Consider the following 48,376-nt stretch of genomic DNA (forward strand, 5'->3'; position numbering starts at 1 on the left):
AACACGAGCGTCCACACGTACAACGCCCCGAGCATGACTCGCCTGCGCCCGATCCTGTCCGACCATGCCCCCGCAATAAAGCCTCCGATCGTACCCGCGAGCGGTCCTGCTCCAATCGTCAATCCGATCATTGCCAAACTCATATCTGTTTGATTGGACAAGTATAAAAATAAAAACGGCATGCTCATCGAGCTGGCTGCCCGGACGAACACGGTCCCGACGACTAATGACCAGACGATCGGGTGAAATTCCTGTAAACGCATCTTGATCCAGCTCATTGTCTCTCTCCTCACCACTGTTATGCCCTTCCATCTCTGCCAGAACAGATGCTCTGTGATGTTCCCATTGTAGAGAGGCAATTGTCGTTCGTCAATGAGCATTCAAAATTTTTTGATTATGAAACATTTCTATTAGAGTAATCAAAATTTCGATAGGGTTGGACAATGTAACACCTAAACAACTTCTATCCGATCAATCATTTCTCCCTGCTCGTTCCATTTCACCGCACGGTAAACGCTATCGTGGTAGAACGTGAACCAAGCTCCTTGCTTGATCCCGTTGTTGATCCATTCTTCTTTTGCAAAGATGGATGTCATCGGGTAGTCGTCGTAGGCCATCACCCATAATGGATTTTGATGGGCGTGTGTAGGCATGATGTCAGCTAGATGCAGAAGCAGCTGCCCCTCGGTCTCCATCCGTACAATGGCATGTCCTTGACTGTGACCGCCTGTATGATGAAGCGTTATTCCAGGCACAACTTCGTGCGAATCTCCGTACGTCTTCACCTGATTCTCAATCGGACGCCAGTTTTCTTCCCAATATGTATTCTTCGAACGAATATTAGGCTCTTTCATCTCCGCCCATTCCTGCTCCTGCACGTAGATGACAGCTTGTGGAAACGTAGAAACAAGTTGTCCATCACGAATAGAGACAAGTCCGTTGGCATGATCGTAGTGCATATGCGTCATGATGACGATATCAATATCGGCTGGAGTTAACCCTTTCGCAGCGAGGGAATCCACAACTTGAGACTCTTCCTCCAAGCCAAAATTGCGCTTCTGTTTTTCCGTTAACCGATCATTTCCCATACCCGATTCAATCAAAATACGCTTGCCATGAGCTTGTAACAGGATCGGGTCAGCTCGCAAAGGGATTTGATTGAGATCATTGGCTGGATATCTTTTGCTCCAGAGCGGCTTGGGCACCACTCCAAACATTGCGCCCCCATCCAACTTGGTGAGACCACCTCTCATCCAAGACAATTGAAACTGACCTACCTGCCATTCTTTCCCTACCATGATCATGCCGCCTCCTCGATTGCTCGGATTGATGATTGAAGTTGAAAGTGAAAAGCACCCCGTTCAGGGTGCCTTACTGCCTTACTGCTTTTCTGCTACACTTACAGTTCTAGTCGCCGGGGCGATTTCTAACAGGAGATCACTCGATACAGCCTGCACAGTGACATCTGAATCACTTCGTCTATGATGAAGCACGAGTTGCGCTACCTTTTCATTCTCTCGGTAAACGCTGATTAATGTCTGTAATGGATTGGCACTCCCGCCTGCGATCATCTTAAACCCCGGGGCTATCGTAAACGTCCATCCCTCCACCTCTACTAGCGGTGCTAACGAGTACAGGAAGTAACGTTTCCCTAAGAGAATGCCATTATGGTTCATCAAGGCGAGAGCCCCCAATCAAATGAATTTGAACAGTATAACTTCATTTTGCAAGAATTAGCGTAGGTTGAAAAGCGATTCGACAAAACTTCTGAAAAGACGACATATTTTTCTTAATCATATCCGAAAACCATTATTTTCGAAATAGAAATTCTTTTCAGTGCCTTAAATCGCTCTTCCTACGGTCGCACCCTCTAAAATGGCTCTCTTCGCATCGAGCTCTCCCGCTTCTTTAGCCCCGCCTATGAGGTGCACAGGCAGCCGATCAAGCAATGCGTGGTAGAGGGAATTGTTGGAGGTCGCTCCAGCCGCTACAATGACCGTATCAGCAGGTATCATGCGTTCTTCTCCATTTTGAATGAAATACACACCTTCTTCTGCAATCCGGCTGTATTCAATTTGTGTCAGCATCTCTACACCGCGTCGCTTCAGGTTGGCGAGAACTGCCCAGCGCGTCGTTTTGCCCAAGCCCAATCCGACATGCTTCCCACGACGTAGCATACTGATTTTTCGTTTTCTTTGCTGCATTTGCTGTACAGCTCTTCCATCCAGAATCCGATACTCCTGCAAGTATTCCGCTGCCTGCGGTGAAATCGTTTCGTCGTGCATCAGCAAATGGGACAAATCACATGCGATTCCCCCCGCACCGACGATGACTACTTGTCTACCGACCTTGGCACGCTTTTCAAATACCGCATCATATCCCTTCACATGCCCAAGCTCCATACCTGGAATCTCAGGTCGCCGAGGAATGACTCCCGTTGCCACCACAACTTCTGCAAAGCCTTCTTCGATCAGTGCCTCTGCCTCCGCCAATGTTCCCAGCCTGATTTCTACACCAAGACGCGCAAGCTCTGTCCGATAATAGCGAAGCGTTTCATTAAATTCTTCTTTACCCGGCACCTGTCTGGCGTAATTTAATTGTCCACCGATCTGTTTTTTGGCCTCCATGATGACCACCTGATGCCCTCGTTCTGCCAGCACACGGGCTGCCTCTAGTCCGGCAGGCCCCGCACCGATTACAGCTACCTTCTTACGGTTTTCCGCCGGAACCAGCTGCCACTCTGCTTCTTTGCCCACGAGAGGATTGACCAGACAGGAGGCTACCTTCCCATCAAAAATATGGTCGAGACAGGCTTGGTTGCAAGCAATACATGTGTTTACTTCATCAAATCGTCCTTCTTTACTTTTTTGAACGATATACGGGTCCGCTAAAAATGGGCGGGCCATCGAAACCATATCACAGCATTCTTCATACAAAATCTTTTCAGCCAGGCGCACGTCGCTGATTCGATTGCTGGCGATAACTGGGATGTTCACGACTTGCTTGATTTGCTGAGCCACCCATACATATGCTCCACGCGGCACCATCATGCCAATCGTCGGTACTTGTGATTCATGCCAGCCAATTCCGATATTAAGAGCATCCACACCTGCCTCCTCAAGCATTTTGGCAAATTGCAATGTCTCTTCCATCGTCGTACTATCTGGCATCAAGTCCAATCCCGACATACGATAGATGATTGGATATTCCGTTCCCACTGCTTGGCGAACACGCTTAGCCACCTCGATGCCAAAACGTGCCCTGCGCAAAAAGTCCCCACCCCACTCATCTTCTCGCTTATTTGTCACAGGGGATAAAAATTGATTGATCAAGTATCCTTCCGAACCCATAATTTCTACGGTATCAAAATCAGCTTTTTTGGCGCGGACGGCACCATCAGCAAAGCATTGGATCGTTGCTTCGATCTCCTCTGCTCGTAACTCTCTCGGCTTCCAACGATTAATCGGCGCCTGCAATGGCGATGGCGCTACCGGGTCTAATCCAGTTGCTTCCTTGTACGCATAACGCCCCGCATGGAACAGCTGCAACGCAATTCTCCCATTGGCTTGATGAACCTCTTTCGTGATCAGGCGCAATTTCTCGATATCCTCGTCTTGATATACATTGCAATACTCGTCACCCATGCCGCCTTCTGGGTGTACGGCAGCCCCTCCTGTCACGATCAGACCTGCTTCTCCATTGGCACGCTCTGCGTAAAAGGTGGCCAGCCTAGCTACACCATTCTGAAGCTTTTCAAATCCAACGTGCATGGACCCCATCATAATCCGATTTGGCAACGTCATCGAACCAATTTGAATCGGTTCCCATACTTTTGAAAGTTCCATGTGAAATGCCTCCTAACGAGTGAATGCTCATTCATTTCATTACCTATACGATTCTCTCTCTCCTTCTCATATTCCTTCTTCCTAACATTTCATGCAAAAAGCTCAGGACATAGCACCTGAGCTTTACTTGTATACAGCCTATTTTTTTATGCGCCGAGTTTGACGAGCACTCCCAAATCTGTGGAAAATCTTGCGATGGTTTCCGCAAATGCCATTTCCTCAGCTTCTGTTTGCGGCATCTGCACGACAAAGTGATAATCCAGCACGACATTCGTTTCTGCCTGCTTGCCAGTCTCCACAAATCGACGCTTTTCTGTCAGCGAGCACTCGGCTACCAAGCTTTTTGCTTGCATCCATAATTGTTGAATCTCCTCATCTTGCAAGCTATAGGGATAGTCAATTTCCACCTCAATTTCACAGCTGTCCTCTTCCTCAAGCGAGAACAAATGGATGGTAGCCTTTGGTTGCTTCTCGTCCTCCGCCTCGGAAAACGTAATCAGAACTTCCTGCCCTTCCGATTCTTCCAACAAAGAATGGTCGGAGCGCAAGACGATATCCGAAACCATTCCATGCATATGTAACTGTTGATTTAGTTTTTCCACCATAAATTGTAGCACGTACTTCTTTCCTCCTGTTTCACGATATCCTCTCGTAGCAGTATAGCACGAGTTCTACAAATGCGAAAAACCCCTTCACGAAGAAGGGGTCGGTGTATTGTTCATATTTTTTTGATTCATGAATTCTGACAGCCACGCACGACGTACTTCTTTGTTTGGACAGTAACCTAAAATGTAGCTTTCTCCGCGCATATATTTTTCCTTAATCCACTCTTTATGCTTGCGGAAAAAGGCATGCTGGAAATCGATCGGCATCTGCTGATATTCTTCCAGTGCTGAAGGGTTCTGGAGGAAAAAATCTTCATCGTACACAAACTCTTCGTTTTGTTGGCGGCTGATCAGGTACACAAAAGCAATCACCAGAAACAGGTTCACCAAGAAAATCGTCATAGAAATCCCTCCAGCTAGTAATAATTATCTGATTAATCTGTCTTATCAGCATATTATTATTGTACCACGAAATTGGTGTTTTCTAAACCTTTTCCATAAACGATTTTTTAAAAATTTCTAATGAATCGACAAATAAAAAACACCCGCTCGTTATGAACGGGTGTTTTTCGTATTCTTTAGGAGTTCGTGCTCGAACCTTCTGTATTTGCAGGACCAGCATCCTGACTGGACGGCGGGATGATATCCGGCGGTGGAGAAGAGTTGCTGCCGTTATTACCTGCTGGTACAGTTCCAGGTGATTGTGTTGCATCAGTCGAAGGCGTCTGCGCTTCTTGACCTTGATTTGTCGACTGGCCTTGCCCGTCTGAGTTCACGACATCAGGTGGCGGCATTGCGCCTTCATTTGTCGTACCGTCTTGACCTTCTGTTGTATTTGTCGGCTCTTGTTCTTTTGGAGCCTCCGTTTTTGATTTAGCTGACGTTGATGCTGCTGATTCTGTCGTTTTCTTCTTCACGCTCTTCTTGTTGCTTGTCGCAACTGCTTCACCGGAACCGAGTATCGGCGAATTGTTGAGCGACGCTACGACACTTCCACTCAATCCCATCTCTGTTTGCAAGGAATCGCGAACAGCATCGAGCTTTTCTTTTTCGAGATAAGTGTATCCTCCCTGCCAATATGCCCCATTTTCCAATGCGGTGACCGTAGAGGAATTGAATCCTTTGAAATCGAAGGCCAAGCCTTTGATCTGATCCTTGGAAAGATCCGTATGTATATTCTTGGCACCTACGTCCATAACGTTAAAGATCTTAGTCAAGCCTTCAAGAGAAGCCGTTTTGCCCACGACAGTCTTGATGACCTCTTGTTGGCGACGGTTGCGGTCGAAGTCACTGGAGTAGTACTTCGTTCCACGGTTGTCATGACGATGTCGTACATAACCAAGTGCTTGTTCGCCATTCAATGTTTGAACTCCTGGCTGGAGATTGATGTGTGTATTGTCAGTTGGATCATCGTATACCAGTCTACGATCCACATTGACTTCCACACCACCTAACTCGTCAATGACCGCTTTGAAACCATCGAAATCAATGGCTACAAAATGCTCAATCGGAATACCCAGTACTTCGTTCAACGTTTTCTTCGTTAACGAAATGCCATCTTCGGTAACCGTCTGGTTATTGCGCTCTGCTTGCCTGCGTTCTGCTTCGCCATTAGCATAGACAGAATTGATCTTGTGATAGTCGCGATAGCCTGGGATCTTGACGCGTGTGTCCCGTGGAATCGATACCATGGTAACTTTCTTCGTCTTCGGGTTGGCAACTGCCACGATCATTACGTCTGTGTTCATGGACCCCGTCTCAGGACGCGAATCAGAACCAAGCAATACGAAAGACATTGGCTTATCCGAGTAGTAAACAGGATCATTATTTTGGGATACTGGCGAAGTAAATCCACTGTTTACAGAGCTCGTTACTTCCGTCAGAGTGTCTTCAATTTTCCAATAAATTGCTCCAGCCACACCGCCAACCAGCAGCAAGGTGATCAATGTGAGGGATACAACGAGTTTACGTATTTTGCGATTACGGCTCGGCTGTTTCTTTCGAGAAGCTGAAGCGCGTGTTTTCACAACAGTATCTGGCATATGAATCAGTCTCCTTGTTCGCGCACGCTTTTTGACAAAGTAAAGGGAGGCACGATTTTGAATTGTGCCACTCGACAATATGCACCACTTTTTTCTTCAGTTGGTAATACTCTGATTCAGGTATTGTATCATATCGTTGTCTGCATTTGTAGAAAAATGTTCCTTTAAACGAAAAGTCCCCCATCTTTTTGTCGATAAGGGGACTTTAGTAGCAGATATCATTCTCGTCTTATTGCAAACCGCGTGGCGCCTGACTAAACCCTTGTACAGGACCGTCAGGACGCTTGTTTTTGGAGCGGTGTGAGTCTCCGCCCTGCCGAACATGGCTCTCTTGTTTTCCGTTAACATCATTCGATTTCTTTTCCATGACAATACACTCCTCCTAATTCCAACTAACGGGTAGTGTACGTCAAGCTATGTATTTTCATTCTCTGTCGATGATCTGTCGCTCTTTTGCGGCATAGTAATCTTTTCGTGCCAGAAGAACATCGATATCGTATCGGCCATTTCCCTTTGTCCTCATCTCGGCCAGAGCAACGCCGAAAGCTGCTTGTTCTGTAAGAGTGAACGCTTTGTTTTGAGCGTAAATGATACCGGCTGCAAACGCATCTCCCGCTGCCTCTCGAATCGGCATAGTCGGTGCAGCAAGCCATTTTTCCTCATGGGCGGTGCACAGCCACAGCCCTGCTTCCCCACAAATGACCATGACCTGATGAATTCCATCTGCCACCAATTTTTTCGCACGTGCTTCCACATCATTATAGGAATGGAGCGATTGGCCACCTAACACTTCCAGTTCCTCAATGCTTGCAACAAGTATATGAACGCCTTCAAGCAACCCTTTCCATTTTTCTGCTTTTTTCACAGAAACAGGGTCTACGATGATCTTTTTGTCGAGTCGTCTTGCTTCCGCCAAAAATGCCCGTATGACCTCAACGGGAAGATTGGCATCTAGGAACAAGCCTGCAGCCTGAGGCAAACGCTTGAGACCTTGCTGGACAATCTCCGCTGGCCACTCTTCATTTAGTTCCATATCTGCAACAGCCGTGTGCAATTCACCATCACGATCACGAATAGCCAAGTAGCGCCCAGTCGATTTTCCTGCGATTCGTAACATGCCATGGGTAGCCACTCCACTATTTGCTGTGACCTGTCTTAGCCACTCGCCATCTGCATCTTCTCCCACCAGAGCAAACAGCTGCACTTCTTCTCCTAGCCATCCCAGATTTTCCGCCACGTTTCGAGCTACGCCGCCTGCTGCTTGATGCACTTCACCCGGATTACTTGTTCCAGGCAACAGTCTGGCAGAAGTGACCCCCTGCACATCAACGTTGGCTCCTCCCACGCATAGCCAGTATTCTGTTATACCTTCCAGCATTCCAGCATTCCCCCTAGCCTTCTGCTCATGGTCTAGTCCATTGTGCTCCTCTCTCTTTTTTCGACAGGGTCTCTCCATTTACCTACCTTTATAGAAACTTCCTGACAGATCAAATCCTTTATTTCCAACCATCATATTCCGGTTGTTCATGGATGACGTCCTGTAGAATCCGTGCTACATTGAAAAAAACTGAAAAAGTTAGCTACGAAAGAAAGGTTGGGGATGAACTGACATGAGTGCCTCATCGACACCCATTCACTCTACACCAGCAGGGACTGCGGCACCGACTGTCTATCGCATGCTATTTGCCATTAGCATTGCGCATCTGTTAAACGACAGCTTGCAAGCGGTCATCCCTGCATTGCTTCCTATTGTAGAAAAAAACCTGGCGTTAACGTTTACACAAGTCGGAATGATTTTACTTGTCATGAATCTTACTTCATCTGTTTTGCAACCATTTGTCGGTTACTTCTCCGATCGCAAATCGATCCCTTTATTGCCACCACTGGCTTTGATCGTATCGGGATTAGGGATGCTGGCACTCGCTTTTTCCGGCAATTACTTTTTCGTTCTCCTAGCAGTCGCCTGTGTTGGAATTGGCTCAGCCATCTTCCACCCAGAAGCCTCACGCTTTGCCCACTTGGCATCCGGTCCTCGCAGAGGACTGGGACAATCGATTTTTCAAGTAGGTGGGAATGCTGGGCAAGCACTCGCTCCCCTGATGACCATCCTGGTCTTTGCGAACCTGGGACAGACAGGGGCTGCCTGGTTTCTTCTGCCCGCGCTATTAGCTAGTGGTATCTTGCTCTATGTTGCCCTCTGGTATCGTGGGCAACAGCGTTTGAAAAAAGCTACTGCCGCACCTGTCACGTATACGAATCGGAACAAGCGGTTGATTGCACTCGGCCTCTTGATTGTCATCGTCAGCGTACGATCCTGGATGAATGCTGGCTACCAAAGCTTTTACCAGTTTTATTTGATGTATGTGAAAGATATGGAATACGCCAGTGCACAGCTCGTCATTTTTGGTTTTCTTTTCGCAGGCGCGATTGGGACATTTTTTGGGGGACCGCTGTCGGACCGATTTGGTAAAAGGAACTTGCTCATCATTTCCACACTCGGTTCACTTCCACTGACACTGCTGACGCCTTACGTCTCAGGTTTTTGGACTTTTCCATTGCTGGTGATCAGCGGTTTTATCATGCTTTCCAGCTTTTCCGTCACGGTCGTATACGCGCAAGAACTATTGCCTGGCAAAATCGGGACCGTATCCGGACTGATTATCGGACTTGCCTTTGGAATGGGAGGCATGGGCGCTCTCGCATTCGGCTATCTCGCCGATCTCTACAGTCTGAACTTTGTCATTCTATTATGTTCGTTCCTCCCGTTGATCGGGTTTATGGGCTTTTGGCTCCCGAAAGACAAGACACTCCGCGAATGGGCTCACTAATCTACTAATCTATACCAACAAACAAATCAAGACAAAAAACCCGAGGACACGAATCCTCGGGTTTTTTATGCGTAGTGGATCTAGACCAATACACCTGTTGGTGCGCCCAGCACTTGGGAAATGACTGGTGGATACACCTCAGGCGTACCATACAGTCTCCAATTGCCGTCTTCGCCTTGTCCGAACAAGCCATGGATCATCCAATCTGCTGCCAGCATAGCACCCAATTCGGCGCCAATAGACAGCTTGATTGTCTCGCCATTCAAACGTTTTGCCGTACATCCAGATGAAGTGATCTCTTGCACGAGCATCGATTCTTCTGTGATATCTTTGATCACTATGGGGTTGCTGTAAAGATTTTGAGTCGCTTCTTTTTCCAGCACGCCACGCAAGCGATAGGTTTCCGGCAATGTTTCCTTCAACTCTGCGAACAATGGCTGCATGACAGAGTAAAGCGCGTATGGTCCTTGCTTATCAAGCCACTTGAAGAAGGCCGTCAAAACAGACATCAGATTTGTTGCCAACGTTTTGGTCGTTGCGTCCGTGCGCGTGAAAATGTCGTGGACGAGGAAGTATACCAGGTCCTCTCTGCGCAGTTGCTCCCATGTGAAAGATGGGCCAAACGCTCCTCTGACGAATGAACGGAAATTGTTCATGACCTCATCGTACTTTTTAACAGTTGCTTCCGACTTGCCCTCGGTCATCTCTTGCACGAAGCGATTGATGTCCGCAAGTCTGTCAGGATGTACGGTGTACACACTCTCCGGCAAGCCTTCGATCAACGGACGGCGCAGCAGGTTATGCACATGCAGGCTGTCATTTGACAACGAGAGGCGAGGACGAAGCATGTCCATTCGGATAAAGCGAGCCAAGCCTTGTCCAATTTTATGATCCTGTTCCATTTGCTCCATCAGCTTGTGGAGTTTTTCATGCAGCTCCTCGTTGTCTGTAGCGGCAACCAAGAGCGGAGCCAAATCATCGAGCTGTTCATGGGAAGTAACCAGCCATTTTTCAGCAAAATAGGTTTGGACTGCCCACTGCAACACTTTTGGTGGCAAAGTAGGCTGACTCGTGATAAACAGAGTTCCTTTGGACAAACGAGAACCCGTTGAAGTAAGAACACGAATCTCCTCTTCGTTTTCAAATGCAAGTAGCAGCAAAAGCTCTGCGACTTCGTCCAACTGCGCCGCATACCCTTCCAGAATCAGGCTGTCATCCTGCAAAATCACTTCTGCCTGTACTTCGTATAGCTCCAGCAAGGCATCCTTTAAATTCGGGAACAAATGCTCTTCCTTACGTGTCGCATAGACCCATATCTCGCGAGCTCCGTCCCGTTTTTTTAGCTCAAATGCAGGGTTCGACTCGATTACTTTCAACAGCTGTTTACGATCTGGCATGGTATAAGTGCGTCGCAGAAGCGAATCTTGCTTTGGTGCTTCTGTCTCGCTTGCCCCTTCGCCAAATTGAACGATGAAGTGATACAGCTCTGTCGTATAACTTCTCTTGTTCGTATCTGTCTTCGCAACTTCTACTTCTGGGTGTTGGTGTAACCAATCGAGCAGGCTTTCCTTGACATGTGGCTGCAAAATGATGCTGCCAGAGAAGAGCATATCACGCAGACCTAGATTCAGCAGGCGCCCTACGATCAATTGTCCAGGGACAACATTCAACGTGTTGGCACGAAGCAGGTAGTGTTTTTCTTCGGAAATCGGTTGTTGAACCGTGATGACATCACGATCTACTTCCACGATTTCATAAACATTCAGGTGCAATCCAGCAAACGCACGGCGAAGATCAGGCTCCATCCGACGTCCATGCTGTTTGATATAGTTCTCAAGCAGCGTGCTTCCACCTGTTTTGACGTCCAATACACACCAGTTGAAGAAATGGGCTGCCCATTCAGGACGTCCGACACTCTCCTTGGTCAAGCCTACCTCTTCGGCAAAACGATTCCGCGCTTCTTGAATCGTCTCGCTGGTTACATTTGCGCCGACAAAATGGTTCAGTCTTTCGACCCAGCCAGCGTATTCTTTTTGCAGCTTTTGCTCGTGGCGGCTACGCAGCTCCGTAATTGGAGTGACAACCCCACAGCATTTTTTGTATTTTTTTCCGCTCCCACAAGGGCACAGTTCGTTTCTTCCTACCGACATAGAGGGTTTGGATCTCCTTTCCATCCCACGCGGCATGCGCGGGGAATCATGCACAATCCCCCTATTTTACCGCATTATTCGTCATCTGTTCAAGTGTTCTCGCTTTGGTTCATGTGCGATACCCACATCCGTGTTGTTGCTTTCCCAATGGACACTAAATTGTTCCAGTCGATTCATCAACCTGACGATGCGCTGCTTCTCGCCCATGCATGCTGAAATAGCAGAGAGCTGGTTGGTGGAAAAAAGCTCCACGACCTCCTGCTCCATGTCTTGAAGGCGAATCCGATAGCCCGCGATAACCTCGCGCAGAATGGCAAATCTCTGCTCTAACCGGATCGTAGCCTCAAGTTTACTCATTGTTGTTCACTGGTCGCAAGCACCTGTTGAATACCAAGTACGATCTGCTCATGCTTATGTTTCTCTTTCATCAGCACTTCTATAGCTTGCATATTGCTTTGTTGAAAATGAGCGACAACTTCTTGGGACATTTCTTGGTTTCGTGTCTCCAAGCGGTCGATGGCGTCTTGCATCAGTTTTTGTACTTCCTCAAGAACTTGCTGGTTGGTAATGGTAGACATAGTAGCTTCCTCCTTGGTAAATAGTAGTTCTTGTTGTTCTTCCACCTGGTGTAAGGGATTCGCTGGTTCTTCCGATGCAATTTCTTCTGAGACGGACTCGCTGTTTCCTATCGATACAGAAGGGGCAGGGGCAGCAACAGCAACCTCGAGAGCCGCCTGCTCTTCCTTGGAATCTTCGCTACGAGCAATGATGTACATGGTATCACCGTCAATGCGGAAGCGGTCATCTTGCGCAGGGAGAAAAGCAGCATCTGCAGCAATCCCTACTTCCTGCTCCAGAAAATGGACTAATGTGCGAGCAGCTACCTGCGTAATGCCATTGTCGCGGCAAAACGCATACACTTGGTCATTGCCCAACGTCCACTCTGCCAAAAACCATCTGCTGTCGCCTTGATATTGCACAAAGCGAGAATCGCGTTCCAATTGCAGCATACGAAGAATCTGGTTCCAACCAAACTGCGTTTGACGACGCAGTTCTGCGACAATTTGCTCTAGCTTTTTCGGTGTTTGGCTATCGCGCAAAAAGCGATAAGCCAAGTCGTACACCTGATGCGGCTGGTGAGTGACCTCTACGATCGCCTCTGAGCTTCCAACTCGCACAGGAGACTGCTCCATGTTCAACACTTTATCCAGTATTGTCTTGCAGTCCAGATCCAAAAAAGCATTCAGCTCATTCGCTTCCATCCGGGAGCAGATCTCCGTACGTGGAAGGGAGCGCTCACCGGGCCGGAATACCTTTTTTACAATACTTGCTAGGGTATAAGTTGGCCGTTTCATTGCACTTTCTCCTTCTCGTGATCGGCATTGTTTGCCAAATCAAATGGGAATCAAGAAGATATTCTACAAAAAGAAAAAAAATCCTACCTGTCTTGAAGTGTTTATGAATTCCGATAATGATGAAAAGGAAAACCCGACATGGTTTCTACACCATATCGGGTACTGGTTTATTGGGTAGCTGTCCATTCCAGCCAGGTTTCTTCCACCGCACCCGTAGCAGCATCGATTTGCAGAGACTTGGATTCGGCTGTCGGTAAATAGGCCAACTGCGGCAGTTTCGCTGCATGCGTACCTACCTTCGGATACCAGTATGCCAATCGCAAATTTGCCTCTTTGACATACGCATCCTTTGCTTTCTCATCCTTGACAATACCGTCTTTACTGATGGTAGCAGGCATGGACGGCAAGTCATTTACTTGAGCAAGGACTACATTGCCCTTCTTGGCGTCCACTTCAATGTAGAACAGTGGTCTCTTCGTAGGGATACCGTTAACCTCAGGATGAAAAGCAAAGCTACTGATCGGCCGCACCAGATTTTGATCCGCCCAGCCCGGCAGATTCTCCACAAGACTCTTCTCCTTCACAGAGAAAGATTGTTCTTTGGACAACAAATATTTCTCCACGAATTGAACCGCGATGTCTTTTGCCTCGTCATGCGCGAGCGGCTTTTCGAGCTCCTTTTCCACCGATCCGTCCAGTTTGAATTCGATGGGTGATTTTGTTTTTCGGTCGAGGGTAATCCACGCGCTTTGATATGAGTTTGCATTCCACTCATGGCGATCGATATCACTGTTTTTATATTGTTTGTCTTCTTTTACATTTTTGTACGTGCGTTGATTCAGCTTTAGACCGAATTCTTTCTCGAGCATCTGCTCCATTCTTTTCGTGTCACGCCAGACGCCCATGTCGGCTGTGCCTTTGATTTTCATCGTTTCACTCGTTGTTTTATACACAGACGGAACTTCTTCACCGGACAGAGCATCTATCGTTGGCAATGGGGCAGGCACGTAAACGAGCTTGCCCACTGACTCATCGTATACCAATTCCAAGGACACCTTGTCTTGCCACTCCTTCACTGCATTTTCGAGCGGAACAGCCTTGCTTGGGTCCGCTACTTCTGCTGCAGTAGGAAGCTTTACCTTTTCTTGCTGAAAACGGACAACCTGACCCTTTGCGTCAACCATGACCCGTGCTGTCTCTTTGTCCACCCATGTATTGTTCAACTGTGGATAGACACTGACAACTGCCAGATGATCCAGCTCTGATGCACGATCTAAAGAGAGCATCGCTTGCGAGGAAATAACATGGTCAACCGCTATGTAATTTCGAATGAAATCCACTGCCTTTTGATAGGCTTCTTTTTGATTGATTTTAGTTGTTTTGTCCCGGTTCACATCATGCAGGACAAATTTGGTCATATCTCCCTCTGCATTTGTAGAGATGTTGAGTGTCGTATTCGTGGTAATCACACTCTTCCGATCCGAAAGATTAATGACATACCCGGAGTTGCTTGTCCCTCCGTACGAGTCCACATGAAGGTCTTTCATGAGAGGCACATAGTCCTCTTTCAATTCGTTTAACAAGTGGACGATGTCTTCTGGCAACTCAATGGGTTCCAGACTCGATTTGCCATCATAGGCATAGGAAGAATACGGATGCAGAAGTGTCACTGGTGCTGTAACCATGGTGACTGCCAGTATGAGCATAGCAGCACTGTTTCGCTTTTTCACATAAATACCCCCTAATTACAAGACATTAATAGATAAGACGAGCTTGATAGAAGAAACGTTTCTGATTTATCGAAAAAAAACCAACTGCTTGTTGGTGCTAAGCAGTTGGCTTTTTCAAACTTGATTAATACCCGCGCCAGACTTTTCGTCTTAGCACGCCAGCATACGCCCATTCCTCTTCTTCCGTCATGTCCGCTAGTGTTTGGCTCAAAGCATTCATTTTGCTGTCGATTTGGTCCAGGTAATGGAACATGACAGCTGTAGGCGTTTTACCAGATACAGCACTGCCCCAGCCATTCTCTACCTCTCCATGGTGACTCAAAATGCAATGTTTCAAGTGCAGAACCTCAGCGTCCCCTAAAGAAATATCTAGCTTGCGACAAATGCCGCTCACCATCTCGACTCCCATGACCAGATGACCAATCAACTGACCCGGCGTCGTGTAATCCGGGGCGATGGGATCAGATAACTCGTACAGTTTTCCGATATCGTGCAAGATACAAGTCGCGTACAGTACATCCCTGTCCACATGTGGATACAGCGGCAAGAGGCTCTGTGCTGCCGTCAACAAAGAGACAATATGCTCGAGCAGCCCATGGTAATAGTTGTGGTGCATGCGCACGCCAGCTGGATAATGGCGAAGGCGATCCTGAATCTCCTCTGTAGCCAGAGCTTCTTGAATAATTGCCTTGAGCGTGGCACTCTGCAAGCTGTCGACTGCATAAATAAGCTTTGTCCACAATTCATCCACTGGGACTGGCGAGATTGGAATCAGCGACTCCATCTGAACTTCGTCTGATGCGGCAGCCGGTCTGATCCGTTGAATCACCAGTTGCTTTTTCCCACGATACATTTGGACGGCCCCGTCGATCTTTACGACAGTTTTGACGTTAATCCATTCCTTCATTTCTGCATTAACATCCCATAGCTTTGCCATGATCGTACCGGAGCGATCTCCCAACTCCAAATTCAAGTATTCACTCTGGTTACTCGCTACACCAGCTTCCTTGTTTTTAATCAGGCAAAAAGCGACAACACGCTCTCCCTCTTGATAATCCAACAAATATTTCATCTATTTGTCCCATCCTAGCTTATTTTTTTCGGAACAGGGTTTCTTCCAGCTTTTTCACTATTTTCTTGCCGACTAAATCATCCGCTGATCGAACTACCTTCGTAATGACAGCCAAGAGGTCTTCTTCGCCATTCCAATGCTCACGTACAATTGATTCATCGATATCCACCAAAATCTTGCGCAAAGCATAAACAGCCAAAATTACGTCGTCCACAAGCCCGAATCCGCCAACTAATACCTCCGGAATAAAATCAACCGGGGTAATGAAGTAGGCAACCGCTACACCCGCTAACGCTTTTGATTGAACACCTACGCGCTTGTCCAGCATAAGGCGGGCCAAGAGTACAAACAAATCGGGTGCAAGCAATATAAAGTTGGCTACAGAATCATTAACTCCTTTGTCTCTAATGAACGTTTCGATTTTGTCACGCAATTTATCATAAAATCGTTGATGTTTTTCCGGTAATACTACAGGAACCAGTTCGGTTGGCTTCTGAACCACAGGCAGTAAATTTTCGTTGCGGTTTTCTTCACTCATTCTGATCCCTCCGTAATTGCTTTTTTACATTCGCCTTGTGTCTGAAATACGACCATGTTGCGATCAATGCGAGCAAAGCGATAAAGAAAATCGCGAGGTTACGAGCAATCAAATCAAATAGCTCATCCCAGCGTTCTCCTAATTGCCAGCCAAGCGTCACAAAAAGCAAGCTCCAAAACAGCCCACCCAAATAGGTATAGAGCATGAAAGTCGGAAACGGCAATCGCGTGATCCCCGCAAAATAGGCCGTAAACTGACGAACACCAGGGATAAAATAGCCTAGTGGAAGCGCCCATTTACCGACGCGATTAAACCACTCTTCCGTTTTTTTATAAACGGTATAGCCCATCCCCAGTCGTTTCCCATATCGTTCGAGAAAAGCGTAGCCTAACGTTCTGCCGATCCAGTATGCCACCGTCATCGCTGTAACGGAACCGATAAAACAGACGAAAAAAGTAGGCCAAAATTGCAATTTTCCCGTTGAGACTAAAAATCCAGAAAAAACGAGCAGCGTTTCTTCAGGCAAGGGCATCCCCAAAATTCCTAGAAAGAACAATCCAAATAAGGCGCCATACCCATATTGCGTAATATAGTCACCAAAGGCTCCCATTACATCTGCCACGAATGTCACCACTTTTCCAGCTAGCTGCCCTCTTCCATTATGCCAAAAGAAAGGCGCATTCACAAATCAGAGCTCGTATGGCAACTATTAATTTTTGCCAAATTGGAGATACTCTACAACATCAAACTAAAAACGAATCCAGCTTCACCGTTCGCCGTACCCTTAGGGGATTTTACAGACAAATGACTTGGCACAAACGAGGGATAGCACGGATGTGGAAAAAAGCATATCGAAAACTAAAATTCGAATATTACAAGGTGCTGAGAATGAAAGGGGCTCCAGCTTTTGTCGCCCGCGGATTTTCACTCGGAATTTTCATCGAGTTCATTACCCTGCCTACTTTTGGCCTCGCGTTTCTGTTGCTTTTCCCACTTTGCAAACTGTTTCGTGCCAGCTTGCCCGCTGGTTTAGTTGCGTTTGTTATTGGAAAGCTCATCTTACCGCTTTTCATCCTTTTCAATTACAATATTGGATACGTGTTAATTGGCAAACCGTTACAAGGGCATTTGATCCATCACGAGCCTGGGATGCAATGGCTTGTCTGGGTGAAAGAAAAAGGACTTGCCTATTTTACCGGGAGTGCCATCATGGGGCTGATTGTCGCGTTCACGAGCTACTTTCTCATCTTAACCGGCCTTCAATTGTATCGCCGCAAGAAAATACGGCGCTCGTTGCCTGAGGAAAGCCCTACACCTTAATCGATCGAACGAAAAAGACCGGTCCGACAATCAAATGTCAGTCCGGTCTTTTTTGCTCGCAATGTTATGCAAAGTAGCCTTTATCGCGCAGGTGCTCCATGATTTCGGCAACAGTTTTCTCTTCATTCATGAGCTCCAAGGTTAATTCCACTTGCTCTGGGGACAAACCGTTCGCTCCCAAGCTCTCCTTGATCAACACGTCGTTAGGGCGACGGAAGTACGTTTGCAACGTGCGCTTCACACGTCCTTCCAGACTTGTTCTCAGCATCAATTCAGTCGTAGACATCTGTTCCACCTCTTTCCTAGAAAGATTTGCGTAACCCCTATTATCTTATAAAACCGTGGAATAATCAACCTTTCTGCGAAAGAGCTTCCTTGCATAGTTGATCCCGGTTTTGTTCATGGGAAGTAAGGAGATGTTCATCGATTCGCACACCATCATACGTCAGTTGTGAAAACCGCTCTCTTAGTACTTCTTCCTCTACGTTATTGGCGATACCCTCGAAAACAACTGCACGTGCATCCAACAAGTACTGGCGATCCCGTTCAATTCTATGCAGGATTTCCTCGCGTCCTTTTGCAGGTACACCGTGTCCAGGAATGACTTCTTCCACTTTTCCTTGAAGAACCAACTGCTCGATTTTTTCCAAACTATCCAAATAGGCACTGCTATCATCGATAAACGGGAACTCCAAATTGGATAACATGTCACCGACAACAAGCAGCTTCTGCTCCCGGAACAAGGTCGCCATCTGATCGGGTGTATGTCCTGGTACAGGCAGGAAATAGACGTCCTGCCAATCTTGGGCATCCTCCACAAACTTCGTGAACCTCGGCATTCCTACTTCATACGATCTGACCACATAATACGAACCGTCAAACCGTTTTGCCTTGCTCAGCTTTTTCTCGATCCGTCCATCGGTGAGGATTTCCTTTTGTGCAATGATTGTGGCATCCGGAAATTTGCCGACTCCGACAACATGATCCCAATCTCCGTGAGTCAGGACGAGAACGAGTTCTCTTCCATTCCTCTCACTTTGCACATAGTCAGCAATCGCCTCTATCTCATGGGGAAAATAGGCAGGATCAAACAAGTAGAGACGTTGCTCGGTTGATACGACTGCACTGGTCGTTTGCCATAGACAACTCGTAAACAGCTTGTAGGATTGTATCATATCTATATTCCTGGCATGATGTTGCGCTTATGTTCAGAGATTCGATGCAGGTAATCAATGCGTTCTTTGGCTTCCGGTCGAGTTTCCCCTGTAATCAGCAAACGATCCAGATCCTTATAGGTGAAACCCATCTCCTGTTCATCCGTTTGCCCTTCCCACAAATCGGCAGAAGGCGGCTTCGTAATGATCTCTCCAGGTACTCCGAGCTCGGCAGCGAGAATCCGCATCTCATGCTTGGTCAGGCTCGCTACTGGATTAAAGTCGGCAAGACCGTCTCCACCTTTTGTCATATAGCCAACATGAATCTCACTTCGGTTGCACGTATCCGCTACCAAGTAACCTTTTTGGTTAGCGATGGCATACAGCACTGTCATGCGCAAACGAGCCTTTGTATTTCCCTTTGTTTTGTCATCAAGCCCAAGTACACCTTCGATAGCAGGGACCAAAGCGTCGTAAGCTGGCCCTACATCTACCGTGTGCAAATTCAATCCGATCGCTTCAGCAAGTCGCTTAGAATCTTCTTCATGAACCGTCTGCGAGTAAGCAGGCAACCAAACACCAATGACGCGTTCTGAACCTAATGCCCGAACACAAATCGCTGCTGTAACGGCACTGTCAATCCCACCAGAGATACCGACGACTGCACCGCCGAGGCCATTTCCGTCAATTTGCTCACGAATAAAGGCAATACGTTTTTCCACGTCTTCTTTTACATGAATCTGGTAGTTCGCCAGATGTTCTTGAAACTTGTCCACGCTACCTACCCCCAGGGTTGATTATTTCTCCCTCATCCTACCATGCCGTTTTCAGTGTGGCAATTGGCGCAGATCGGGACTACACTATATACTATAGAGAGTTCTTGACTAACGAGGAGAAGGAGAGAGTCGATGATTATCCTCAAGACACCTGAAGAAATTGAACTCATGCATGCAGCAGGCAAGATTTTGGCTGCTTGTCATCGTGAGATTGCCAAGATGATTCGTCCAGGCATTTCTACCTGGGAGATTGATCAATTTGCAGAAGAATTTTTGGCTAAAAATGGCGCGACCCCTGAGCAAAAAGGGTTTCATGGATATCCCTATGCCACATGCGGTTCAGTAAATGATGTCATCTGCCATGGCTTCCCGAAAAAAGAGCCTTTGCGTGATGGCGATATCGTTACAATCGACATGGTTGTTCGCAAAAACGGTTGGCTGGCTGACTCCGCTTGGTCTTATGAAGTAGGAACAGTGTCCCCTGAAGCGAAAAGACTGCTGGAAGTCACTGAAAAATCGCTGTATCTCGGTATCGAGCAAGCTGTCGTAGGCAATCGGATCGGTGATATTTCCCACGCCATCCAAACATATGCGCAAGAACAAGGCTATTCCGTCGTGCGCGATTTTACCGGACATGGTATCGGGCAGGAAATGCATGAGGAGCCATTTGTTCCTCACTTTGGCCCTCCAGGCAGAGGACAACGCCTCAAAGAAGGCATGATCATTACCATTGAGCCTATGCTAAACATCGGGACGTACCATGCGACGGTCGATGAAGATGGTTGGACAGCACGTACACGCGATGGGAAGCTGTCCGCTCAATACGAGCACACCCTCGCGATTACTGCGAATGGACCTGTTATCTTAACAAAACAATAAAGATGTACGAAAAGCCCTTGCATTGTCAGGGCTTTTTCTTTTTCTCCCAATGTGCTCGGTCACACATTCAAGCGTTGACATCCCTTCTTCCGGTCCGTATGATGCAAGTACGTTTTGTTACTACTCAGTAACAAACTGATCAGACCAGCAACTGCTACGCACAAGGAGGGTTCCATCCCATGTCCGATACAATTTCATCTAAGCAACTACGCGATATCCCATTGTCCGTTCTCGATTTAGCCCCTATTACGGAAGGTAGCAACGCTGCTGAATCGTACAAAAATAGTCTCGATCTAGCGCAACAGGTGGAAAAATGGGGCTTTACACGTTACTGGCTCGCCGAACACCACGCGATGCCCAGCGTAGCCAGCTCTGCCACCTCCGTTCTCATCGGTCACATAGCCGGTGGCACCAGCAAAATCCGTGTAGGCTCAGGCGGCATTATGCTGCCCAACCATGCTCCACTCGTCATCGCTGAGCAATTCGGGACACTAGAGTCTCTCTATCCTGGTCGGATCGACTTAGGTCTTGGACGCGCACCAGGTGCAGACCAACGAACAGCACGTGCGCTACGACGTGATTTGCGGATTGGTGGAGAGGATTTCCCGGAGCTATTAGAGGAGTTGCGTGAATATCTTCGTCCACAAACCAGTGAGTCAGCATCAGCCGTCCGCGCTATCCCTGGCGAAGGTTTGAACATCCCGATCTGGCTGCTCGGTTCCAGCGATTTCTCAGCGCGACTCGCAGGCATGCTCGGGTTGCCGTTTGCCTTTGCAGGACATTTTTCACCGAACTTTACCTTGCCTGCGCTGCAAACGTATCGCCATTGCTTCCGTCCATCGGGAGTGCTGGATCAGCCTTATGCCATGGTTGGCGTCAACGTGATGGCAGCCGATACGGATGAGCTCGCGAATCGACTGGCCACCTCTCATTATCAGGCATTCTTAAATCTCGTCCGCGGCGATCTCAAGCCAATCCAACCACCTGTGGACAATATGGATGAGCTGTGGAGCGAATTCGAAAAACTGTCTGTCCAAGCACAACTGCGTTCTTCCATCATCGGCAGCCCTGCTACCGTGAAAAGCAAACTGCAAGAGTTGCTCGATGCTACAGGAGCAGATGAACTCATGATTACGACGCAAATGTACCACCATGCCGATCGTGTGCGCTCTTTTGAAATTGTCGCCGACGTCTGGAAGTCCTAAATGGGGGATTGTATATGACGGAAGCAAAACGTCCTCGCGTGCCGCGTGAAAAAGCACAAGAGATCATCTTGAATGCTGCTGAAGAATTGTTTTATCAAGAAGGGATCCATGCCGTCAGTGTAGACGCCATCGTCGAGCGTGCTGGAATGAATAAAATGAGCGTCTATCGGCAGTTTTCCTCGAAAACAGATCTGATTCTCGCCTACATGACGCGGAAGCAAAATGTTTTTTGGCAAGAGTGGGAAGAGAGCATCGCCAAGCACCCCAATCAGCCACGAGAACAAATCATTCAGTTTTTTGCTGATCTGGCTGCCAGAGCGTCCGACCAACAATTTCGCGGCTGTTGCTTTATCAATGTAGCTGTAGAGTTTCCTGATCCGATTCATCCTGTTCGCGAGTTGGTTTGCTCGCACCAGAAACGAATCCGGGACGCTTTTTTGGAACGTACGACTGCCCTTGGCGCTTCGAATCCATGCGAGCTGGCCTATACGCTTATCTTGTTGATGGAAGGAACTTACGCGGATAGCCAAACGTACGGCACCGATAGTGCAGCGATCCTCATGGTTCCTGCCATCGTTGAAAAAGTATTGGACCAAGCGATTCAAAATTAAAAAAAGTGGCTCCCTGCCTTTTTCCGGCAGTTGCCACTTCCTTCTTTTGCCGCTCATACAGCTGTTTTTAGCGCTGAGCGCTGGTCGCATACTTATCTTGCTTTGTCGTCATAGCTTCTAATTCTTTGACGTCTTTTTCCAAGTCATGAATGTCTTCTTCAATCAGTTTTTTCAGATGTTGCTTTTCTCGCAAGATTTTGCGGGTTTGCTCCAAACGCTGATTCAAATCGAACACGCCGAGATACACTGCTTTTCCCTCCCTATGTAGGTTTTCCACCTTACATATTATGCAGCGATTGCTAGAAGTTGCAGACCATTTTTTCGTGGGATCAAATATGGCAAACGGGAATGAGACTTTTTGCGGCTATTACGCCTGAACTGTGACCCGAGAACAATATTTGAAAAAGCCTTTCGAAACTTCCGCAGTTATGAGGTGACTCCTGAATTTATCAGGGGTCATCTTTTTTATGTTCGATGGTAACGATGTTTATATCTCTTGTTCAATAAAGCTTTTTCTGTTTCAACTCATTTTCCTTTTCCGTAACCTCACTTATTTCTTGTTAATAAATTGAAACACAAAAACCCGCTAGACGGTCACTTTTTCAAGGGATCTGTCTAGCGGGGCACAGTTCACACCCTACTCATTAATAAGGCACTTTATTAATGAGTACTACTTTTTTATGAAGCTTGACACCAACAGCAGAATTAAACCTGGTAGAGATGTATAGTACCACGCTTCTTTTGGAGCAATGCCCAATGGAACAACTACTCCTGAAAAAAGTAATACTATACCAAGAATTCCTATTAGTCTTTTTTTAAGAATCATTAAATTTCTCCTTTGATTCAGTATAGAGACCCAGTGCCTCACTTGCTAAATAAAATAATAGTAACTTTGTTCTTTTATCAAAGGCTTAGATGTTGTGATTTTGAGATTTCCAAATCAGATAATCCCTGTCCGATCAACCGGAGTATTTCTTTTTCTCTTTTGCTAAGTAGGAACAATCTTTTTATTTGTTCACTGATGATTACAACGCAAAAACCCGCTAGACGGTCACTTTTTTCAAAGTATCCAACTAACGGGTCACAGTTCAGTTCTGCCCTAGAAGTCCCTTTTTACGTTAAAGTCCTTTATATTTACCCAATTCTTCGCGCAGGCGATACACTTCCTGTACCAAAGCACGCTTCTCCAAACGGTCAATCTCCTGATCCAAGTCGTTCATGCGTGCATGTCCATTATATGGTGCATCATGCATCGAGAAGCTGTCAGAAGCGTATGACCACTGCGGCTCTTTTGGCATGATCATCGCCATCAGTAAGTAAAGCAAAATGGGTACTCCTGTAAAAACGGTGAGAACGACAACCCCTACACGTACCAGCGTAGAGTCAAAACGCAAAAATTGCGCAATCCCACCACAAACTCCAAATAACCGTTTATCATGATTCGAACGGTATAGTCGTCTTTCCATCATTGCATTCCACCCTCTCTACAGTATCCGCTTGCCTTGTATCTACAGGATACCCGATAGGCGATTCCGGTAAAATGGTCCGTAGAGGGATTTGTCCTCCGTCGCTGGGCGGAGATCAATCATTTGGTCGGTGGCTCATAAACGGGACGTGGACGATCAAACCGTTCGCCCAGAGTCGCATACGTATGGCCCGCTAATCTGCTAACGGGTGCAAACGCTGCGGCATCGATCCGTCCTGCATGGTATAGCTCATCCGCTACATGAACATGCACCACTTCCCCGATAATCAAATCCGAAGTCGTCGGACTCCCTAATTCCACAATCTGATGCAGCTTGCACTCAAAATGGATGCGGGATGCACGCAGCCTCGGCACCTTGACGCGCACAGAAGGAGCGACCTCCAGCCCCAATGCCTCTACTTCACTGATCTCTGGCGGATAATCAGCAGAAGTCTGATTGACCGCATCCACATTGTGTACGTCTACCATATTGACAACGAATTCTCCCGTCTGCATGATGTTTCGTGCCGTATCTTTCGGGACGCTACCCGGCTTGCGCATGACGGCAACCGAAACCATCATCGGTTCAATGCTGGCGACATTAAAATAACTGAAAGGAGCGGCATTGACGATTCCTCCCTCCCCTAACGAGGTGACCCAAGCTATCGGCCTCGGGACGATACATCCGATTAGTAGCTTGTATTTTTCCTGCCGTTCAATCTCGTGAATGGCGATTTCCATTATACGCTTACCCCTCTTCCTACTCGGTCGGTGGCAACCAGCTCGCCATGTACGCCTCATCCTCGATTTCCAACGCGTGCTTTGTGACGCAAAGCGGATGGAATGTGTCCAACATGACGGCAAGCTCTTGCGTTTCTTTTTTCCCAATGCTCGCCTCTACCTTGCCTGGATGCGGCCCATGAGGAATCCCCATTGGATGCAGAGTGATCGAACCCTCGTAAATACCTTTTCTGCTCATAAAATTGCCATCTACGTAGTATAACACCTCGTCACTTTCTACATTACTATGGTAATAAGGCGCAGGAATCGCTTGCGGATGATAGTCGTACATCCGCGGAACGAATGAGCAGATGACAAAGTTTTGACCGGCAAAGGTTTGATGGACAGGTGGCGGTTGGTGAATGCGTCCCGTAATCGGTTCAAAATCATGTACACTCAGTGCATACGGATACAAATAACCGTCCCAACCAACGACATCGAACGGATGGAAGTCAAAGAAGTAGCTGTAGACCACGGACTGACGTTTGACACGCACTTCGAAGTCTCCGCTTTCTACATGTGTCACCAATTTTTCCGGTAAACGAATATCCCGTTCGCAAAACGGTGAATGTTCCAACAATTGACCATACTCGTTGCGATAACGCTTTGGTGGCACGATCTCATTTTGGGACTCAATGACGAGGAATCGACTCTGCACAGAAGGTACAATCCGATATGTCGTGCCGATCGGAATGACGAGGTAGTCGCCAGGCTTATAAGTGAGTGTACCGAAAATCGTTTGCAGCTCTCCCTCACCTTGATGGACAAAGACAACTTCATCCCCATCCGCATTGCGATAAAAGTAATCCATCGGCTCTGTCGGTGCGCATACTGCCATGACGACATCGTTATTCCCCAGCATGTAGCGACGTCCGAAAATCGGGTCCCCGCCCGGCTGAACATCAAACGTTTTAAAATGCTGATGCTTCAAATCATCCTGCTCTACATATTCCAAGCGGACGTCTGCGTATTTTCGCGTCTCCCTTACTTGGGTAGGCGGATTGTGGTGATACAGAATGGATTGAATCCCGGAAAACCCTTTGGTCCCCATCACTTGTTCGCGGTACAGTCCCCCATCCGGCTTGTAAAACGTCGTATGCCGCTTTTGTGGAAGCTCCCCCATCCTTTGATAAAAAGCCATACGTTCCTTCCTCCTTTTTTCATCCTTATTCAGAAATCGTATTGCGGAGCACACCGAGGCGTTCCACCTCTAGCTCCACTACATCACCTGGCACAAGCCAGTCATACTGTTCTGCCCCAAGCTCCAAAATGCAGCCAGTCCCTACTGTTCCCGATCCGATGACATCTCCCGGATACAAGGAACAATCCTCCGAGGCGCGAGCAATCATTTCAGCGAATGTATAGTGAATGTCTTTGAGGTTTCCTTTTGAATACTCCCTACCATTGATGCGTGCCACCATCTCCAGATCGTAGCGGCTGCCCTTTTCGCCTGCGATACGTACATTTGCCAGCTCCTCCGGTGTAACCAGCCACGGTCCCATGGACGTTGCGAAGTCTTTGCCTTTGGCTGGCCCTAAACCGACCTTGACCTCCTCCCGTTGTATATCCCGGGCGCTCCAGTCGTTTAAAATACAATATCCTGCGATGTGCTCTTCCACGCGCTCAACTGGAATGTTTACGCCTGCTTTTCCAATCACGCAGGCAATTTCCAGCTCATAGTCCAGCCACTCGGTTGCTTTTGGTCTGCGAATATTCGCTTGCGTCCCTGTAAAAGCTGCTGCATTTGAAAAATAAAAGACAGGGAAGTGATACCATTCGGGCACCATCGGAAGTCCGCGTTTGGCTCTCGCTGTCATCACATGGGCCTCGAAGGCGTAAAAGTCACGAAAGCTGGCAGGACGTGGAAGTGGCGAACCTAGCTCGACTTGCTCCAGATCCCAGCCATCCTGTGCCGCGTATGCTGCTTGGAGAACGGGTAACCAGTTCGCCCACTCTTCGAGCAATCCAAGCACTGTACTCGGCGCCCCCGGGCAAGCATGTGCAATATCTTTGACTTTTCCTTCGTGCAGAAGCCCGGCTCGCCAAGCATCCTTTTCCCTTTCTCGATAGGAAACCAGCTTCATGAAACCCTCTCCTTCTCTTGGGCAAATAAGAAAACCCAGCTCACCCCCAAGGCAATTCCGGTGCATGACAAATAAAAAGGGAAACCCTCTTTGTCAAAACGATCCGAAACAGGCATCAGGCGCAAGCTGGGTCTAGTCTGCTACTGAAAAAAATCTTTGCGGGATTTTCCCCCGCAGACAGCCAGCTATTCTCTGTTATGTTTCCAATGTTTGTAACGTATTTCTTCTATCATATCGAAAACGCTTACAGCTTTCTAGTGGGAAATGACGAAATTTTTCGCCTAGGTCATTTCCTTGTGCAGATCATCCGAAAAAAACTGTTGGGCTACCTGCTCCATGTCACTTGGCAGCGGCTCCTCCCAGCTCATCGCAAGACCGCTACGCGGATGGACAAAGGATAGCCCCCATGCGTGCAAAGCTTGTCTGCCGATATGCTCCCGTTCTCCCCCGTACAGATCATCTCCTGCAAGTGGGTGCCCTTCACTGCTCATATGTACGCGAATCTGATGCGTTCGCCCAGTCTCCAGCTTCACCTCGACGAAACTCATTCCTTCCCCTCGGGCAAGCACACGATAATGGGTAACAGCTGTCTGCCCATCCGGTCTAACCTGTCTGGTGATAAACGAATTTTCCGCAAGGCCAATCGGCGCATCAATCGTCCCTTCGTCTGACTCCACGATCCCTTGAACGATAGCTCGATAGGTCCGCTGCAACGTCCTGATCTGTTGCATGCGGCTGAATTGTTCATGCGCCCATTGATTTTTCGCCACGATCATCAAGCCTGATGTATCTTTATCCAAACGGTTCACCGCTCGGAACTTTCTGTGCTCGCCGCGCTTTTTCCAATAAGCGATCATCCCATTTGCCAAGGTTCCACTGGGATGATTTCCTGTCGGATGAACGACTAATCCCGCTGGCTTTGCGATGACCATCAAATCCTCGTCCTCGTAACGGATGGAGAGCGGCATGTCCTCTGGAGCAACGGTCTCTTCCGCCTCTTCTTCAACCATGACTGCTATTTTGTCGCCAACTTGCAATTTTTCGTTCACGAATACGAGGACGCCATTCCGTGTAATGGAGCCTTTAAACTTGGCACGAATGAGCAAACGACGCGATACCCCATACCGCTTTTGCAGTACTTCTCGCACGGTTTGCCCTGCATCTACCTCATCAACTGTGAAGCTTATTAATTCTTCTAGCATGTTGTCTCTCCTTTAAGTCTTCCCTCCCCCTCAGTATAGCAAAAAACGATCATGGCTGTTTGACCATAACCGTCTGGTATGTTGATCCGATGCTGTCCTTTACTTCGATGACAAATGCATGCCCTGCATCACCTTGCGCCCACTGACCGCGAACGTCAAACAAATACCAGCCTGGCTGTTCGGGCGCCTTCCACTGATTGCCGTTCTCTATCACTTGCTCCACTTCTTTCATGCCGTTCCATTGGGTTACCTTGAGGGTATTTTCAGTTGGCTGCTGGGCAAAATTGACGGTCAGTGTGGCCCCTGGCCTTACTTGCAGTGGGGCAGGCTTATGCTCTGCGACAAGTTCCGGTGGTGCAGCCGTATCGCTGCAGATCGCCTCGCTATTATAGTTCCAGCAGGAAGATGCAGGCACCGTCGCAGCTTTTTTTCCGCTCCATTCAATGACTGGTTGCGGTGGTTGCGCAAGCTGTGAATTCCCTTGCGCGGACAATCCATTCCCACACCCCGTCAGTAACAGTGTCACTATCAGAAATAGTTGACCAATCCGTCCTACCTTTTTCATCCAATCACCTCAAACCTAAGACGCGAGAAAAAGGGGATTCGTTTCATATCATTCGGGTAAGTCGAAAAGTGCCCTATGATTGCCAAACACTACTTGGAATCGAATAAGAAGTAGAGACCTCTTTCAAATAGTCATCGAGCTGTCCTGCCGGATTTTGGATCGGCTTGCCATGGCATACTTCCAAATGGCGTGGTCGCAATTGGCGGACGATCAAACTACTTTTGAGTGCTTCCGCCATATCCGCCGTGAACATCGGCATGGGACGATGCAATCTGCCGCGTTTGGAAGTAAACAAGTCTCCCGCCAAAAGCACTCCGTCCTTTTCGTGATAATACACTACATGCCCCGGAGAATGACCGGGTGTTAGATAAGGTTGCAGTCCGCCAATTGGAGCTAAATTCCCTTCAGCATCCTCGGGCAAAGACTGAGCCAAGCCAGGCTGAACGTTTACTTCCAGCTTTTTACGACGAGGATACAGCTCTTTCCCTTCCATAAAAGGAATTTCGATTCGATGTGCATAGACTGGTACTGATTCTGCTTCCGTGATTTTTTTAACGGCCCCCACGTGATCCGAATGACCATGCGTCAGCAAAATTCGTTTGAGTGGTCCTGCATTCAAATGCTTGATAAAAGCCATAATCCGTTTCGTCATAAATGGCATCCCCGCATCAACAAGCGTAACGCCATCTTCCTCCCTGATAATCCAGACCCGCAAAGGAATCAACAACCACGCTTTGATACACCAAATGTTCGCCGAGATTTGCTCCACTCTGATCATTCTATCGTCACTCCCTGTTCATTATTTTTTGACTTCCTGCGAGAAAAACATCCACGGCTAGAGCGAATGTAGGTGCCAACCTTTCCATCAAGCTGTCCAACGGTTCTTCGGAATGTGTATACGTACCGACGATGCCATGCAGCGTGTAGAAATAAATCCGTGCATGGGCAAGCGCTTTTTCTTCCTCTATCTCACTTGGTAAGCATCTCCTTACAGCCTGCCTCAACAAACCAAACAATTGATTGCGCAGTGTTTGCAATTCTTTTTCCGGTTCCTCTACATCGATCCGAGAGGCCTTGATCATGAAGAATAAGGTATACATCGTTCGGTTGCGCAAACAAAAGTGGATGAACTGGCTGCTGATTTCACGCAAGATCTCTTCTGGTGTTCGTCCATGTTTGGATAGTATTTCTTCCAATTGTTGCGCCAAGCTTTGCAACGGTTCCTTGGACAGATGATGAAGCAGCGCTTCTTTGTCCTTGAAATATATATAGAGAGTTGTATGGGAACAGCCGGCTGCTTTGGCGATTTCCCTGATGGATACCGTATCAAAGCCTCGGGTGGCGAAGAGTTCTGCTGCCGCCGTCAAAATCGCCCGTTTCGTTTCTTCTGAGCGTATTTCTTGTTTGCTTGCCATGCGTGATATTCAGCTCCTTACTTCTACTACAGCTTTATAACCAGTGGTTAGTAACCGTTGGTTATAATATAACCACTGGTTACTAATTCCGTCAAGACTATTTTTCCACCTGCTGCAAATAAAAAAACTCCCTTTTCGTCACTTGGACAAAAAGAGAGTTTGCTTATGAAAAGGATCGTTTTTTGCTTACTTCGCAGCTTGTGCAGCAGCAATCGCAGCTTCGTAGTTTGGATGCTCACCAGCAGCAGCCACATACTCAGCGTGTACAACCTTGTCATTTGCATCGATTACGAATACAGCGCGAGCCAAGAGACGGAATTCTTTGATCGCTACGCCGTAAGCTGTACCGAAGGACAGGTCTTTGTGGTCAGATACTGTTTTCACCTTGTCGATGCCAGCAGCACCGCACCAGCGGTTTTGCGCGAATGGCAGGTCAACGGAAACAGTCAGCACAGTAACGCCTTCCAATTTCGCAGCCTCTTCGTTGAAACGGCGAGTTTGTGCATCGCACACGCCTGTGTCAATAGAAGGGATTACGGAGATGATGCGAACAGTGCCTTTGGAGTCTTCCAAAGTTACAGGGGACAGATCGCCACCTACTACAGTAAAGTTAGGAGCAGTATCTCCCACTTTGATTTCAGGACCGAGTAGTGTTACAGGACCACCTTTGAATACAAATGCGCCTTGACGCTCAACAGCAGTTGTCATGATTTCTTCCTCCTCACCAAATCTTTCATATGTACCTCAATAATCATACCCTATCATTCACTTTTTTTCACTATGCCAATAGTAGAAATTACAGATTCACTTGCACTTTACCGCCTCGCTCGGCTTGTACCTTAGCGATTCGCTTCACTTCATGCTCATATTCCCAATCCGTTTTCGCATTCAGCTCATGACAGCGCATCAGCGCGTGATAGAGGGCAAAAGCAAAGGTAACTTGCTTCATTTCGTACCGCGTTCCATGTGCTTTTGGCAATGCCGTGTTGATAATCTCGATTTGATACGTGGCTTTTTCCCGCTTGTCCCTGACTGGCACGATATACCCCATACGCTTTAAGACATGACCGTAATCGAATTCTCCTTCATCGTCAAAATCAATGGTGTCGTCCGATGTTGCCAAATACTCCAGCAAGGTCCCCATATCCAGCGTTTCGAAGCAAGCAGGTTGAGGCATGGCCAAAACTGAGCCGTCATTGTTTACAAAATAAATATGGTCGCGATAATGAAAGATCAGTTCATCTTCTGGAACTTCGTCGGGAAACATCCAGTGATTTTGCGGAATCAGGTAACGCCAGATTTGTGCAGGATCACAATGGAATAATTCCATGGCAGGGCTCCCTCCTTTTCCCTACCAGTTTTGGCAAAACTAGCACTGGCTATTCAGACAGCTCCTGCATGTAGCAGCGCCAATTCCCATGCGGAATGTGCACCCCTGTTTGCTTGACTAGTTCCTGGTCCAAATAACGATATACGTAGACGTTCATGACCTGACCTGTTCCTTCCATTGTCGCAGGTACGATGATTCGTTCATATTCATTGCGCGGATCACCCTCGCCATAGTACGTCTCGAGCTCGTCCAGTCCGGCTAGTGCTTGCTCGTATACGTCAGGGGCAAACGTAACGATTTCCCCCACGATCTCCTGCTCTCCTCCAAGCAATCCCGGATAGCCTGCTGGCAAATGATAGATCTCTCCTTGAATCGTCGCAGGTGTTGCCTCATGCTTATACGGTTTGACGTAATTCCTATGATTTCCAAAGCCCGCCAAAAGTGTGCCGTACACAAATACAGGCAGCTTTTCGTTCTGATTGTTCACGTTCATCCATCCTCCTGTGATCGAAAAAAGTATGTCTTGTGTCGTGAAAATTTTGTATATTTGTTCTATATATAATTTTAATACGTCTTTTTTTCCGAGACGTAAGGGGGAGAGAATAATGAAAAAGAGAAAAATCAATCGCCTACTGGTAGCAAACCGCGGTGAGATCGCCATTCGGATCTTTCGTGCAGCAACGGAACTCGGCATACGTACGGTAGCCGTGTACTCCGAGCAGGACAACGTTTCTATCCATCGCTTCAAGGCTGACGAGTCTTACTTGGTCGGAGCGGGAAAAGGGCCTATTGAGGCTTACCTCGATATTGAAAGTATCATCGAAATTGCCAAGCGCAACGATATCGATGCCATTCACCCAGGCTACGGATTTCTTGCTGAAAATGCTGATTTTGCAAAACGTTGCCAAGAGGAAGGCATCATTTTCATTGGACCATCCCCTGAGCTGATCGAAAAATTCGGGGACAAGGTAGAAGCCCGCCGTCTCGCGATTGAAGCGGAAATCCCGGTGATTCCAGGTACTCCGGAGCCAATCGAAACACTCCAAGAGGCGCTTCTCTTTGCCAAAGAATACGGCTACCCCATCATTATTAAAGGCGTATCTGGCGGCGGAGGCCGAGGCATGCGTATCGTCCGCAGTCAGGAGGAATTGCAAGATTCGTTAGATCGTGCACGTTCCGAGGCCCGCTCTTCCTTCGGCAATGCCAAGGTGTATTTGGAGCGATACTTAGAACAGCCCAAACACATTGAGGTCCAGATTCTCGGTGACAGCCACGGAAACATCGTCCATCTGTATGAGCGCGATTGCTCTGTCCAACGGCGCCATCAAAAAGTGGTCGAAGTAGCACCGAGCCAATCGCTGGATGACAAGCTGCGTGAAGATATTTGCCAAGCTGCTCTCACTCTTATGCAAAAAGCCGGTTATTCGAACGCTGGTACTGTCGAGTTTTTGTTAACGCCGGACAAGCGTTTTTATTTTATAGAAGTCAATCCTCGCATTCAAGTAGAGCATACCATCACGGAGCTCATCACTGGAATCGACATTGTTCAGTCGCAGATTCGCGTAGCGGAGGGTCATGCTCTCTCCGATTCGGAGATTGGCATCCGGGCGCAAAGTGATATCCAGATGAGTGGTTTTGCCATCCAATGCCGTGTCACGACAGAAGACGCTGAAAACAACTTTCTGCCAGATGCCGGTCGCTTGTCCGCCTGGCGTTCCGGTGGAGGCTTCGGCGTAAGGTTGGACGGCGGCAATGGTTATCCAGGCGCGATCATTACACCGTTTTATGACTCGCTTCTGGTCAAAATCTCCACGTATGGCGCGAGCTTTGATCAAACCGCTCGCAAAATGCTGCGAACATTGCGTGAGTTCCGTATTCGTGGCGTGAAAACGAACCTTCCATTTTTGGAAAATGTCGTGACACATCCCGATTTTTTGAGTGGTAACTACGATACGTCGTTTATTGACACCAAACCAGAGCTGTTCATCTTCCCTGGCCGTCAGGACCGGGGTACCAAATTACTATCTTATATCGGAGACACGATTGTCAACGGATATCCAGGACTGGGTAAATCGGAGAAAAAGCCGCACTTCGACTCGCCTCGCATCCCGCGGACACCATTTACCCAGCCCTATCCGGACGGTACGAAGCAAATTCTGGACAAAGAAGGCGCCGACGGTCTGGTACGCTGGATTCAGGAGCAGAAGCAGGTGCTTGTCACAGACACGACATTCCGCGATGCTCATCAGTCTTTATTTGCTACGCGTGTGCGCACCTACGACATCGCCTCCATTGCAGAAGCAACAGGCAAGCTCGGTTCTGGGCTCTTCTCGCTGGAGATGTGGGGCGGCGCCACTTTTGACACGACGATGCGCTTTTTGCAGGAATCTCCCTGGGAGCGGCTGCAAATCCTTCGCCAGCGCATACCGAATGTCCTGTTCCAAATGCTCTTGCGAGGAGCAAATGGCGTAGGCTACACCAATTACCCAGATAATGTGATCCAATCCTTCGTCAAAGCCTCTGCGGAAAATGGCATCGATGTCTTCCGGATCTTTGACAGCCTGAACTGGCTTCCCGGGATGCAAACAGCCATTGAAGCCGTACGTGAATCAGGTAAGGTAGCCGAGGCAGCGATTTGCTACACTGGCGATATTTTGGACCCGTCCAAAACAAAATATACCTTGGAATACTATGTCAATCTGGCAAAGGAATTGGAAAAAGCAGGTGCCCATATTCTCGCGATCAAGGATATGGCAGGTCTTTTGAAACCGTATGCTGCTTATTCGCTCGTCTCTGCTCTAAAACAAGAAATCAGTATTCCCATCCATTTGCACACGCACGATACGTCAGGAAATGCTGGCGCCATGCTTCTTAAAGCAATCGAAGCAGGCGTGGATATCGTCGATGCTTGCGTCAGCTCCTTGTCCGGACTCACTTCCCAGCCAAGCTTGAACGGGTTGATCGCGAGCTTAGCCCACACGGAGCGTGAGACTGGCTTATCCCTTGAATCGTTCAACAAGCTGTCTGATTACTGGGAGGATGTACGTCCGTACTACCAAGGCTTTGAAAGCGGCATGAAATCGAGCAACACGGAGGTGTACGTTCACGAAATGCCAGGCGGACAATACACCAATTTGGAGCAGCAAGCCAAAGCCGTTGGTCTGGAAGGTCGTTGGGACGAAGTGAAACACATGTATGCTGTCGTCAATCAAATGTGTGGCGACATTGTAAAAGTGACGCCGTCTTCCAAGGTCGTCGGTGATATGGCACTGTTCATGGTCCAAAATAACTTGAATGAGGAAAATATTTGGGAAAAAGGCACACGCCTCGACTTCCCGGATTCCGTCATTCAATTTTTCCAAGGGTATCTCGGCCAACCGCCGGGCGGATTCCCGAAGGAGTTGCAGGAGCTCGTGCTAAAAGGCCGCGATGCTTTTACTGCACGTCCCGGTGAATTGCTCGCGCCCATTGACTTTACGCAAGTTGCTGCTGAGCTGGAAGCCAAAATCGGACGTGAGCCCAGTCATTTAGACGTCCTGTCCTATATCATGTATCCGCAAGTCTACTTGCAATTTGAACAACGCCTGAAGGAATACGGTGACCTGTCTGTATTGAATACGGGAACGTTTTTCTACGGATTGCGTCCAGGTGAAGAAACCGCCATTACGATCGAACGCGGTAAAACGTTGATTATCAAGCTGGTCGCAGTCGGCGAGCTTCATCCAGATGGCCGACGCATCATCTATTTTGAACTGAACGGACAGCCACGTGAAATCTTCATCCGTGACCAGTCTGCGAAAGTCTCTGAACTGATCCGCCGAAAAGCAGAAGCGCAAAACCCTGCACACCTCGGTGCCTCCATGCCAGGAAAAGTGCTCAAGGTGCTAGTAGCAGAAGGTGACAAGGTGCGTAAAGGTGAGCATCTTTTGGTGAGTGAAGCAATGAAAATGGAAACGACCATTCAAGCCCCGCTCGACGGAAAAATTAAAGCCGTCTATGTGAAAGCAGGCGAAGCCATTCAAACTGGTGATCTACTCATTGAAATGGAGTAGGCATCGTCTATAATAGGAGATAGTAAATTGTTCCTGGAGATTCATTCCATTTACTTATGAGGAGGTGACCGAACATGAAAACGAATCGAGTCAGCCATGTTCCATTTACGCAGCGGGTAGGCCGCTATCATTCCCATATGCTTCAGGCAAAATTAAGCACGCCAGTCAATCCGGTCTTTCGTTATAATTTGCAGCCATATTACGCTCGTCAGCAGCAATGGACAACGGAGCTTTCCGATTCCTTATCGCGTCTGTACCGGTTCTCCTCAGACTTGGAGAAGAGTGCTCGGGAATTAATTGCCCAGGGGAAAGAGAACGAAGCTGGACCTGATATTGAGCAATTACATGAGCGCACACACTCGTTAGTAAGTAAATATAATCGCCTTCAGCTCCTTCTTACGGAAAAAGCAGATACTTTGACGACGCAAAAGCTGGATGCATTTGCTCAAGTTGCAAAAGACGCAGAGGAAATACTCCAAACGTTTGGAATCAAGCTATTACCCGATGGACAACTGGAAATGGACGATGAGAAATGGTTGGAGGCCGTCGCAACCCGCTATGTGGACTATACAAATACAATGGAGAATGTAGCCCAAGCTTTCAGAGCAGGTACATTCGGATTACAAAGCAAGCCCCTCGGCTCCTTTTCACGTTACTACGAGGAAGCGATGGCTCTCCATCCTTATATCGCTTCCAGCTCGAGCCTTCATTATCAGCATGTTGCGAAAACAGGATTGTATGTGAACGAACGCTGGTAATGCCATACGCCTACTACTGAAAAAACAGGTATGCCCCTTTTATGGAGGCATACCTGTTTTGTGCTTTCTTATTTTCGATCCATAAGGTCATCCAAATCTTGTTCTTCTGCTCTGGCAATAATCGTGTTGGAGTAAACAGGTGGTTCATCCGCTTTGGTAAACATCCCCTGAACTTTATCCACGATTTGCGGAACAGAATCCAAAATCCGGTCATAAAGATGGGTCGTATTTTCAAGCGGAATCGAACGAATTCCTTGTTTACCAACGACCAAAAAAGCTACAGGCGTGATGGAGACTCCGCCCCCACTACCCCCACCGAACGGGTGACCAGTATGTTCTTGTTGCTGATGATGTTGAGGCCCATTATGATTGTGATCGTATTGGAATTCACTACCCCCGGCCGCGAAACCAAATCCTACCTTGGAGATCGGAAGAATGACACTACCGTCAGGTGTCTCAACAGGATCACCAATGATTGTATTCACGTCCACCATCTGCTTGAGATTTTCCATCGCTGTTCTCATAAGGCCTTGAATCGGGTGGTCTGCCATATTTGTCGCTCCTCCTTCCTGTCTGTGTCATGTTTTATCATTCCCCCAACAAATCCGGAGCATGTACCCTGTACAAAGGAATAAATATGCGTGCTCCCACATTTGTGTTTAGGCACGCGTAGGCGTAGCTTGCCATTTTCGTTGATTACTTTTTCGGACCCGCAGAAATACTTTTAGCGTAGAGAAAAGGAAATGACCCAAATAAAAATGAAACACAGCTTGGACCTTCGTATGTAGAAGTGCTTGGTTCCAGACAGGCTGTACACTCATGGCAGGCATCGTCTGTAAAGAGACGGAGTGGGAGAAAACCCCGACAATCAGGCTTTTCACTCCCCAGATTAGGCCTGTCAGCGCCCCAGTTTCCGCCGCCTGACCTGTGCCCAATAATGTATGCCATTCTAACTTTGTACAGCGAATTTGTTTGAACAGGTCTTTTAGCAATGGGAGCAAATCACGGACTCTTTCCAGCACGTCACGATAATTCCGATACCATACCTTCACTTGCCTCCGCGTAAAATCTTTGACCCTCTCTCGAAGCTTGCTTCCTTGCTGGATCGTTTCCACCTTTGCGACAAGCTCAGGCCCAGTTTCAGTCATTTTCAAGAGGAGAATGGGAATTTCATACTTCCTGCGAATGATACCCCAAGCTGCAATCGTAATCTCCAATTGATCATTATCGCCCTCGCGACTGTAAAAACACGTCAATTGTATTGGCGTGATAACGAGTAGGACAAATAAACCAACCAATCCTAGCAACACCCATACCATGAAAAAATCCCACCCCTTCCACGTTAGTATGAGTGGAAAGAGCAGGAAATATGTTCAGCATTTTTATTAGTCAAGCACGTATACCTTGACGCCTTTTTGCAAGCCGTGATTTTCAGCTTCGTTCAGCGTCGGAAGATACAGATCCACATGGCGTTGCTTAACCGCACCACCGATATCAGCTGCCACTGCATAGCCGTAGCCATCAATATACAAGTGTGTCCCCAGCGGGATGACATTTGGATCAACCGCTACAACACCTTCGCGCAGTGGATACTCGAGATACGACAGGATCTTGTCGTTCGTGTAGCTGTAGGCAGTCGTCTGAACCGTTAATTCCTGGCGAAAAGGTGTACCGTTTGAGAGCGCTTTTGTTGTTCTCGGCTGACCCGAAGCCAAGTGAAGGGCCGCGTATGTGGCTGCTTCGGCTCTCGTCATGTACTTGTTCGGCTTTAATGTACCGTCCTCATAGGCACTCATTAACCCGTTTTGCATGGCGTAAACGAGTGGGCGTTGCTCTTTTTCTTTCACATTGTTCCCATCCGGGTATTGGTTCAATGTCTGGATCGTCGTAGACCACTTCAGGTTATTGACTGCTCCACTGTCTCCCATTGTCCTTACCAGAATAGAGGCGAGCTCTGCTCTTTTTACTGGGGCATCCGGATGTAAGTACAGGTGATTCCCCTGCTTTTGTCCATGGACAATTCCCAGTCGATAGGCCGTCTCTGCATAGGGCGACAGCCAACTGTTTGCAGGTACGTCCGCAAAGGATGTTTGCTTATTACCAACAGGTTCAACTCCTTTTGCATTCACAAACATCGTAAGCAGTTCACCCAATGTTACGTTGTCATCAGGTCGAAAATATTCGTTTTGACCAATTACGTCAGCTATGTAAAGTTGATTGATTTTTTGTTCTGCCCAATGGCCACTAATGTCTACATAAGGTGTTTCGTTTAGTTGAGTTGTTTCTGCCTCGACAACTGGTGTACCTACAAGTAAAAAGGCTGCCAGCGAGGCAAGGATCATCCGTTTCTTCATCATCAACCTCCATAGTGAAATATGCGAATCCTTTCGTTTCATTTTATCGAACTATTTTGCAATAACAACGAACAATAGTTTCCAGCAAAAAGGAAAGCCCTCGAACAGCACTATGACGAATACTGTTTCAAGGGCTAGAAGGGTGTTCGTTAAATGGCAAAAATGTGTTTGCCGATCTTTTTCACATGTTTACGAGACCAAATCCACTTGGAGGTTGCCGTAACGGGGTTAAAGTAGTAAAGAGAATTGTTTGTTGGGTCCCATCCTCGTACAGCATCCCAAGCTGCCTGGTAAGCAGTCTTGTTAGGAGTCATCCAGAATTGTCCATCATCTACAGCGGTAAACGCTAATGGCTCAAAGATGACACCCGAAAGTGTATTGGGAAAGCTTTTGGACTGGACACGGTTCAACGCGACCGCAGCCACAGCTACTTGGCCCTCATAAGGTTCTCCGCGCGCTTCGGAATAGACCAGCTGTGCCAGCATTTGCATTTCCGCTTGATTTACCGACACTTTCTTTAGAACGCGCCATGTATTTGAACCAGTGATACCGTCAGTCTGTAATCCGTATGCTTTTTGAAACTGTCTGACGGCCTTTGTTGTATTCGCACCGTAAATGCCATCCATTTTACCATTGTAATAACCCAGCATCTGCAAACGATACTGCAAATCCCAAACATCCCCGTTCACACTACCGCGTTGAATCTGTGTAGCCGCCAGGGAGTCGGCTGGGAATATAAACGCTACAGCCATAAAGGCAGCAAGCAAGGTTGTTACTGCTTTCTTGCTCCACCACATAAATTGTTCCCTCCTTTACCCAACCCATTCTACAAGTTGGCGAAAGTAGGTTCAATTCAAGTATTTTGGCACAAGAGGTAACATGTACCTCCCATTATCCTTTTGGTCGGAACAAGACTGCCGTGATAAATCCGAAGACGATGGCAGCCGAAATCCCCGCACTTGTCACTTCAAAAATGCCGGTAATAATGCCAATGACTCCATGTTGCTCGGCCTCCGCCATCGCCCCGTGCACCAAGGCATTTCCAAAGCTCGTTATCGGTACTGTCGCTCCTGCTCCGGCAAAATTAACCAGTGGCTCATATAGACCGAATCCGTCCAGCACTGCTCCAGTGACAACAAGAGAGGACATCGTATGGGCAGGTGTGAGCTTGACGACATCCATGAGAAATTGACCGATTAAACAAATCGTTCCTCCTACGAGAAACGCCCACAAAAACATCATGGTATCACTCTCCAAGTTGCTCCGACTCAACAGCCACGGCATGGGCGATGCAAGGAATGCTTTCTCCCTGCTGGAAGGTCAACGGGGATAAAAGGGCTCCCGTGGCAACCAGCAAGATTCGCTTCCATTCTCCTTGCTTCATCCTCCGAAGTAGATGCCCGTAGGTCACTGTAGCGATACAGCCACATCCGCTACCACCGGACCACACATTTGGATTTTCTCCATAAATGAGCTTCCCACAATCGATATAACGCTCTAATGGAATTTGCATGTGATGCTTGGGCAACAAATCAGACAAAATGGCATGGCCCGTTCGTCCTAAATCGCCTGTTACGATCAAATCGTAATGGTCGTGTGGGAGCTGAAAGTCACGGAAATGCGACTCAATCGTGGATAACGCGGCTGGTGCCATCGCTGCCCCCATATTGAATGGGTCTGTCAATCCCATATCGACGACATGCCCGATGGTTGCTCCCGTAATCCGTAATCCACTACCCTGACTGGCTACAACAGCAGCACCTGCTCCCGTCACTGTCCATTGTGCTGTCGGGGGCTTCTGTGAACCGTACTCCGTTGGATAACGATATTGCTTTTCCGCAGCACCATTGTGACTGGAGGTTGCAGCCAAGACGTAATCAGCAGATTGACTATTCACCATAAGAGCAGCCAAGGCCAACCCTTCCATCGCTGTTGAGCACGCCCCAAAAATCCCTAAAAACGGAATCGAAAGCGTCCGGGCCGAAAAGCTGGCAGAGATGATCTGGTTCATTAAATCCCCGGCAAGCATAAAGTTTATTTGCTCTTTCGTGAGCCCCGCTTTCTCCACCGCTTTCGAGCACGCTTCTTCCAGCAGGACTTTCTCCGCCTTTTCCCAGCTGTCTTGTCCGATCATTAAGTCTCCGTGCAAGATATCAAAGTCTTCGGCTAACGGTCCCTTAGCCTCAAAAGGCCCACCAATCGCAGCGTGCCCGAGAATGACAGGTTGTAAAGGAAAGACCCAAGACTGATGACCTTGGCGCATCCGTCAGCCTCCCATCGTAAACAATGTTTTGATCAAGCCAACGACGAATGCCGCCGCCACTCCAAACACAATCACTGACCCCGCGAGCTTGAACATGTTGCCGCCGACCCCCAGCACAAGTCCTTCGCTACGATGCTCGATGGCCGCAGATGCAATCGAGTTGGCAAAACCCGTAACCGGCACACTCGTACCGGCCCCAGCCCATTGGGCAATTCGGTCATATAGTCCTAGACCGGTCAAGAGAGCAGAAAGAATGATCAAGACAGCAACTGTGGGATTCCCAGCGGTTTTCTCCGTAAAATGGAAGTAGTGAATGAACATTTCTTGTATCCCTTGTCCGAACACGCAAATCAAGCCACCCACTAAAAATGCCCGGGTAAAATTGCGCAAAAGCGGTCGCGGAGGCTCGTGCCCCTTTGCCAATTGCTGATATTCTTGCTGGACGGGTGTCAGCTTTTTCTTTTTTTGATCTGCCATGTCACTCACTCCTTTTTACCGTATCATGAACGGTTTTACTTGATCGATGATCTGTTGTAGCTGTTCCGAATCGGTTTGGTAGGTACGCTTCATTTGTTCATTTTTTGTATTGAGTGCATATAGCTCCAGATCCGCCTGACATTTTTTCAATGTAGCAAAAGCCAGCTTCATCGCTTGGGCTCCAGGGACCATTAGTTTATCGTCATAGAGGTCCAGGTAGAGCTCTCCACCTTTGTCTACTTGCCCGAGGAAAACATTTTCCAGAGCCACTCCCGCTTTTTGCAGCTCCGTACGAACCCATCTGCGATTCAGACCTGCTGTTGCCAGGGGCTCATCCATGATCGTCCCATCCATAATGACCACTTGATTCTCTTCCGAAGGCGCAACTGTCAATTCAAGGTGTTTGGGAGTTACCGGCTGACTCTCTGATTTTAAAAGGACACTGAGTTCCCCGCTTGTTTCCATTAACGCAAACTCTACGTCTGCTACACGAAACACGTTTTTAATGCGCAATTGCTCCATCAGATCTTCTGCCGTCAAACGCTCTTTTTTCAGATTGTCCTCCAAAATTTTCCCTTCCTTGATGAGAACGGTTGATTTCCCCTCAAACAAGTCTCGAAGAACTTTGCTTTTGAGTGAAAGCCACTCCATCAAAACGGGGAAGAGCGCAAAAATACCCATGGCGATCAAACTATGGTAGACCGGCCCATCCATTTCGGTTGCCATAAAAGCCGCAATCGAACCGATGCTAATGCCGACGATATATTCGATGTATGTAAGTTGCTTGATTTGCCTTTTCCCAATGATCTTTGTCAATAGAAATAAGTAAGCAACAGCGCCTATTGAGCGCAAAATGATTGATAACCAATCGGGCATAAGCCACCTCCATCACCTGAGGTGATTTTTATAGGTAGTAAAACCAAGAGAGAGGAAGTCCCTCTCCCTTTCCCAACACTTCCTAGAATCCCTTAAACTGTGGTTCTTCCTTTTCCAGCTCCGTTACACGCTGCTGGAGGTTATCTACGATGGATTGCGTTTGCTCTGCTGCTTGCGAATACAATTGCTTCGCTTTCTTGTTTTGCGTACTAAGAGCAAACGTTTCAAAATCTGCCTGTGCACCTTTTAAGCTGGCAAGCGTCTGTTTCACTTGTACTCCTACTGTCATTTCCACTCACCTCCTAACACATATAGAATCCGCCTCCGCCCATTATTTATGCGGTGGTCCGCCCCAATTTCATCTGTCAATAATTTCCGTTATCCTAGATAACAAAAAGAGAGACACCATAGGTGCCTCCCCTTCATCCAGCTTATTAGATTAGCCACGTCCAGCCAATTGTTGCTCAGCAAAGGAGACAAGACGTTTTGTAATCTCTCCTCCAACTGAACCGTTTTGACGGGAAGTGGTGTCTGGTCCAAGCTGAACACCGAATTCGGATGCGATTTCGTATTTCAGTTGGTCCAGAGCTTGGTTTGCTTGAGGAACCACCAGATTGTTACTGGATCTGTTGTTGTTAGCCATCTGTATCACCTCCTCGTCGTTTGTAAGTTTAATATGTGTGAAGTTTTGCTTGTTCATTCGTACTTTTTTTCTTCCAATTTTAGTCTGTTAATTGGAGAAGAGCGTGGGCAATTTGATGAGCTGCTTCTGGTCGCCCCAGCTTGTCCAAACATCCTACAAAAGCATCCCTGTTTTCAGGCTGACGCCATAACCTGATGATTTCTTTGATTTCTACCGGCGTTTCAGCCAAGATCGCCGCTTGCTGCTCAAGTAAAAAGGAACAATTATGCTTTTCTTGTCCAGGCAATGGGTGGAATAAAATGAGCGGTGTCTTAAGAGCAAGTGACTCCGCGCACGAAATGCCACCTGGCTTCGTTATATAGGCGTCTGCTGCTCCAATCCACTGCCACATTTGCGGTTCAAACCCTTTCAATATAAAACGATGACAAGTGGCCTCCGTACCTAGTAAGTCCGCCAGTCGTTTGTACAGTCCTGCATTCTTCCCTGTTACAACTACGATCTGCAATGGTTGTTCTTCCAACATCAACTCTCGTACGACCTGCTCCACTCCACCATAACCGCCTTCTCCCCCACAAATCAGCACAGTGAATTGATCTGGCACGAGTCCAAGCTGTCTTTTCCAAGCCGCTTTGTCTGTAAGCAGCGCTGTAGTAAAAGCGGGACGAACTGGAATGCCATAAACATGTATTTTTTCAGGGGCAATCCCATAGCGCTCACGCAGAATTTGCGCAATGTGCTCATGTGCCACCATGTACGCATCAATTTCTGGATGAACCCAAAACCGATTGATATGGAAGTCCGTGGGCACACAAACGAGCTGGAAGGGCTTGGACACCCTTCTCTTCGCTTCTGCCAATGCGGACAAGCAGTATGCATGCGTAGCGATGACGACATCTGGTTTCTCTTCTTGCAAGAGTTGATTGGTTAATCTTTCGGATAACCACCATCCCAGTGCTTTGGTCAATGCAGTGCCCAGCATTTCTTCCTGTTCATAGATACGTTGCCACACTGGTTGACCGTAGCGCAGCATATTGCGATAAATAAAATGAGAGAGCACACGTAAGCTCGGACTGGCGGTTTTCAGTCCTCCCACCACTCGCGCCGCTTGTGCACCCTCCTTTTCCATTAAAACTTCTTGCAGAGCTTCGGCAGCCATCCGATGACCGCTCCCTGCCCATTCCTCTGTCACTAACAGAAACCGCTTTGCCATTAGTAGGACTCTCCTAGAGGCTGCTTGCTCTCAGCATATCGATTAAGTAAAAATTCCTTTGACATATAAACGCGCTTTAGGGGCATTTCATGATTCCATGATTGCAATCGCCGCTTTCCATTGGGGTGCACGATTCTGAGCATGAGACGCAAGTACCATCGCTTGTATCGAAAAAACCGGGTCATGGGCACATCAGAAATCGAGAATCCCAAAGGTGTTACCCCTTTATGTAGCATGGTAGTTCCCACTATCCCTTTTATTTGGTCTTTATTTTCCATGGAATTCAGGAACGTGGCTAGCTTCGGTAGTGACTGGAGGATATGTCTACGCAAGAGAAGAGCCACGCGCAGTTCATCCTTCACTTCTTTGCACAGTGTAGCAAAGTAATAATTGTGTATATGTAGCTTTAAGATCAAATCCCCGTCATAAATGATGCAATTATCGGTAGTAACGAGCGGCTCTCCCCGATAGCGTAAAACGACAACCCGAAATATATTATTCCCTTTCTCAATATAGGTAAGTCTGGTGCAACGTTGGTAGACTTCATCCCAGTATCCCCATAGCATCAAGAGGCTTGTATTCATTTCGAAATAGTTCCTTTCCCGCTATGTTTTCATTAGCTCGATGTGACCATTTACATTCCGCAAAAACGATCATGATCTTTGTTGTAGTATGCCCCAGAATGTACGATCCTCATCACCTTTTCACGTCCTTTTCATCCGCCCCCAAAACATGACCACTACGGCAGCAAATGCGGGTAACCACATATGATTGAGAAGCAAAGGGTTCACCCACTTCCAGACATACGGATCCTGAAGACACATATCAACTGCTGTAAAAGTAAGAATTCCGCCGCCTATAATGACCATACTGGGAAAACGATTCATCATGCGGGCAATCCACACACTCCCCCACATTAATAATGGAATGCTCATAGCTAACCCCAGCAAAACTAACCATAAATCGCCATGTGCTGCTCCACCAACTGCCAAAACATTGTCCAAGCTCATGACAAAATCTGCGACTATGATGGTCCTGACTGCCTGGCCAATTGTCTGATTATGCGATACGTCTGCGAGCCCTTCATTCTCACCCAGCATCAACTTACACGCTATCCATAGCAATAATATTCCCCCGATTGCCTTCACGAGTGGAATATCCAACATCCAGGTAGTCATTCCCGTTAGTACAATTCGCAATAGAATTGCACCCAATGTCCCATATAATATCGCCCGATTTCTCTCATTTTGAGGTAGTCCGCGGCAGGCCATTCCTATGACCACAGCATTGTCACTGCTTAATACCAGATCGATCATGAAGATGTGTACAAGACCCAGCCAAAAATACTCGCCCATCCCTGCCTCCCTCGTCCAATAAAGTTCGTCCATTCTACTTTATGCGACTAGAATCGGACTCATGATTGAATATTTTTCCGAAAAAAGGCGGTTTTCAGCGGATTTTGTAGATAAAAACTTCCGAAAAAAATACATTTTATTGCGAAATCAGGCTAATTATACCTTGTCTAATCTAGGCCTTTTCCCTTACGATTTTAGTGGGGTGGATAAGAGATGGTGGAGACTGTGACGCTGAACCTTTACGATGTTTCAAGGAAGATTTTAGACTTAACACCAAGTATCACCACAATATGGCTGCAAGAAATTGTTCGCAGCATGGAAATTCCTGTAACCATTCCTCGCGATTTTGCAGAAAAACGAACAGTGCTCTTGGCTCGCTATCTGGTTGAGGATGTAGATCATGACATGCAGACTTGGGCATTAGATATGGGAGAATGGCTTCGTTCTCAGGAATTCCCCTTCTCCTCCATTTTGCGCACATATCAATTGTACCGGAATGTATTCTGGCGGGTTCTTCAACCGGAATTACAGAGATGGTCCCTCTCCTCACAAGAAATGCACTATTTGGAAAGCCAACTGGGCAAAGCCATGGATGAAAGTGTCTTCTGGGCTGTTTATCACTTTGAACAAATGATGAATAAAGAACTTGTCCAGAAGGAAGAAACGATCTCCTATTTGCATAACGACAAACTGACCATGCTCGGAAAAATAGCCGCTAATATGGCTCATGAGCTACGTAATCCGTTGTGCGCCATTGAAGGGTTCCTGAAACTGATCGGCGAGTCTACACAGGAACAGGCCCAGCTACAGACGTATATCCAAGTCATCATGCATGAATTTGAGAATTTACATCGGCAACTGACCGGATTCCTCAGCTTTTCCAAGAAACCAATTCTCGATGAAATTTTTAAAACCGTTCAAGTAGAAGAATTGCTTGAAGAAGTAGAAATGTTGATTACGCCTCGCCTCGTGGGAGAAAACATACGTTTTGAAAAACAAATCCACCCCTGCTCACTCGCATGTTATGAAGAAGGCTTGAAGCAAGTTGTCGTCAATCTATTAAACAATGCAATTGACGCCGTGCAAAATCGTTCAGACAAATATATTCATGTCATTTCCACTTCGTCAGATGGATGGCTCTATTTGAGTGTGGAAAACAACGGCGAAAGGATTCCGCCCGAGATCGTGGAGAACCTTTTCCAACCATTCTTTACGACTAAACAAAATGGGACGGGTATCGGCTTGTCCATCTGCAAAAATATTATCGAAAAGCATCAAGGCACGATTCATTGTGATTCCAATGAAAAACGTACGCGCTTTATCGTTTCTCTGCCTATTGCGAATACCCAGGAGACTGGTCCGAAAATGGCTGCCGCCCTCTAAGACACATTCTCTCTTGTACCACGTAAAAAAGCCCCCTGACAGTGCAGGAGGCAAGGCAAGAGATCCGTTACCAATTTCATCGGTAAGCGATCTTAGTTTTACTGTACACGAAAACATATGTTTCAACCATAGAAAACGTCAGACAGCTTTCGACATAAATTTATATCTGTATTAAAAAAAGGCTTATCCATTCAACTATTGGATAAGCCTTCATACTTTTGGCTCTAGTAAAAATAGGGCTGCTTTCCTAAGACGTAAAAAAACAGAGAACCTAGTGGCTCTCTGCTTTATGTATGGAGCGGGTGATGGGAATCGAACCCACGCGACCAGCTTGGAAGGCTGGAGTTCTACCATTGAACTACACCCGCATCAAAATAAATGCTGGTGCCGAGGACCGGACTTGAACCGGTACGGGAGAAACTCCCGACAGATTTTAAGTCTGTTGCGTCTGCCCATTCCGCCACCCCGGCAAACCTGTAAAACGTGGGCAAATCATGGTCGGGAAGACAGGATTCGAACCTGCGACCCCTTGGTCCCAAGCCAAGTACTCTACCAAGCTGAGCTACTTCCCGACATTTTATTTTCTTCACTTTTGTAGTAAAGAAGCGTGCCCTGAGAGATTCGAACTCCCGACCTTTTGATTCGTAGTCAAACGCTCTATCCAGCTGAGCTAAGGGCACACATTATGGAGCGGACGAAGGGTCTCGAACCCTCGACCTTCGCCTTGGCAAGGCGACGCTCTACCAATTGAGCTACGTCCGCATCGCAAGAAGAAGTTGATTGGTGCGGTCGAGAGGACTTGAACCTCCACGGTGTTGCCACCACTGGCACCTGAAGCCAGCGCGTCTGCCATTCCGCCACGACCGCATTTTCCCATCCAAGTAGTCAGAGCTGTTGATAAGCTGACTTTTCACTTTTCGGGTTTATAAAAACTGGTGAGCCATGAAGGACTCGAACCTTCGACCCTCTGATTAAAAGTCAGATGCTCTACCAACTGAGCTAATGGCTCATGAAAAATGGTGGGGAGAGACGGATTCGAACCGCCGAACCCGGAGGGAGCAGATTTACAGTCTGCCGTGTTTAGCCACTTCACTATCTCCCCAATTTCATGGTGCCGGCAATAGGACTTGAACCCACAACCCCCTGATTACAAGTCAGGTGCTCTACCAATTGAGCTATACCGGCATATCTTTAATTATGGCATATCTTTCATGAAAAATCAACGTTTTTTTATTACATTAAACTTTTTTCATGTTCATGAACTATGCCATCTCGTTAAGAAAGATGGCGGAGCTGACGGGACTCGAACCCGCGACCTCCGGTGTGACAGACCGGCGTGAACTCCAACTTCACCACAGCTCCATATTTGGTTGCACCCAATGGGCACTCCGATCCTACTTGATCAAGAAGATTACTCGACGTAGAGCAAGTAGAAAATTTGGTTGCGGGAGCAGGATTTGAACCTGCGACCTTCGGGTTATGAGCCCGACGAGCTACCGAGCTGCTCCATCCCGCGATAATCAGGACAATGTCCTTTAATATAAGTGGTGGAGGCTGACGGGATCGAACCGCCGACCCTCTGCTTGTAAGGCAGATGCTCTCCCAGCTGAGCTAAGCCTCCAAATCACCTACAAGTATGTAGGGACTTTTCTAGGTGACCCGTAGGGGATTCGAACCCCTGTATGACAGCGTGAAAGGCTGCTGTGTTAAACCGCTTCACCAACGGGCCATTTTCATGAGAATATTTCTGGTGCTCCCGACAGGAATCGAACCTGCGACCTCTTCCTTACCATGGAAACGCTCTACCGACTGAGCTACAGGAGCATCATATGGCTCCTCGGGACGGACTCGAACCGCCGACCGATCGGTTAACAGCCGATTGCTCTACCAACTGAGCTACCGAGGAACATTGAAGGATTTATTCCTTCAAAACTGAATACGCATGATTGCTAAGAATTTGTGGATAAGTCCTCGACCGATTAGTATTCGTCAGCTCCACGCGTTACCGCGCTTCCACACCGAACCTATCAACCTCATCGTCTATGAGGGGTCTT

General features: G+C 47.6%; 53 protein-coding genes, 15 tRNA genes and 1 rRNA gene (1 of these 69 running past the window's edge). 8 read left to right on the forward strand and 61 right to left on the reverse strand.

Going from position 1 to position 48,376, the window contains the following annotated elements; genetic code table 11:
• The 9 genes from ACFYU8_RS09175 to ACFYU8_RS09215 all read right to left on the reverse strand — a co-directional run.
• Positions 1–278, reverse strand: partial view of an MDR family MFS transporter gene (locus tag ACFYU8_RS09175; protein WP_390293791.1) — the beginning only. It extends 943 nt beyond the left edge of the window; 278 of the gene's 1,221 nt are visible here — the first part of the coding sequence; it begins with the start codon at positions 276–278; its stop codon lies beyond the left edge, outside the window.
• A 174-nt stretch (positions 279–452) separates the two neighbouring features.
• Positions 453–1,298 (reverse strand): YtnP family quorum-quenching lactonase, encoded by an 846-nt coding sequence (locus ACFYU8_RS09180; protein ID WP_390293789.1) that lies wholly within the window; start codon positions 1,296–1,298, stop codon positions 453–455.
• A gap of 81 nt (positions 1,299–1,379) precedes the next feature.
• Positions 1,380–1,676 carry a hypothetical protein gene (locus ACFYU8_RS09185; protein WP_088908642.1) on the reverse strand — a complete coding sequence of 99 codons (297 nt, stop codon included), beginning with the start codon at positions 1,674–1,676 and terminating at the stop codon, positions 1,380–1,382.
• A 165-nt stretch (positions 1,677–1,841) separates the two neighbouring features.
• A complete protein-coding gene (locus ACFYU8_RS09190) occupies positions 1,842–3,845 on the reverse strand; it encodes an oxidoreductase (protein WP_390293786.1) in 2,004 nt (667 codons plus the stop codon).
• Positions 3,846–3,991: 146 nt separating this feature from the next.
• Complete coding sequence (locus ACFYU8_RS09195; RefSeq protein WP_390293784.1) at positions 3,992–4,462, reverse strand: hypothetical protein; 471 nt, start codon at positions 4,460–4,462, stop codon at positions 3,992–3,994.
• A 75-nt stretch (positions 4,463–4,537) separates the two neighbouring features.
• Entirely contained in the window at positions 4,538–4,852 is a 315-nt protein-coding gene (locus ACFYU8_RS09200) for a hypothetical protein (protein ID WP_007717017.1), read from the reverse strand.
• A 176-nt stretch (positions 4,853–5,028) separates the two neighbouring features.
• Positions 5,029–6,492 (reverse strand): LCP family protein, encoded by a 1,464-nt coding sequence (locus tag ACFYU8_RS09205; protein WP_390293782.1) that lies wholly within the window; start codon positions 6,490–6,492, stop codon positions 5,029–5,031.
• 229 nt (positions 6,493–6,721) lie between these two features.
• On the reverse strand, positions 6,722–6,859 hold the full coding sequence (locus ACFYU8_RS09210) for a hypothetical protein (RefSeq protein ID WP_167402436.1): 138 nt from the start codon (positions 6,857–6,859) through the stop codon (positions 6,722–6,724).
• A gap of 57 nt (positions 6,860–6,916) precedes the next feature.
• Complete coding sequence (locus tag ACFYU8_RS09215; protein WP_390293778.1) at positions 6,917–7,870, reverse strand: carbohydrate kinase family protein; 954 nt, start codon at positions 7,868–7,870, stop codon at positions 6,917–6,919.
• Positions 7,871–8,102: 232 nt separating this feature from the next.
• Between ACFYU8_RS09215 and ACFYU8_RS09220 the strand changes: the two genes are divergently transcribed.
• Positions 8,103–9,320: an MFS transporter gene (locus tag ACFYU8_RS09220; protein WP_390293776.1), complete on the forward strand. Its 1,218-nt coding sequence runs from the start codon at positions 8,103–8,105 to the stop codon at positions 9,318–9,320.
• An 80-nt stretch (positions 9,321–9,400) separates the two neighbouring features.
• Here the strand turns inward: ACFYU8_RS09220 and ACFYU8_RS09225 are convergent, their stop codons facing one another.
• The 7 genes from ACFYU8_RS09225 to ACFYU8_RS09255 all read right to left on the reverse strand — a co-directional run bounded on the left by ACFYU8_RS09225 (position 9,401) and on the right by ACFYU8_RS09255 (position 16,787).
• Positions 9,401–11,470: a YecA family protein gene (locus ACFYU8_RS09225; RefSeq protein ID WP_390293774.1), complete on the reverse strand. Its 2,070-nt coding sequence runs from the start codon at positions 11,468–11,470 to the stop codon at positions 9,401–9,403.
• Positions 11,471–11,551: 81 nt separating this feature from the next.
• On the reverse strand, positions 11,552–11,827 hold the full coding sequence (locus tag ACFYU8_RS09230; protein ID WP_390293772.1) for a hypothetical protein: 276 nt from the start codon (positions 11,825–11,827) through the stop codon (positions 11,552–11,554).
• Positions 11,824–12,825 carry a hypothetical protein gene (locus tag ACFYU8_RS09235; RefSeq protein WP_390293770.1) on the reverse strand — a complete coding sequence of 334 codons (1,002 nt, stop codon included), beginning with the start codon at positions 12,823–12,825 and terminating at the stop codon, positions 11,824–11,826. The genes ACFYU8_RS09230 and ACFYU8_RS09235 overlap by 4 nt, the downstream gene beginning before the upstream one ends.
• A gap of 167 nt (positions 12,826–12,992) precedes the next feature.
• On the reverse strand, positions 12,993–14,555 hold the full coding sequence (locus ACFYU8_RS09240) for a YcdB/YcdC domain-containing protein (protein WP_390293768.1): 1,563 nt from the start codon (positions 14,553–14,555) through the stop codon (positions 12,993–12,995).
• A gap of 124 nt (positions 14,556–14,679) precedes the next feature.
• A complete protein-coding gene (locus ACFYU8_RS09245; RefSeq protein ID WP_390293766.1) occupies positions 14,680–15,627 on the reverse strand; it encodes a 3'-5' exoribonuclease YhaM family protein in 948 nt (315 codons plus the stop codon).
• 19 nt (positions 15,628–15,646) lie between these two features.
• On the reverse strand, positions 15,647–16,165 hold the full coding sequence (locus ACFYU8_RS09250; protein WP_390293764.1) for a YkvA family protein: 519 nt from the start codon (positions 16,163–16,165) through the stop codon (positions 15,647–15,649).
• Positions 16,158–16,787, reverse strand: coding sequence for a DedA family protein (locus ACFYU8_RS09255; protein ID WP_390293762.1), 630 nt, complete (start codon positions 16,785–16,787; stop codon positions 16,158–16,160). Before ACFYU8_RS09255 ends, ACFYU8_RS09250 begins: the two co-directional genes overlap by 8 nt.
• Positions 16,788–16,999: 212 nt before the next feature.
• Here ACFYU8_RS09255 and ACFYU8_RS09260 point away from each other — a divergent pair, with 212 nt between their 5' ends.
• Positions 17,000–17,485, forward strand: a complete 486-nt coding sequence (locus ACFYU8_RS09260) for a DUF2062 domain-containing protein (RefSeq protein ID WP_390293760.1) — start codon at positions 17,000–17,002, stop codon at positions 17,483–17,485.
• A 64-nt stretch (positions 17,486–17,549) separates the two neighbouring features.
• Here the strand turns inward: ACFYU8_RS09260 and ACFYU8_RS09265 are convergent, their stop codons facing one another.
• The 3 genes from ACFYU8_RS09265 to nadE form a co-directional block, all read right to left on the reverse strand.
• Positions 17,550–17,771, reverse strand: coding sequence for a hypothetical protein (locus ACFYU8_RS09265; RefSeq protein ID WP_390293758.1), 222 nt, complete (start codon positions 17,769–17,771; stop codon positions 17,550–17,552).
• A gap of 64 nt (positions 17,772–17,835) precedes the next feature.
• Positions 17,836–18,660, reverse strand: a complete 825-nt coding sequence (locus ACFYU8_RS09270) for an MBL fold metallo-hydrolase (RefSeq protein WP_390293756.1) — start codon at positions 18,658–18,660, stop codon at positions 17,836–17,838.
• Between the two features lie 2 nt (positions 18,661–18,662).
• Positions 18,663–19,415 carry an NAD(+) synthase gene (gene nadE, locus ACFYU8_RS09275; protein ID WP_390293754.1) on the reverse strand — a complete coding sequence of 251 codons (753 nt, stop codon included), beginning with the start codon at positions 19,413–19,415 and terminating at the stop codon, positions 18,663–18,665.
• A gap of 132 nt (positions 19,416–19,547) precedes the next feature.
• Here nadE and map point away from each other — a divergent pair, with 132 nt between their 5' ends.
• The 3 genes from map to ACFYU8_RS09290 all read left to right on the forward strand — a co-directional run bounded on the left by map (position 19,548) and on the right by ACFYU8_RS09290 (position 22,110).
• The gene (gene map, locus ACFYU8_RS09280; RefSeq protein ID WP_390293752.1) at positions 19,548–20,294 is read left to right on the forward strand and encodes a type I methionyl aminopeptidase; all 747 of its coding nucleotides are present in this window, start codon (positions 19,548–19,550) and stop codon (positions 20,292–20,294) included.
• Between the two features lie 179 nt (positions 20,295–20,473).
• Positions 20,474–21,499 (forward strand): LLM class flavin-dependent oxidoreductase, encoded by a 1,026-nt coding sequence (locus tag ACFYU8_RS09285; protein WP_390293750.1) that lies wholly within the window; start codon positions 20,474–20,476, stop codon positions 21,497–21,499.
• A 14-nt stretch (positions 21,500–21,513) separates the two neighbouring features.
• Complete coding sequence (locus tag ACFYU8_RS09290; RefSeq protein ID WP_390293748.1) at positions 21,514–22,110, forward strand: TetR/AcrR family transcriptional regulator; 597 nt, start codon at positions 21,514–21,516, stop codon at positions 22,108–22,110.
• A gap of 67 nt (positions 22,111–22,177) precedes the next feature.
• On the opposite strand, the gene ACFYU8_RS09295 is transcribed toward ACFYU8_RS09290, so the two are convergent.
• The 13 genes from ACFYU8_RS09295 to ACFYU8_RS09355 form a co-directional block, all read right to left on the reverse strand.
• The gene (locus ACFYU8_RS09295; RefSeq protein ID WP_390293746.1) at positions 22,178–22,357 is read right to left on the reverse strand and encodes a hypothetical protein; all 180 of its coding nucleotides are present in this window, start codon (positions 22,355–22,357) and stop codon (positions 22,178–22,180) included.
• Positions 22,358–22,780: 423 nt separating this feature from the next.
• Positions 22,781–22,936, reverse strand: a complete 156-nt coding sequence (locus tag ACFYU8_RS09300; RefSeq protein WP_390293744.1) for a hypothetical protein — start codon at positions 22,934–22,936, stop codon at positions 22,781–22,783.
• A 292-nt stretch (positions 22,937–23,228) separates the two neighbouring features.
• Positions 23,229–23,579 (reverse strand): PspC domain-containing protein, encoded by a 351-nt coding sequence (locus ACFYU8_RS09305; protein ID WP_390293742.1) that lies wholly within the window; start codon positions 23,577–23,579, stop codon positions 23,229–23,231.
• Positions 23,580–23,695: 116 nt separating this feature from the next.
• Complete coding sequence (locus ACFYU8_RS09310) at positions 23,696–24,316, reverse strand: flavin reductase family protein (RefSeq protein WP_390293740.1); 621 nt, start codon at positions 24,314–24,316, stop codon at positions 23,696–23,698.
• A 19-nt stretch (positions 24,317–24,335) separates the two neighbouring features.
• Entirely contained in the window at positions 24,336–25,496 is a 1,161-nt protein-coding gene (locus ACFYU8_RS09315; protein ID WP_390293738.1) for a homogentisate 1,2-dioxygenase, read from the reverse strand.
• A gap of 25 nt (positions 25,497–25,521) precedes the next feature.
• Positions 25,522–26,439 (reverse strand): fumarylacetoacetate hydrolase family protein, encoded by a 918-nt coding sequence (locus ACFYU8_RS09320; RefSeq protein ID WP_390293737.1) that lies wholly within the window; start codon positions 26,437–26,439, stop codon positions 25,522–25,524.
• Between the two features lie 281 nt (positions 26,440–26,720).
• The gene (locus ACFYU8_RS09325; RefSeq protein WP_390293735.1) at positions 26,721–27,641 is read right to left on the reverse strand and encodes an RluA family pseudouridine synthase; all 921 of its coding nucleotides are present in this window, start codon (positions 27,639–27,641) and stop codon (positions 26,721–26,723) included.
• Positions 27,642–27,690: 49 nt separating this feature from the next.
• Positions 27,691–28,206, reverse strand: coding sequence for a hypothetical protein (locus ACFYU8_RS09330; RefSeq protein ID WP_390293731.1), 516 nt, complete (start codon positions 28,204–28,206; stop codon positions 27,691–27,693).
• Between the two features lie 73 nt (positions 28,207–28,279).
• Positions 28,280–28,984: an MBL fold metallo-hydrolase gene (locus tag ACFYU8_RS09335; RefSeq protein ID WP_390293728.1), complete on the reverse strand. Its 705-nt coding sequence runs from the start codon at positions 28,982–28,984 to the stop codon at positions 28,280–28,282.
• Between the two features lie 7 nt (positions 28,985–28,991).
• Positions 28,992–29,621 carry a TetR/AcrR family transcriptional regulator gene (locus ACFYU8_RS09340; protein ID WP_390293726.1) on the reverse strand — a complete coding sequence of 210 codons (630 nt, stop codon included), beginning with the start codon at positions 29,619–29,621 and terminating at the stop codon, positions 28,992–28,994.
• Positions 29,622–29,807: 186 nt separating this feature from the next.
• A complete protein-coding gene (gene tpx / locus ACFYU8_RS09345) occupies positions 29,808–30,329 on the reverse strand; it encodes a thiol peroxidase (RefSeq protein WP_007717107.1) in 522 nt (173 codons plus the stop codon).
• 88 nt (positions 30,330–30,417) lie between these two features.
• Entirely contained in the window at positions 30,418–30,951 is a 534-nt protein-coding gene (locus ACFYU8_RS09350; protein WP_390293724.1) for a hypothetical protein, read from the reverse strand.
• A gap of 49 nt (positions 30,952–31,000) precedes the next feature.
• Positions 31,001–31,444: a gamma-glutamylcyclotransferase family protein gene (locus tag ACFYU8_RS09355; RefSeq protein WP_390293722.1), complete on the reverse strand. Its 444-nt coding sequence runs from the start codon at positions 31,442–31,444 to the stop codon at positions 31,001–31,003.
• Positions 31,445–31,556: 112 nt separating this feature from the next.
• Here ACFYU8_RS09355 and ACFYU8_RS09360 point away from each other — a divergent pair, with 112 nt between their 5' ends.
• Positions 31,557–35,003 carry a pyruvate carboxylase gene (locus ACFYU8_RS09360; RefSeq protein ID WP_390293720.1) on the forward strand — a complete coding sequence of 1,149 codons (3,447 nt, stop codon included), beginning with the start codon at positions 31,557–31,559 and terminating at the stop codon, positions 35,001–35,003.
• Positions 35,004–35,077: 74 nt separating this feature from the next.
• A complete protein-coding gene (locus tag ACFYU8_RS09365) occupies positions 35,078–35,761 on the forward strand; it encodes a hypothetical protein (RefSeq protein ID WP_390293718.1) in 684 nt (227 codons plus the stop codon).
• Between the two features lie 68 nt (positions 35,762–35,829).
• On the opposite strand, the gene ytfJ is transcribed toward ACFYU8_RS09365, so the two are convergent.
• The 13 genes from ytfJ to ACFYU8_RS09430 all read right to left on the reverse strand — a co-directional run bounded on the left by ytfJ (position 35,830) and on the right by ACFYU8_RS09430 (position 44,939).
• The gene (ytfJ, locus tag ACFYU8_RS09370; protein ID WP_390293715.1) at positions 35,830–36,312 is read right to left on the reverse strand and encodes a GerW family sporulation protein; all 483 of its coding nucleotides are present in this window, start codon (positions 36,310–36,312) and stop codon (positions 35,830–35,832) included.
• Positions 36,313–36,420: 108 nt separating this feature from the next.
• Positions 36,421–37,080 (reverse strand): DUF2953 domain-containing protein, encoded by a 660-nt coding sequence (locus tag ACFYU8_RS09375; protein ID WP_390293713.1) that lies wholly within the window; start codon positions 37,078–37,080, stop codon positions 36,421–36,423.
• A gap of 66 nt (positions 37,081–37,146) precedes the next feature.
• Entirely contained in the window at positions 37,147–38,118 is a 972-nt protein-coding gene (locus ACFYU8_RS09380) for an S-layer homology domain-containing protein (protein WP_390293711.1), read from the reverse strand.
• 146 nt (positions 38,119–38,264) lie between these two features.
• Positions 38,265–38,912, reverse strand: a complete 648-nt coding sequence (gene sleB / locus ACFYU8_RS09385; protein WP_390293709.1) for a spore cortex-lytic enzyme — start codon at positions 38,910–38,912, stop codon at positions 38,265–38,267.
• A gap of 94 nt (positions 38,913–39,006) precedes the next feature.
• Positions 39,007–39,357, reverse strand: a complete 351-nt coding sequence (spoVAE, locus tag ACFYU8_RS09390) for a stage V sporulation protein AE (protein ID WP_106837897.1) — start codon at positions 39,355–39,357, stop codon at positions 39,007–39,009.
• 4 nt (positions 39,358–39,361) lie between these two features.
• On the reverse strand, positions 39,362–40,378 hold the full coding sequence (spoVAD, locus tag ACFYU8_RS09395; protein ID WP_390293707.1) for a stage V sporulation protein AD: 1,017 nt from the start codon (positions 40,376–40,378) through the stop codon (positions 39,362–39,364).
• Between the two features lie 3 nt (positions 40,379–40,381).
• Complete coding sequence (gene spoVAC, locus ACFYU8_RS09400) at positions 40,382–40,855, reverse strand: stage V sporulation protein AC (RefSeq protein ID WP_390293705.1); 474 nt, start codon at positions 40,853–40,855, stop codon at positions 40,382–40,384.
• Between the two features lie 15 nt (positions 40,856–40,870).
• Entirely contained in the window at positions 40,871–41,731 is an 861-nt protein-coding gene (locus ACFYU8_RS09405; protein WP_390293703.1) for a DUF421 domain-containing protein, read from the reverse strand.
• 82 nt (positions 41,732–41,813) lie between these two features.
• Positions 41,814–42,020: a DUF1657 domain-containing protein gene (locus ACFYU8_RS09410; RefSeq protein WP_390293701.1), complete on the reverse strand. Its 207-nt coding sequence runs from the start codon at positions 42,018–42,020 to the stop codon at positions 41,814–41,816.
• A 150-nt stretch (positions 42,021–42,170) separates the two neighbouring features.
• The gene (locus tag ACFYU8_RS09415; protein ID WP_007717155.1) at positions 42,171–42,374 is read right to left on the reverse strand and encodes an alpha/beta-type small acid-soluble spore protein; all 204 of its coding nucleotides are present in this window, start codon (positions 42,372–42,374) and stop codon (positions 42,171–42,173) included.
• A gap of 79 nt (positions 42,375–42,453) precedes the next feature.
• Complete coding sequence (locus ACFYU8_RS09420) at positions 42,454–43,584, reverse strand: MGDG synthase family glycosyltransferase (protein WP_390293699.1); 1,131 nt, start codon at positions 43,582–43,584, stop codon at positions 42,454–42,456.
• Positions 43,584–44,168 carry a YkoP family protein gene (locus tag ACFYU8_RS09425; protein WP_390293697.1) on the reverse strand — a complete coding sequence of 195 codons (585 nt, stop codon included), beginning with the start codon at positions 44,166–44,168 and terminating at the stop codon, positions 43,584–43,586. Before ACFYU8_RS09425 ends, ACFYU8_RS09420 begins: the two co-directional genes overlap by 1 nt.
• Positions 44,169–44,288: 120 nt before the next feature.
• Complete coding sequence (locus tag ACFYU8_RS09430; RefSeq protein ID WP_390293695.1) at positions 44,289–44,939, reverse strand: TerC family protein; 651 nt, start codon at positions 44,937–44,939, stop codon at positions 44,289–44,291.
• A 213-nt stretch (positions 44,940–45,152) separates the two neighbouring features.
• Between ACFYU8_RS09430 and ACFYU8_RS09435 the strand changes: the two genes are divergently transcribed.
• Positions 45,153–46,322 carry a sensor histidine kinase gene (locus tag ACFYU8_RS09435; RefSeq protein ID WP_390293693.1) on the forward strand — a complete coding sequence of 390 codons (1,170 nt, stop codon included), beginning with the start codon at positions 45,153–45,155 and terminating at the stop codon, positions 46,320–46,322.
• A 294-nt stretch (positions 46,323–46,616) separates the two neighbouring features.
• Here the strand turns inward: ACFYU8_RS09435 and ACFYU8_RS09440 are convergent.
• The 16 genes from ACFYU8_RS09440 to ACFYU8_RS09515 all read right to left on the reverse strand — a co-directional run.
• A tRNA-Gly gene (locus ACFYU8_RS09440) sits at positions 46,617–46,690 on the reverse strand.
• A 14-nt stretch (positions 46,691–46,704) separates the two neighbouring features.
• Positions 46,705–46,792: transfer RNA gene (locus ACFYU8_RS09445), tRNA-Leu, on the reverse strand.
• A 25-nt stretch (positions 46,793–46,817) separates the two neighbouring features.
• A tRNA-Pro gene (locus tag ACFYU8_RS09450) sits at positions 46,818–46,894 on the reverse strand.
• 34 nt (positions 46,895–46,928) lie between these two features.
• A tRNA-Arg gene (locus tag ACFYU8_RS09455) sits at positions 46,929–47,002 on the reverse strand.
• A gap of 6 nt (positions 47,003–47,008) precedes the next feature.
• Positions 47,009–47,084, reverse strand: a tRNA-Gly gene (locus ACFYU8_RS09460).
• Between the two features lie 19 nt (positions 47,085–47,103).
• A tRNA-Leu gene (locus ACFYU8_RS09465) sits at positions 47,104–47,189 on the reverse strand.
• Positions 47,190–47,255: 66 nt separating this feature from the next.
• Positions 47,256–47,331, reverse strand: a tRNA-Lys gene (locus ACFYU8_RS09470).
• Between the two features lie 8 nt (positions 47,332–47,339).
• Positions 47,340–47,424, reverse strand: a tRNA-Tyr gene (locus ACFYU8_RS09475).
• A gap of 7 nt (positions 47,425–47,431) precedes the next feature.
• Positions 47,432–47,507 (reverse strand) — tRNA-Thr (locus tag ACFYU8_RS09480).
• A 100-nt stretch (positions 47,508–47,607) separates the two neighbouring features.
• Positions 47,608–47,684 (reverse strand) — tRNA-Asp (locus ACFYU8_RS09485).
• 77 nt (positions 47,685–47,761) lie between these two features.
• Positions 47,762–47,838: transfer RNA gene (locus tag ACFYU8_RS09490), tRNA-Met, on the reverse strand.
• A 29-nt stretch (positions 47,839–47,867) separates the two neighbouring features.
• Positions 47,868–47,943: transfer RNA gene (locus ACFYU8_RS09495), tRNA-Val, on the reverse strand.
• A gap of 34 nt (positions 47,944–47,977) precedes the next feature.
• Positions 47,978–48,051: transfer RNA gene (locus tag ACFYU8_RS09500), tRNA-Glu, on the reverse strand.
• A gap of 19 nt (positions 48,052–48,070) precedes the next feature.
• Positions 48,071–48,146, reverse strand: a tRNA-Thr gene (locus ACFYU8_RS09505).
• Positions 48,147–48,152: 6 nt separating this feature from the next.
• Positions 48,153–48,228, reverse strand: a tRNA-Asn gene (locus tag ACFYU8_RS09510).
• A gap of 53 nt (positions 48,229–48,281) precedes the next feature.
• Positions 48,282–48,376, reverse strand: a 23S ribosomal RNA gene (locus ACFYU8_RS09515); the annotation flags it as partial.

The organism is Brevibacillus sp. NPDC003359, from assembly GCF_042878995.1.
Taxonomy (GTDB): Bacteria; Bacillota; Bacilli; order Brevibacillales; family Brevibacillaceae; genus Brevibacillus.

Coding starts and splice junctions, on each gene's coding strand:
- ACFYU8_RS09180 (WP_390293789.1), bottom strand. CDS start 1,298: ATGGTAGGGAAAGAATGGCAGGTAGGTCAGTTTCAATTGTCTTGGATG.
- ACFYU8_RS09185 (WP_088908642.1), bottom strand. CDS start 1,676: ATGAACCATAATGGCATTCTCTTAGGGAAACGTTACTTCCTGTACTCG.
- ACFYU8_RS09190 (WP_390293786.1), bottom strand. CDS start 3,845: ATGGAACTTTCAAAAGTATGGGAACCGATTCAAATTGGTTCGATGACG.
- ACFYU8_RS09200 (WP_007717017.1), bottom strand. CDS start 4,852: ATGACGATTTTCTTGGTGAACCTGTTTCTGGTGATTGCTTTTGTGTAC.
- ACFYU8_RS09205 (WP_390293782.1), bottom strand. CDS start 6,492: ATGCCAGATACTGTTGTGAAAACACGCGCTTCAGCTTCTCGAAAGAAA.
- ACFYU8_RS09210 (WP_167402436.1), bottom strand. CDS start 6,859: ATGGAAAAGAAATCGAATGATGTTAACGGAAAACAAGAGAGCCATGTT.
- ACFYU8_RS09215 (WP_390293778.1), bottom strand. CDS start 7,870: ATGCTGGAAGGTATAACAGAATACTGGCTATGCGTGGGAGGAGCCAAC.
- ACFYU8_RS09220 (WP_390293776.1), top strand. CDS start 8,103: ATGAGTGCCTCATCGACACCCATTCACTCTACACCAGCAGGGACTGCG.
- ACFYU8_RS09225 (WP_390293774.1), bottom strand. CDS start 11,470: ATGTCGGTAGGAAGAAACGAACTGTGCCCTTGTGGGAGCGGAAAAAAA.
- ACFYU8_RS09230 (WP_390293772.1), bottom strand. CDS start 11,827: ATGAGTAAACTTGAGGCTACGATCCGGTTAGAGCAGAGATTTGCCATT.
- ACFYU8_RS09235 (WP_390293770.1), bottom strand. CDS start 12,825: ATGAAACGGCCAACTTATACCCTAGCAAGTATTGTAAAAAAGGTATTC.
- ACFYU8_RS09245 (WP_390293766.1), bottom strand. CDS start 15,627: ATGAAATATTTGTTGGATTATCAAGAGGGAGAGCGTGTTGTCGCTTTT.
- ACFYU8_RS09250 (WP_390293764.1), bottom strand. CDS start 16,165: ATGAGTGAAGAAAACCGCAACGAAAATTTACTGCCTGTGGTTCAGAAG.
- ACFYU8_RS09260 (WP_390293760.1), top strand. CDS start 17,000: ATGTGGAAAAAAGCATATCGAAAACTAAAATTCGAATATTACAAGGTG.
- ACFYU8_RS09265 (WP_390293758.1), bottom strand. CDS start 17,771: ATGTCTACGACTGAATTGATGCTGAGAACAAGTCTGGAAGGACGTGTG.
- ACFYU8_RS09270 (WP_390293756.1), bottom strand. CDS start 18,660: ATGATACAATCCTACAAGCTGTTTACGAGTTGTCTATGGCAAACGACC.
- map (WP_390293752.1), top strand. CDS start 19,548: ATGATTATCCTCAAGACACCTGAAGAAATTGAACTCATGCATGCAGCA.
- ACFYU8_RS09285 (WP_390293750.1), top strand. CDS start 20,474: ATGTCCGATACAATTTCATCTAAGCAACTACGCGATATCCCATTGTCC.
- ACFYU8_RS09290 (WP_390293748.1), top strand. CDS start 21,514: ATGACGGAAGCAAAACGTCCTCGCGTGCCGCGTGAAAAAGCACAAGAG.
- ACFYU8_RS09300 (WP_390293744.1), bottom strand. CDS start 22,936: ATGATTCTTAAAAAAAGACTAATAGGAATTCTTGGTATAGTATTACTT.
- ACFYU8_RS09305 (WP_390293742.1), bottom strand. CDS start 23,579: ATGATGGAAAGACGACTATACCGTTCGAATCATGATAAACGGTTATTT.
- ACFYU8_RS09310 (WP_390293740.1), bottom strand. CDS start 24,316: ATGGAAATCGCCATTCACGAGATTGAACGGCAGGAAAAATACAAGCTA.
- ACFYU8_RS09315 (WP_390293738.1), bottom strand. CDS start 25,496: ATGGCTTTTTATCAAAGGATGGGGGAGCTTCCACAAAAGCGGCATACG.
- ACFYU8_RS09320 (WP_390293737.1), bottom strand. CDS start 26,439: ATGAAGCTGGTTTCCTATCGAGAAAGGGAAAAGGATGCTTGGCGAGCC.
- ACFYU8_RS09325 (WP_390293735.1), bottom strand. CDS start 27,641: ATGCTAGAAGAATTAATAAGCTTCACAGTTGATGAGGTAGATGCAGGG.
- ACFYU8_RS09330 (WP_390293731.1), bottom strand. CDS start 28,206: ATGAAAAAGGTAGGACGGATTGGTCAACTATTTCTGATAGTGACACTG.
- ACFYU8_RS09335 (WP_390293728.1), bottom strand. CDS start 28,984: ATGATCAGAGTGGAGCAAATCTCGGCGAACATTTGGTGTATCAAAGCG.
- ACFYU8_RS09340 (WP_390293726.1), bottom strand. CDS start 29,621: ATGGCAAGCAAACAAGAAATACGCTCAGAAGAAACGAAACGGGCGATT.
- tpx (WP_007717107.1), bottom strand. CDS start 30,329: ATGACAACTGCTGTTGAGCGTCAAGGCGCATTTGTATTCAAAGGTGGT.
- ACFYU8_RS09350 (WP_390293724.1), bottom strand. CDS start 30,951: ATGGAATTATTCCATTGTGATCCTGCACAAATCTGGCGTTACCTGATT.
- ACFYU8_RS09355 (WP_390293722.1), bottom strand. CDS start 31,444: ATGAACGTGAACAATCAGAACGAAAAGCTGCCTGTATTTGTGTACGGC.
- ACFYU8_RS09360 (WP_390293720.1), top strand. CDS start 31,557: ATGAAAAAGAGAAAAATCAATCGCCTACTGGTAGCAAACCGCGGTGAG.
- ACFYU8_RS09365 (WP_390293718.1), top strand. CDS start 35,078: ATGAAAACGAATCGAGTCAGCCATGTTCCATTTACGCAGCGGGTAGGC.
- ytfJ (WP_390293715.1), bottom strand. CDS start 36,312: ATGGCAGACCACCCGATTCAAGGCCTTATGAGAACAGCGATGGAAAAT.
- ACFYU8_RS09375 (WP_390293713.1), bottom strand. CDS start 37,080: ATGGTATGGGTGTTGCTAGGATTGGTTGGTTTATTTGTCCTACTCGTT.
- ACFYU8_RS09380 (WP_390293711.1), bottom strand. CDS start 38,118: ATGATGAAGAAACGGATGATCCTTGCCTCGCTGGCAGCCTTTTTACTT.
- sleB (WP_390293709.1), bottom strand. CDS start 38,912: ATGTGGTGGAGCAAGAAAGCAGTAACAACCTTGCTTGCTGCCTTTATG.
- spoVAE (WP_106837897.1), bottom strand. CDS start 39,357: ATGATGTTTTTGTGGGCGTTTCTCGTAGGAGGAACGATTTGTTTAATC.
- spoVAD (WP_390293707.1), bottom strand. CDS start 40,378: ATGCGCCAAGGTCATCAGTCTTGGGTCTTTCCTTTACAACCTGTCATT.
- spoVAC (WP_390293705.1), bottom strand. CDS start 40,855: ATGGCAGATCAAAAAAAGAAAAAGCTGACACCCGTCCAGCAAGAATAT.
- ACFYU8_RS09405 (WP_390293703.1), bottom strand. CDS start 41,731: ATGCCCGATTGGTTATCAATCATTTTGCGCTCAATAGGCGCTGTTGCT.
- ACFYU8_RS09410 (WP_390293701.1), bottom strand. CDS start 42,020: ATGACAGTAGGAGTACAAGTGAAACAGACGCTTGCCAGCTTAAAAGGT.
- ACFYU8_RS09415 (WP_007717155.1), bottom strand. CDS start 42,374: ATGGCTAACAACAACAGATCCAGTAACAATCTGGTGGTTCCTCAAGCA.
- ACFYU8_RS09420 (WP_390293699.1), bottom strand. CDS start 43,584: ATGGCAAAGCGGTTTCTGTTAGTGACAGAGGAATGGGCAGGGAGCGGT.
- ACFYU8_RS09425 (WP_390293697.1), bottom strand. CDS start 44,168: ATGAATACAAGCCTCTTGATGCTATGGGGATACTGGGATGAAGTCTAC.
- ACFYU8_RS09430 (WP_390293695.1), bottom strand. CDS start 44,939: ATGGGCGAGTATTTTTGGCTGGGTCTTGTACACATCTTCATGATCGAT.
- ACFYU8_RS09435 (WP_390293693.1), top strand. CDS start 45,153: ATGGTGGAGACTGTGACGCTGAACCTTTACGATGTTTCAAGGAAGATT.